General features: G+C 65.7%; 55 protein-coding genes (2 of these 55 running past the window's edge). 35 read left to right on the forward strand and 20 right to left on the reverse strand.

Features of this window, described 5'->3' with window-relative positions:
- Positions 1 to 1,448: the 5' portion of a helicase-related protein gene (locus AAA989_RS07045; RefSeq protein ID WP_338242065.1), read on the reverse strand. It extends 1,183 nt beyond the left edge of the window; only the first 1,448 of its 2,631 coding nucleotides appear in the window; it begins with the start codon at positions 1,446 to 1,448; the stop codon falls past the left edge of the window.
- A 204-nt stretch (positions 1,449 to 1,652) separates the two neighbouring features.
- On the opposite strand from AAA989_RS07045, the gene AAA989_RS07050 reads away from it, so the two are divergent.
- From AAA989_RS07050 to AAA989_RS07070, 5 genes are read left to right on the forward strand one after another with little or no spacing between them, the layout of a single operon-like run.
- Positions 1,653 to 3,266: a peptidoglycan DD-metalloendopeptidase family protein gene (locus AAA989_RS07050; protein ID WP_338242066.1), complete on the forward strand. Its 1,614-nt coding sequence runs from the start codon at positions 1,653 to 1,655 to the stop codon at positions 3,264 to 3,266.
- A 55-nt stretch (positions 3,267 to 3,321) separates the two neighbouring features.
- Positions 3,322 to 4,317 carry a porphobilinogen synthase gene (gene hemB, locus AAA989_RS07055; RefSeq protein WP_338242067.1) on the forward strand — a complete coding sequence of 332 codons (996 nt, stop codon included), beginning with the start codon at positions 3,322 to 3,324 and terminating at the stop codon, positions 4,315 to 4,317.
- Positions 4,310 to 4,888: a GNAT family N-acetyltransferase gene (locus AAA989_RS07060; RefSeq protein ID WP_338242069.1), complete on the forward strand. Its 579-nt coding sequence runs from the start codon at positions 4,310 to 4,312 to the stop codon at positions 4,886 to 4,888. Before hemB ends, AAA989_RS07060 begins: the two co-directional genes overlap by 8 nt.
- Positions 4,881 to 7,076: a fused MFS/spermidine synthase gene (locus tag AAA989_RS07065; RefSeq protein ID WP_338242070.1), complete on the forward strand. Its 2,196-nt coding sequence runs from the start codon at positions 4,881 to 4,883 to the stop codon at positions 7,074 to 7,076. Before AAA989_RS07060 ends, AAA989_RS07065 begins: the two co-directional genes overlap by 8 nt.
- Complete coding sequence (locus AAA989_RS07070) at positions 7,073 to 7,666, forward strand: gamma carbonic anhydrase family protein (protein WP_338242071.1); 594 nt, start codon at positions 7,073 to 7,075, stop codon at positions 7,664 to 7,666. The genes AAA989_RS07065 and AAA989_RS07070 overlap by 4 nt, the downstream gene beginning before the upstream one ends.
- Positions 7,667 to 7,720: 54 nt before the next feature.
- On the opposite strand, the gene AAA989_RS07075 is transcribed toward AAA989_RS07070, so the two are convergent.
- The 6 genes from AAA989_RS07075 to AAA989_RS07100 form a co-directional block, all read right to left on the reverse strand.
- The gene (locus AAA989_RS07075; protein WP_338242072.1) at positions 7,721 to 9,316 is read right to left on the reverse strand and encodes a cisplatin damage response ATP-dependent DNA ligase; all 1,596 of its coding nucleotides are present in this window, start codon (positions 9,314 to 9,316) and stop codon (positions 7,721 to 7,723) included.
- Positions 9,317 to 9,319: 3 nt separating this feature from the next.
- Complete coding sequence (locus tag AAA989_RS07080) at positions 9,320 to 9,718, reverse strand: VOC family protein (RefSeq protein WP_338242073.1); 399 nt, start codon at positions 9,716 to 9,718, stop codon at positions 9,320 to 9,322.
- A gap of 12 nt (positions 9,719 to 9,730) precedes the next feature.
- Complete coding sequence (locus tag AAA989_RS07085; protein WP_338242074.1) at positions 9,731 to 10,735, reverse strand: ligase-associated DNA damage response exonuclease; 1,005 nt, start codon at positions 10,733 to 10,735, stop codon at positions 9,731 to 9,733.
- Positions 10,736 to 10,774: 39 nt separating this feature from the next.
- Positions 10,775 to 12,478 (reverse strand): M1 family metallopeptidase, encoded by a 1,704-nt coding sequence (locus AAA989_RS07090; RefSeq protein WP_338242075.1) that lies wholly within the window; start codon positions 12,476 to 12,478, stop codon positions 10,775 to 10,777.
- A 32-nt stretch (positions 12,479 to 12,510) separates the two neighbouring features.
- Positions 12,511 to 14,898 (reverse strand): ATP-dependent Clp protease ATP-binding subunit ClpA, encoded by a 2,388-nt coding sequence (gene clpA, locus AAA989_RS07095; RefSeq protein WP_338242076.1) that lies wholly within the window; start codon positions 14,896 to 14,898, stop codon positions 12,511 to 12,513.
- Between the two features lie 182 nt (positions 14,899 to 15,080).
- Complete coding sequence (locus tag AAA989_RS07100; protein ID WP_338242077.1) at positions 15,081 to 15,284, reverse strand: DUF1192 domain-containing protein; 204 nt, start codon at positions 15,282 to 15,284, stop codon at positions 15,081 to 15,083.
- 114 nt (positions 15,285 to 15,398) lie between these two features.
- Between AAA989_RS07100 and AAA989_RS07105 the strand changes: the two genes are divergently transcribed.
- From AAA989_RS07105 to AAA989_RS07125, 5 genes are all read left to right on the forward strand, one after another.
- Entirely contained in the window at positions 15,399 to 16,391 is a 993-nt protein-coding gene (locus tag AAA989_RS07105; protein ID WP_338242078.1) for an NAD(P)H-quinone oxidoreductase, read from the forward strand.
- Positions 16,391 to 17,296, forward strand: coding sequence for a DUF8021 domain-containing protein (locus AAA989_RS07110; RefSeq protein ID WP_338242079.1), 906 nt, complete (start codon positions 16,391 to 16,393; stop codon positions 17,294 to 17,296). Before AAA989_RS07105 ends, AAA989_RS07110 begins: the two co-directional genes overlap by 1 nt.
- A gap of 109 nt (positions 17,297 to 17,405) precedes the next feature.
- On the forward strand, positions 17,406 to 18,305 hold the full coding sequence (locus AAA989_RS07115) for a UDP-2,3-diacylglucosamine diphosphatase (protein WP_338242080.1): 900 nt from the start codon (positions 17,406 to 17,408) through the stop codon (positions 18,303 to 18,305).
- Positions 18,306 to 18,327: 22 nt separating this feature from the next.
- Complete coding sequence (locus AAA989_RS07120) at positions 18,328 to 19,371, forward strand: glycosyltransferase family 4 protein (RefSeq protein ID WP_338242082.1); 1,044 nt, start codon at positions 18,328 to 18,330, stop codon at positions 19,369 to 19,371.
- A 133-nt stretch (positions 19,372 to 19,504) separates the two neighbouring features.
- The gene (locus tag AAA989_RS07125) at positions 19,505 to 20,230 is read left to right on the forward strand and encodes a cell cycle transcriptional regulator TrcR (protein WP_338242083.1); all 726 of its coding nucleotides are present in this window, start codon (positions 19,505 to 19,507) and stop codon (positions 20,228 to 20,230) included.
- Positions 20,231 to 20,311: 81 nt separating this feature from the next.
- Here AAA989_RS07125 and AAA989_RS07130 read toward each other — a convergent pair whose 3' ends face one another.
- Positions 20,312 to 20,803 carry a bactofilin family protein gene (locus AAA989_RS07130; protein ID WP_434781430.1) on the reverse strand — a complete coding sequence of 164 codons (492 nt, stop codon included), beginning with the start codon at positions 20,801 to 20,803 and terminating at the stop codon, positions 20,312 to 20,314.
- Positions 20,733 to 21,911 carry a M23 family metallopeptidase gene (locus AAA989_RS07135; RefSeq protein ID WP_338242085.1) on the reverse strand — a complete coding sequence of 393 codons (1,179 nt, stop codon included), beginning with the start codon at positions 21,909 to 21,911 and terminating at the stop codon, positions 20,733 to 20,735. Before AAA989_RS07135 ends, AAA989_RS07130 begins: the two co-directional genes overlap by 71 nt.
- A gap of 242 nt (positions 21,912 to 22,153) precedes the next feature.
- Between AAA989_RS07135 and AAA989_RS07140 the strand changes: the two genes are divergently transcribed.
- From AAA989_RS07140 to AAA989_RS07185, 10 genes are all read left to right on the forward strand, one after another.
- Positions 22,154 to 23,428, forward strand: a complete 1,275-nt coding sequence (locus AAA989_RS07140; RefSeq protein ID WP_338242086.1) for a glutamate-5-semialdehyde dehydrogenase — start codon at positions 22,154 to 22,156, stop codon at positions 23,426 to 23,428.
- Between the two features lie 24 nt (positions 23,429 to 23,452).
- Positions 23,453 to 24,505: an aldo/keto reductase gene (locus tag AAA989_RS07145; protein WP_338242087.1), complete on the forward strand. Its 1,053-nt coding sequence runs from the start codon at positions 23,453 to 23,455 to the stop codon at positions 24,503 to 24,505.
- Positions 24,505 to 25,176, forward strand: coding sequence for a nicotinate-nucleotide adenylyltransferase (locus tag AAA989_RS07150; RefSeq protein ID WP_338242088.1), 672 nt, complete (start codon positions 24,505 to 24,507; stop codon positions 25,174 to 25,176). The genes AAA989_RS07145 and AAA989_RS07150 overlap by 1 nt, the downstream gene beginning before the upstream one ends.
- 137 nt (positions 25,177 to 25,313) lie before the next feature.
- Positions 25,314 to 25,700 carry a ribosome silencing factor gene (gene rsfS / locus AAA989_RS07155; protein ID WP_338242089.1) on the forward strand — a complete coding sequence of 129 codons (387 nt, stop codon included), beginning with the start codon at positions 25,314 to 25,316 and terminating at the stop codon, positions 25,698 to 25,700.
- A gap of 111 nt (positions 25,701 to 25,811) precedes the next feature.
- A complete protein-coding gene (locus AAA989_RS07160; RefSeq protein WP_338242090.1) occupies positions 25,812 to 26,234 on the forward strand; it encodes a 23S rRNA (pseudouridine(1915)-N(3))-methyltransferase RlmH in 423 nt (140 codons plus the stop codon).
- Positions 26,235 to 26,240: 6 nt separating this feature from the next.
- Entirely contained in the window at positions 26,241 to 27,446 is a 1,206-nt protein-coding gene (locus AAA989_RS07165; protein WP_338242091.1) for a murein hydrolase activator EnvC family protein, read from the forward strand.
- A 110-nt stretch (positions 27,447 to 27,556) separates the two neighbouring features.
- A complete protein-coding gene (locus tag AAA989_RS07170; protein WP_338242092.1) occupies positions 27,557 to 28,894 on the forward strand; it encodes a S41 family peptidase in 1,338 nt (445 codons plus the stop codon).
- A 78-nt stretch (positions 28,895 to 28,972) separates the two neighbouring features.
- Positions 28,973 to 29,410, forward strand: a complete 438-nt coding sequence (locus AAA989_RS07175) for a disulfide bond formation protein B (RefSeq protein ID WP_338242093.1) — start codon at positions 28,973 to 28,975, stop codon at positions 29,408 to 29,410.
- Positions 29,407 to 29,925 (forward strand): demethoxyubiquinone hydroxylase family protein, encoded by a 519-nt coding sequence (locus AAA989_RS07180; protein WP_338242094.1) that lies wholly within the window; start codon positions 29,407 to 29,409, stop codon positions 29,923 to 29,925. Before AAA989_RS07175 ends, AAA989_RS07180 begins: the two co-directional genes overlap by 4 nt.
- 73 nt (positions 29,926 to 29,998) lie before the next feature.
- Complete coding sequence (locus tag AAA989_RS07185; RefSeq protein WP_338242095.1) at positions 29,999 to 30,673, forward strand: hypothetical protein; 675 nt, start codon at positions 29,999 to 30,001, stop codon at positions 30,671 to 30,673.
- Between the two features lie 88 nt (positions 30,674 to 30,761).
- Here the strand turns inward: AAA989_RS07185 and fabI are convergent, their stop codons facing one another.
- The 3 genes from fabI to AAA989_RS07200 all read right to left on the reverse strand — a co-directional run bounded on the left by fabI (position 30,762) and on the right by AAA989_RS07200 (position 33,651).
- Positions 30,762 to 31,565, reverse strand: a complete 804-nt coding sequence (fabI, locus tag AAA989_RS07190) for an enoyl-ACP reductase FabI (RefSeq protein ID WP_338242096.1) — start codon at positions 31,563 to 31,565, stop codon at positions 30,762 to 30,764.
- Entirely contained in the window at positions 31,562 to 32,593 is a 1,032-nt protein-coding gene (locus AAA989_RS07195; protein WP_338242097.1) for a YihY/virulence factor BrkB family protein, read from the reverse strand. Before AAA989_RS07195 ends, fabI begins: the two co-directional genes overlap by 4 nt.
- Positions 32,594 to 32,655: 62 nt before the next feature.
- Positions 32,656 to 33,651 (reverse strand): DnaJ C-terminal domain-containing protein, encoded by a 996-nt coding sequence (locus AAA989_RS07200; protein ID WP_338242098.1) that lies wholly within the window; start codon positions 33,649 to 33,651, stop codon positions 32,656 to 32,658.
- 81 nt (positions 33,652 to 33,732) lie between these two features.
- Between AAA989_RS07200 and pdxH the strand changes: the two genes are divergently transcribed.
- Genes pdxH through AAA989_RS07215 form a run of 3 tightly spaced genes read left to right on the forward strand, consistent with a single transcriptional unit; the run spans position 33,733 to position 36,079 of the window.
- Entirely contained in the window at positions 33,733 to 34,344 is a 612-nt protein-coding gene (gene pdxH, locus AAA989_RS07205) for a pyridoxamine 5'-phosphate oxidase (RefSeq protein WP_338242099.1), read from the forward strand.
- A complete protein-coding gene (locus AAA989_RS07210; RefSeq protein WP_338242100.1) occupies positions 34,341 to 35,276 on the forward strand; it encodes a cation diffusion facilitator family transporter in 936 nt (311 codons plus the stop codon). Before pdxH ends, AAA989_RS07210 begins: the two co-directional genes overlap by 4 nt.
- The gene (locus tag AAA989_RS07215; protein ID WP_338242101.1) at positions 35,273 to 36,079 is read left to right on the forward strand and encodes a PhzF family phenazine biosynthesis protein; all 807 of its coding nucleotides are present in this window, start codon (positions 35,273 to 35,275) and stop codon (positions 36,077 to 36,079) included. The genes AAA989_RS07210 and AAA989_RS07215 overlap by 4 nt, the downstream gene beginning before the upstream one ends.
- On the opposite strand, the gene AAA989_RS07220 is transcribed toward AAA989_RS07215, so the two are convergent.
- Positions 36,064 to 37,167 (reverse strand): serine hydrolase domain-containing protein, encoded by a 1,104-nt coding sequence (locus AAA989_RS07220; protein ID WP_338242103.1) that lies wholly within the window; start codon positions 37,165 to 37,167, stop codon positions 36,064 to 36,066. The genes AAA989_RS07215 and AAA989_RS07220 overlap by 16 nt on opposite strands.
- 83 nt (positions 37,168 to 37,250) lie before the next feature.
- Here AAA989_RS07220 and AAA989_RS07225 point away from each other — a divergent pair, with 83 nt between their 5' ends.
- Complete coding sequence (locus AAA989_RS07225; RefSeq protein WP_338242104.1) at positions 37,251 to 37,598, forward strand: hypothetical protein; 348 nt, start codon at positions 37,251 to 37,253, stop codon at positions 37,596 to 37,598.
- On the opposite strand, the gene mnmA is transcribed toward AAA989_RS07225, so the two are convergent.
- On the reverse strand, positions 37,595 to 38,746 hold the full coding sequence (mnmA, locus tag AAA989_RS07230; protein ID WP_338242106.1) for a tRNA 2-thiouridine(34) synthase MnmA: 1,152 nt from the start codon (positions 38,744 to 38,746) through the stop codon (positions 37,595 to 37,597). The two genes, AAA989_RS07225 and mnmA, sit on opposite strands and share 4 nt — an antisense overlap.
- Positions 38,747 to 38,862: 116 nt before the next feature.
- Between mnmA and AAA989_RS07235 the strand changes: the two genes are divergently transcribed.
- The 7 genes from AAA989_RS07235 to AAA989_RS07265 all read left to right on the forward strand — a co-directional run bounded on the left by AAA989_RS07235 (position 38,863) and on the right by AAA989_RS07265 (position 46,592).
- Positions 38,863 to 39,201 (forward strand): hypothetical protein, encoded by a 339-nt coding sequence (locus AAA989_RS07235; RefSeq protein WP_338242108.1) that lies wholly within the window; start codon positions 38,863 to 38,865, stop codon positions 39,199 to 39,201.
- Positions 39,198 to 39,497 (forward strand): CtrA inhibitor SciP, encoded by a 300-nt coding sequence (sciP, locus tag AAA989_RS07240; protein ID WP_120076290.1) that lies wholly within the window; start codon positions 39,198 to 39,200, stop codon positions 39,495 to 39,497. Before AAA989_RS07235 ends, sciP begins: the two co-directional genes overlap by 4 nt.
- Positions 39,498 to 39,619: 122 nt before the next feature.
- Positions 39,620 to 39,883: a GlsB/YeaQ/YmgE family stress response membrane protein gene (locus AAA989_RS07245; protein ID WP_338242109.1), complete on the forward strand. Its 264-nt coding sequence runs from the start codon at positions 39,620 to 39,622 to the stop codon at positions 39,881 to 39,883.
- Positions 39,884 to 40,120: 237 nt separating this feature from the next.
- Entirely contained in the window at positions 40,121 to 41,314 is a 1,194-nt protein-coding gene (locus tag AAA989_RS07250) for an efflux RND transporter periplasmic adaptor subunit (protein ID WP_338242110.1), read from the forward strand.
- Between the two features lie 10 nt (positions 41,315 to 41,324).
- Positions 41,325 to 44,771, forward strand: coding sequence for an efflux RND transporter permease subunit (locus tag AAA989_RS07255; RefSeq protein WP_338242111.1), 3,447 nt, complete (start codon positions 41,325 to 41,327; stop codon positions 44,769 to 44,771).
- A gap of 13 nt (positions 44,772 to 44,784) precedes the next feature.
- Positions 44,785 to 46,035 (forward strand): DUF445 domain-containing protein, encoded by a 1,251-nt coding sequence (locus tag AAA989_RS07260; protein ID WP_338242113.1) that lies wholly within the window; start codon positions 44,785 to 44,787, stop codon positions 46,033 to 46,035.
- Positions 46,035 to 46,592: a GNAT family N-acetyltransferase gene (locus tag AAA989_RS07265; protein WP_338242114.1), complete on the forward strand. Its 558-nt coding sequence runs from the start codon at positions 46,035 to 46,037 to the stop codon at positions 46,590 to 46,592. Before AAA989_RS07260 ends, AAA989_RS07265 begins: the two co-directional genes overlap by 1 nt.
- A 1-nt stretch (position 46,593) precedes the next feature.
- On the opposite strand, the gene AAA989_RS07270 is transcribed toward AAA989_RS07265, so the two are convergent.
- The 3 genes from AAA989_RS07270 to AAA989_RS07280 all read right to left on the reverse strand — a co-directional run bounded on the left by AAA989_RS07270 (position 46,594) and on the right by AAA989_RS07280 (position 49,291).
- Complete coding sequence (locus AAA989_RS07270; protein ID WP_338242115.1) at positions 46,594 to 47,544, reverse strand: hypothetical protein; 951 nt, start codon at positions 47,542 to 47,544, stop codon at positions 46,594 to 46,596.
- A gap of 74 nt (positions 47,545 to 47,618) precedes the next feature.
- Positions 47,619 to 48,545: an electron transfer flavoprotein subunit alpha/FixB family protein gene (locus AAA989_RS07275; protein ID WP_338242116.1), complete on the reverse strand. Its 927-nt coding sequence runs from the start codon at positions 48,543 to 48,545 to the stop codon at positions 47,619 to 47,621.
- On the reverse strand, positions 48,545 to 49,291 hold the full coding sequence (locus tag AAA989_RS07280) for an electron transfer flavoprotein subunit beta/FixA family protein (RefSeq protein WP_338242117.1): 747 nt from the start codon (positions 49,289 to 49,291) through the stop codon (positions 48,545 to 48,547). Before AAA989_RS07280 ends, AAA989_RS07275 begins: the two co-directional genes overlap by 1 nt.
- Positions 49,292 to 49,433: 142 nt before the next feature.
- Between AAA989_RS07280 and AAA989_RS07285 the strand changes: the two genes are divergently transcribed.
- Positions 49,434 to 49,937, forward strand: a complete 504-nt coding sequence (locus tag AAA989_RS07285; RefSeq protein WP_338242118.1) for a DUF6265 family protein — start codon at positions 49,434 to 49,436, stop codon at positions 49,935 to 49,937.
- A gap of 50 nt (positions 49,938 to 49,987) precedes the next feature.
- On the forward strand, positions 49,988 to 50,728 hold the full coding sequence (locus AAA989_RS07290) for an exopolysaccharide biosynthesis protein (RefSeq protein ID WP_338242119.1): 741 nt from the start codon (positions 49,988 to 49,990) through the stop codon (positions 50,726 to 50,728).
- An 18-nt stretch (positions 50,729 to 50,746) separates the two neighbouring features.
- Here AAA989_RS07290 and sucC read toward each other — a convergent pair whose 3' ends face one another.
- Entirely contained in the window at positions 50,747 to 51,946 is a 1,200-nt protein-coding gene (gene sucC, locus AAA989_RS07295) for an ADP-forming succinate--CoA ligase subunit beta (RefSeq protein ID WP_338242120.1), read from the reverse strand.
- Between the two features lie 118 nt (positions 51,947 to 52,064).
- Here sucC and AAA989_RS07300 point away from each other — a divergent pair, with 118 nt between their 5' ends.
- A complete protein-coding gene (locus AAA989_RS07300) occupies positions 52,065 to 52,859 on the forward strand; it encodes a 3'(2'),5'-bisphosphate nucleotidase CysQ (protein ID WP_338242121.1) in 795 nt (264 codons plus the stop codon).
- Positions 52,860 to 52,895: 36 nt separating this feature from the next.
- Here AAA989_RS07300 and glpX read toward each other — a convergent pair whose 3' ends face one another.
- Entirely contained in the window at positions 52,896 to 53,888 is a 993-nt protein-coding gene (gene glpX, locus AAA989_RS07305) for a class II fructose-bisphosphatase (protein WP_338242122.1), read from the reverse strand.
- A 51-nt stretch (positions 53,889 to 53,939) separates the two neighbouring features.
- On the opposite strand from glpX, the gene AAA989_RS07310 reads away from it, so the two are divergent.
- On the forward strand, positions 53,940 to 54,422 hold the full coding sequence (locus tag AAA989_RS07310) for a hypothetical protein (RefSeq protein WP_338242123.1): 483 nt from the start codon (positions 53,940 to 53,942) through the stop codon (positions 54,420 to 54,422).
- Here the strand turns inward: AAA989_RS07310 and AAA989_RS07315 are convergent.
- Positions 54,419 to 55,274, reverse strand: the 3' portion of a protein-coding gene (locus AAA989_RS07315) for a homoserine dehydrogenase (RefSeq protein WP_338242124.1). It continues 455 nt past the right edge of the window; the window shows 856 of its 1,311 coding nt (coding positions 456–1,311); its start codon lies off the right edge, out of view — the gene reads right to left on this strand; its stop codon occupies positions 54,419 to 54,421. The two genes, AAA989_RS07310 and AAA989_RS07315, sit on opposite strands and share 4 nt — an antisense overlap.

Genomic DNA, 55,274 nt, shown 5'->3' on the forward strand with positions numbered 1-55,274 from the left:
CTCCGGTTTACGAAACGCTCCGTCAACTTCTGGTGCAAGGCATCGGAAAGCGTGGCTTCCGCCTGCCGTGCCCGCGCGGCCATTTCGTCGCGCGCCAGCACCCAGTCGGGACGCTGGCAGATGTAGGCCCAGCTGCGGATGCCTGAGAGCCTGCCTTGCAGCGTATCGATGTCGCCTGCCGTCCTGTTCAGGTCGGAAATGCGCGCGGCGACGAAATCGGCGCCGATATGCCCGTGCTGCAGGTCACTCCAGAGCCGCGCGACGAAGCGGGCATGGGCATCGGCGCCCTGCTGGCGAAAGTCGGGCAACTGGCAGACTTCCCAGAATCGACGCACATGACCGGGGCTGGTCACCGTCGCGACGACTTCCGGCTGTTCGGCGAGGCGCTTCAGCACGGCCAGATCTATCGCTTCGGGAGCCGCCGCAAGCCCTTCCTGCATTGGCCGCGCCTCGAGATCGCCGATCAACGTGTCGAGGGTGTCGAAACGCGGCTCGGGCTCGCGCCAGAAGAGGCGGGTGACGGGAGCAAACCGGTGGTTCTCGATGGCGTAGATCTCGTCATCGGTCAGTTCCAGCGGGGCGCCGCGGCGATTGCCCGAGAGCGTGCCGAAGCTGCCGTCCGTCTGGTGCCTTCCCGCGCGTCCGGCGATCTGCGCCATTTCGGCGGGCGTCAGGCGACGCTGACTGACGCCGTCGAACTTCGACAGCGCGGCAAAGGCAACGTGATGAACGTCGAGGTTGAGGCCCATGCCGATGGCATCGGTGGCGACGATGTAATCGACCTCACCGGATTGGAACAATTCAACCTGCCGATTTCGCGTTTGTGGTGAAAGCGCGCCCATCACCACCGCCGCGCCGCCGCGAAAACGCCTCAGCAGCTCCGCGACCTGGTATACCTGCTCTATCGAGAAGGCGACGATGGCGCTGCGCGGAGGCAGGCGCGACAGCTTCGAACTCCCGGCGTAGGTAAGGGTGGAGAAGCGCGGCCGCTCCTCGATCTGCGCCTGTGGCACCAGCTGGCGCACCATCGGTTCAAGCGTGGCGGAGCCGAGCAGCATGGTCTCCTCCCGGCCGCGCGCATTCAGCAGGCGATCGGTAAAGATGTGGCCCCGCTCGCGGTCCGCACCCAGCTGGGCCTCGTCCAGCGCAACGAAGGCATGGTTCCCTCCGTCACGAGGCATGGCTTCCGCCGTGCAGAGGAAATAGCGCGCGCCGGGCGGCTCGATCCGTTCTTCCCCCGTTATCAGCGCGCAGGCCGCTTCGCCCTTCAGCCGGCAGACCTTGTCGTAGACCTCGCGCGCCAGCAGCCGGAGCGGAAAGCCGATGGCGCCACTCGAATGGCCGCACATGCGCTCGATCGCGAGGTGGGTCTTGCCGGTGTTCGTAGGGCCGAGGACGGCCCGAATCCGGCTGTCGGGGTGGGAGGATTTCACAACGCGGACAGACATGGAGATTCGCCGCGTATCGCGCAACCGATGTCATTGCTTTCGCGTTCGGACTCGGTTCGGCGCTGGTGAGACTCGACTCATCGCCGTTAAGCGCAAATTTACTTTATTGCTGCAGGCTTTCGGACAATTACCTGGAGCTGGAATGCAGGTTGCGCCGCATCCGGAAGGGATCCCGGCTCTATCGCGACCAGCAAGGAGGGCGCGTTGTACACCGATCGCGACAGGCAGCAGGCCGTGGGGCCGGGCGACTATTCGCCCGCCGAGCCTGCCATGTCCGACATCGTCGAATCCGGACCGTCATCCAGGGCCAAGCGCAAGCGGAACGCATCCAGCCTTGCGCAGGTCTCGCAATCGTGGCGCAGCGCCATGTCGGCCCGTCTGTCGAAAGTGGAACTCGCGCCCGATCTAGGCGACGATATCGGCTCGCGCCGATGGCTGCGCGGAGTGGCCACGCTGGTGGGCCTATCCGCCATCGCCATTGCCGGGTGGCCGGGCTTCTCCTCGGTCGAGGCCGCACCATCCATGCGTATCGACGACCGCGTGCGCGACGAATTCCGCAGCCAGATGATCCAGCCCCTTGCATTCGGGGCCGACAGCGGCCGCCGCATGGGCGCGACCGCGGCGGTGGTACCACTCGCTTCCGCGCCGGAACGCCCGAGCGTGGATCTTGTCGCGACCCTGGCGCAGGGCGACGGCTTCGACCGCATGCTCCGCCGCGCGGGCGTGAGCAAGGAGGAGGCGCTGGCGATCGCCGCCATGGTGGGCCAGGCGGTGTCGCTTGAAGATATCTCGTCGGGCACGCAGGTGGACATCACCCTGGGTCGCCGCACGTCGTCCGACGCGCCGCGACCGGTCGATGCCCTGTCGTTCCGAGCCCGCTTCGACCTGCAACTGGCGGTCGAGCGGCGCGGCGGCCAGCTCGTGCTCGATCCGCGGCCGATCATGGTCGATACCACGCCGCTGCGCATTCGCGGCACCGTGGGCAGCAGTCTCTATCGCTCTGCCCGCGCCGCGGGCGCTCCACCAAGCGCGGTGCAGCAGTTCCTGCGCACCATCGGCGTCGACGTGGACCTGAATCGGGAAATCGGTGCGGGCGACGAATTCGACATGATCGTGGACTATCGCCGTGCCGCCACGGGTGAAGTGGAAGTGGGCGACCTGCTCTACGCGGCGATCATCCGCGACGACCGTCCGAAGAAGCAGCTGATGCGCTTCGGGCGCGAAGGCCGCTTCTACGACGCATCCGGCGAAGGCGCCGCGCGCGAGGGGCTCGTGGCACCGGTTCCGGGCAGCATCACCTCGCGTTACGGGATGCGCCGCCACCCGATCCTCGGCTATCGCCGCATGCACTCGGGCCTCGATTTCCGGGCCCGCCACGGAACGCCGATCTATGCCGTCACCGATGGCACGGTGAATTTCTCCGGTCGCAACGGCGGCTACGGCAATTTCGTGCGCATCCGCCACGGCGGCGGACTTTCCACGGGATATGCGCACATGAGCCGCATTGCCGTTCGCAACGGCGAGCAAGTGCGCCGCGGACAGGTGATCGGCTACGTCGGCTCCACCGGCCTCTCCACCGGTCCGCACCTCCATTACGAGATGTATCGCAACGGCCAGAAGATCGACCCGGCCAGCGTGCGCTTCGTCGACCGGGCGCAGCTTTCCCGCGAGGAAATGGCCCGCTTCCGCGAACAGCTCGTGCGCCTGCAACTGGTCGAACCCGGAGCCGCTCTTGCCGACCTGCCGCCCGACCCGTCGATGGAAGAAGAGCCAGTGCGCGAGATTGATCGCATCGAGAATCGCCAGCGGGTGAGCTGACCACTGCACGCTCGCGATTGCCGGGCTTGGTGATTTGCGGCACAGGGGGCAGCCGATGACACGAAGCTATCCCAACACCCGCCTGCGCCGGACGCGGGCCACCACCTGGAGCCGCGCCATGCACCGCGAGACGGTGCTGACGAGCGCGGACCTGATCTGGCCCCTCTTCGTCACCGATGGCGAGGGGGTGGAGGATCCCGTCGCCAGCCTTCCGGGCGTATCGCGCTGGTCGGTGGACGGGATCGCGAAACGCGCCCGGGAAGCGGTCGATCTGGGCATTCCCTGCATCGCGCTGTTTCCGAACACGCCAGCAAGCCTGCGCAGCGATAATGGCGAAGAGGCCCTGAATCCCGAGAACCTGATGTGCCGCGCGATCCGCGCCGTGCGCGATGCCTGCGGAACCGACATCGGCATCCTCACCGATGTCGCTCTCGATCCCTACACCACCCACGGGCAGGATGGGCTGGTCGACGAAACCGGCTATGTCGCCAACGACGATACGGTTGCCGTACTGGTCGACCAGGCGCTGAACCAGGCCGAGGCGGGCGCGGACATCATAGCCCCGTCCGACATGATGGATGGTCGCATAAAGGCCATCCGCATGGCGCTGGAGATGGGCGGACACGCCAATGTCCAGATCATGAGTTACGCCGCGAAGTACGCCAGCGCGTTCTACGGCCCGTTCCGCGATGCCGTGGGTTCCGGCGGCCGTCTGGTCGGCGACAAAAAGACCTACCAGATGGATCCCGCCAACGCCCAGGAAGCCCTGGCCGAGGTGGAGCTGGACATTGCCGAGGGCGCGGACAGCGTGATGGTGAAGCCGGGTCTCGCCTACCTCGACATCATCTGGCGTGTGAAGGAGCGGTTCCACGTGCCCGTCTTCGCCTACCAGGTCAGTGGCGAATACGCCCTGATAGAGGCTGGCGCAGCCGCCGGCGTGGGAGAGCGGGATGCGCTGCTGATGGAAAAGCTGATCGCCTTCAAGCGCGCGGGCTGCACCGGCGTGCTGACCTACCATGCCCCGGTGGCCGCCCGTATCCTGAATGGCTGAATTCCGTCACGAGACCGATCGCCTGGTATTGCGCGACTGGCGCGAGGCTGACTGGCCACGCTTCTGGGAGTTGACCAACACGCCGGCGGTGATGCGCTGGCTGGGCGATCCTGCGGACGAAGCGGCGAAAGCCGACGCGCGGCATCGGCTGGAAGGCTATCGCGAGAATTTCGGGCACACCTTCTGGGTTGTCGAACGCAAGGCCGATGACGGACATCTCTCGGGCGAACTGCTCGGCTTCTGCGGCCTCAAGCGATCGAACGTGGAGGGCGCGCCCGTCTTCGACATGCCGGAGATCGGCTGGCGCATGCGCGAGGATGCCTGGGGCCGGGGTTACGCGAAGGAGGCCGCCTCGGCCTCGCTGGACCTGGGTTTCGGACGCTTCGCCTACGCGGAAATTGTTGCGTTGACCGTGCAGGGCAATGCAGCCAGCTGGGGCCTCATGCAGAGACTTGGGATGGTGCGCCGGAAGGATCTGGACTTTCAGGACGCGCGATGGCCTGCCGAGCTGAACCCTACCATCGTATATTCCATTACCGCGCAGCAATGGACTGACCGCGCCGATGGCTGACCGCGCAGAGCCCCCGCGCCGCTGGCTGTTCACGGCCACGATTCTGGCGGGCAGCTTCCTGCTGTTCCTCGTGCAGCCGATGGTGGCGCGCATGGCGTTGCCGCAGCTGGGCGGCGCGCCGAACGTCTGGAACAGCGCCATGCTGGTCTATCAGGCGCTGCTGCTGGCGGGCTATGCCTACGCCCACGCCATCGGCCGCTTCTCGGTTCGACGGCAGGGCGTGATCCATCTCGTCGTCCTGGCCCTCGCCGGACTAACGCTGCCGCTCGCCCTCGCACCCGTTTCTCAGCCGGAAAGCGGCTGGGAAGTGGTATGGGTGCCCTGGCTGTTCCTGCTGACGGTGGGGCCGGCCTTCTTCGCGGTTTCCGCGCAGGCACCGCTGATCCAGCGATGGTTTGCCACTCACCCCGAGGCGGGCAACCCCTACCCGCTCTATGCTGCCTCGAACCTCGGCAGCTTTGCCGGCCTACTGGCCTATCCGCTGGTGGCCGAACCGCTGCTGACGCTCGGCTCGCAGAGCTGGGGCTGGACGCTGGGCTATATCGCGATGGTGGTGCTGGTGGCGTGCGCGGTCTTCAGTCGCCGCGACGTTGCGGAGCGGACGGAAAGCAAGGCCGGCGAAGACGAGGAAATCGGCTGGCGGCGCAAGGCCATGTGGCTGCTGCTGCCCGCGGTGCCTTCGGGCCTGATGCTTTCGACGACCACGTTCCTTACCACCGACATCATGGCGATCCCGCTCCTGTGGGTCATTCCGCTCGGCCTCTACCTTCTCAGCTACACCATCGGCTTTGGCGAGAGACGCGGCCCCGCGCAGCTGTTCCTGTTCCTCGCCCCGCTGGTGCTGCTGGTGGATGGCGGCATCGCGATATTCGCGGCCGGGCGAGCAGACCTGCTGGCCGCGATCGCCAGCGTGATCCTGCTGTTCGTGGTGGCGACCGCCCTGCACGCGCGGCTCTACGACCTGCGCCCCGGCCCCGCGCGCCTGTCGCAGTTCTATCTCTACCTGGCAGCGGGCGGTGCGCTGGGCGGCGTCTTCACGGCTATCCTCTCCCCTCTCCTGTTCGACTGGACCTGGGAGCATCCGCTGCTGATCCTGGCCGCAGCCGCGCTGGTGCCCCTTGGGCCGTGGCGTGGCCTGCTCGGTCGCATAACGCGCGATCGGAACACCGCGCGCGTGGTGCTGATCGTCGGCGTGTTCGTGATCTTCAACACCGCCCTGCTTCTCTATTCCCGGGTCCAGGAAGAGCAGGTGCTCGAATGGGTGGACTGGCTGGCGCTGCTGGTGATCCTGGCCTTCGCGATGGTACTGGCCGCGCGGCGGCTGTCCTTCGTGCTTGCCAGCGCGGCGATCCTGCTGTCGCTGGGAGGACTTACGAACCTGCTCGCCAGCATGGGCGGGGAGCGCGAGCGGAGCTATTTCGGCATCTATTCGATCACCCAGCGCGCCGACGGCGACCGAATCCTGATGCACGGAACCACCATCCACGGAATCCAGCGCACGGGTGACGACGCCCGCGAGCCGACGGCATACTACGGGCGCAGTTCCGGCGTGGGCCTGGCGCTGGCGGAGGCTGGACGGATCGTTGGCGGGAATGCGCGGATCGGAGCGGTCGGTCTCGGCGTGGGTACGCTCGCCTGCTATCGTCAGCCGGGCCAGGACTGGACCTTCTTCGAGATCGATCCCACGGTTCTGGAATTCTCTCGCTCGGGCCAGTTCAGCTTCCTGCAGCAATGCGCTCCGGATGCGGAAGTCATCATCGGCGACGCGCGCCTGCGCCTGCAGGACCTGCCGCCCGCCAGCTTCGATGTGCTGGTGATCGATGCGTTCTCGTCCGACGCCATCCCGCTGCACCTGCTGACGCTGGAAGCCATGGAGATCTACGAGCGCGCGCTGGCGCCGGGAGGACTGTTGCTGCTGCATACCTCCAACCGCTATGTGCGGCTGGAACCCGTGGTGGCGCGGCTGGCACAGGCGCGCGGCCTCAACGCGATGCTGCTGCAGGACGAGCCGGTGCGCAGGAACGATCTGTATTCCTCGACGTGGATTGCCATGGCCCCCGACCGCGCCCCGCTGGATGCCCTGTCCACGACCGCCGACTGGCGCCTGCTCTCCGCGCCCGAAGGGCCGGTGTGGACGGACGACTACGCATCGGTCCTGCCCTACCTGGTATGGGAGAACTTCCTGTGACCCTCACAAGCCACATTGACAGTGACGCCCGCTTTCCCGGTGCCACGATCCTGCCATTCGAAGGCAAGGTGCCGCAGATCCATGAAACCGCCTTCGTGGCGCCCGGGGCGCGCATCATAGGCGATGTCACCATCGGACCTGAAGCGAGCGTTTGGTACAATTGCGTGCTGCGCGGCGACATCCACCGCATCGTGGTGGGCGCGCGCAGCAACGTGCAGGATGGCAGCGTGTTTCATGTCGAGGGTCCGCGCCCCGACACCGAGGGGTGTCCCACGATCATCGGGGAGGATTGCGTGATCGGTCACATGGCCGTCGTGCACGGCTGCACGGTGGAGGACCGCGGCTTCGTGGGCATGGGAGCCGTCGCCATGGACGATGCTCGCATTCGCGCCGGGGGCATGCTCGGAGCAGGTGCGCTGCTCAGCCCCGGCAAGGTGATTGGCGAGGGCGAAATCTGGATCGGGCGCCCGGCCAAGTATTTCCGCACGCAGGACGAGGCGCAGCTGGCAAAGGTGAAATTCCAGACGGAGCGTTATTGCCGGCTGGCGCAAAAGCATCTCGCCGCGCTGCGCGGAACTCCCGAAGACTGATTTTCCGCCCGGCCGCCGCAACTGTTGCGCGGCGCAACTTTCGGGCAGCGTCCCCTAGTCGCGAACCAGCGCGCGCAGCGCCTCGATCCTGTCAGCCTCGTGCACCGGCTTGTCCCAGCGGATCCGGTGGATGCGCGGGAAACGCATGGCGAGGCCGGACTTGTGCCGCTTGCTGGCGTGGACCGAATCGAAAGCGACTTCGAACACCAGGCTCTTGTCGGTTTCCCGCACCGGGCCGAAGCGGTTCACCGTCTTCTGGCGTACGTGGCGATCGAGCTTCTTCAGCTCTGCGTCGGTAAAACCGGAGTAGGCCTTCCCCACCGGCAGCAGGTCGGCCCCTTCGTCCGGGTCGCCGTCCCAGCATCCGAACGTGTAATCGGAGTAGAAGCTGGAACGCTTGCCGCTGCCTCGCTGGGCATACATCAGCACGCAATCGATCAGCAGCGGATCGCGCTTCCACTTGTACCACAGCCCGGACTTGCGACCGGGGACGTAGAGGCTGTCGCGCCGCTTGAGCATCAGCCCCTCGATGGCATCGTCGCGCGCGCCTTCGCGGATCTGCGCGAGATGGTCGAAGTCGCGCGCCTCCACCAGCTGGCTGAGATCGAACCGCGCATCGGGCAGGCGCGGCATGAGTTTCTCCAGACGGCCCCGCCGCCTGGTCCACGGCAGGTCGCGCAGGTCCTCTCCTTCCAGCGAGAGCACGTCGTAAAGGCGCACGAAGGCGGGGCTTTCGGACAGCATCTTCTTCGACACGGTCTTGCGGCCAAGGCGCTGCTGCAGCGCGTTGAAGCTGGCCGCGCCGCCGGTCTCTCCGCCCTGCACGTCGCCGCGGACGAGCAGTTCGCCATCGAGCACGGCCGCAATGTCCAGCGCATCCACTAATTCGGGGAAAGTCGCGGAGATATCATCGCCGCTTCGCGAATAGACCCGAGTCTCCCCTGCAACGTGGACCAGCTGCACGCGGATGCCGTCCCACTTCCATTCCGCCGCGTAGTCGGCAAGATCGACCACCGTCTCTTCCAGCGGGTGCGCCAGCATGAAGGGCTTGAACAGGGGCATGTTCGCGGTGTCGGGCGGGTCGGCGCCGTCGGCTGCCCAGGCGAACAGGTCGGCATAGGGCGGCTCCAGCGCGTGCCAGTATTCCTCCACGTCATCCACCGATACGTCGAAGGCCTGCGCGAAGGCGACCTTGGCGAGGCGACTGGAGACGCCCACGCGCATCCCGCCAGTCGCCAGCTTGAAGAAGGCGTAGCGCCCCTGCGAATCCAGCCGGTCGAGCAGGCGCGGCAGTTCGGCCATGGCATTCGCCCGGGTCATCCGCGAGAGCGCGTCCACGGCCTCGGCCACGGACGGCGGCGGCGCCACCTCTCCCACAGGTTCCGGCCACAGGAAGCTGGCCGTCTCTGCCGTGTCGCCCACGAAGTCGCGGCTCAGGCTCCACAGCACCGGATCGACGCGTTCCTTGAGCAGATTGCGGATCGTCGAGCTCTTTACAGCCTTGAAGTCGAGTCCGTCGGTCAGGGCCGCCAGGGCCCAGCCACGGTCCGGATCGGGAGTGGCGCGCAGGTACTCCGCAATCAGCCGCAACTTCTCGTTACGGCTGCGGGTATAGATGAGCGCGTCGATAAGGGCGGCGAATTCCTCCAAGGCCTACCCCGTCTCGATGCTCGTGCCGCCCGTCCTGGGGACGTAACTGCCGAAGCTCCATTCGTAGCCTACGGAATCCTTCGCCCGCCAGCGGCGAGTGCCGAACTCGGTGTCCTCCGGCGGGTAGACCACGCGCGCCCCGCCTTCCACCGCGCGGGCGTGATGGGCATCGACGTCGTCGACAACCACATAGGTGCCATGGCCGGGTTTCGGATCGCCCGGCCCACCCTTGGCGGAACCCAGCATGATCGTGCCTTCGCCGAAGATGAGTTCGGCGTGCATGACGGAGCCATCCTCTGCATCATAGCGCGCGCTGATCTCGAACCCGAAACAGCGAACGAGGTAGTCGATCGCAGCGTCGGCGTCCTCATAGGCGAAGTAGGGAACGAAGGTTACGGTCATGGCGCGTCTCCTCTAGTCATCCTCGTCCTCGTAGCCGACCAGGGCCAGCGCCCGTGCGCGCCGCTGGTGAAGCTGGTGCCAGCGCAGCAGGGCCTCCTCCCGGCCATGGGTGATCCACGTTTCGTGCGGATCGACTTCCTCGATCGTGCGGGTCAGTTCGTCCCAGTCGGCATGGTCGGAGATGACCAGCGGCAGTTCGACATTGCGCTGCCGTGCCCGCTGGCGAACGCGCATCCAGCCGCTGGCCATGGCGGTGATCGGATCGGGCAGGCGGCGGCTCCAGCGATCGTTGAGGGCCGAGGGCGGGCAGACCACGACGTGGCCGCGCATGTCGTCCTTCTCGTGATCGGAAACCAGCCGCAGTTCGCCCAGGTCCACGCCGAATTCCTGGTAAAGCCGGCACATCTTTTCCATTGCGCCGTGGAGGTAGATGGGCTGGTGGTGCCCTGCCGCGCGCAGTTCGGCGATCACGCGCTGGGCCTTGCCGAGGGCATAGGCGCCTACCAGCACGCAGGCATCGGGATGGGCCTCCAGCCGCCCCAGCAGTTTGGCCATCTCATCCGCGATCGGCGGGTGGGTGAACAGCGGCAGGCCGAAGGTCGCCTCGGTGATGAAGATATCGCAGGGCGTCACTTCGAAGGGCGGGCACGTGGGATCGGCGCGGCGCTTGTAGTCGCCGGTGATGACCACCCGCTCGCCCGCGTGCTCCAGCAGGATCTGCGCGCTGCCCAGAACGTGCCCAGCGGGAATGTAGCTGGCATCGACGCCGCCCTTTAGCCGGATCGTCTCGCCGTACTCGACCGGGGTCGCCCCCTCGCGAGTGTTGTAGCGCAGGTCCATGATCGCCAGCGTCTCTGGCGTTGCGACCGTCTGGCCGTGCCCGCCGCGCGCATGGTCGGCGTGGCCGTGGGTCACGAGCGCGCGGTCCACCGCCTTCGACGGGTCGATCCAGGCATCGGCGGGCACCACGTGCACGCCGTGGGGTTCGGGCCGGATCCAGGAAAAGGGCGCGCTCATCGAGTCTAGAAAGTTGCGCCGCGCAAGTTTCGTTCCGGCCTAGCCCCCCGCATCGGCATTCTGCGCCGCCTCGACGGCGGCATCGTACTTCAGGATGCGGTTGGCAGGATCGAGCAGGTAATGCGCATCGGCACTGCCGAGCGGGAGGCGTCCGTGTCCGCCCGGCATGGCGACCTGCTGCACCGTGTCACCCACACGCACTTCCACCGGCATGGCGAAGGGAAGTTCCGATGGCGTGTCCCAGGCAAGCAGCAGGTCCTCGCCGTCTCGCGCGGCGACCAGTTCGGGCAGTTCGGCCTGGTGGAAATAGGCATCGAAGAACCAGCCCAGGTCTTCGCCGACGATGTCTTCCAGAATGGCCCGGAAGTCTTCGGTCGTTCGGTTCACGGGGCTGATTGCACCGGGCTGCGGATCGTCGGTGCCGTATGTGAGACGCGTTATCGCTGGGAACAGCACCTCTTCGCCGACGAGATAGCGCAGCGTGTGCATGATCCACGCGCCCTTGAAATAGATGTCGTCACCCCATTTCGCATCCGCATCGTTGTAGTCGGGCAGTTCGCCTTCAGCCGGCACCAGCGGAACGCGGCTCCAGACCCGCTGGCGCAGGTCCCACATCGCCGCGTCGTAGAGCATCTCGCCGCGGGTGTGTTCGAGATAGAGCGGCCGCGTCCAGGTGGTGATCCCCTCGGCCAGCCACATGTGGTTGATCGTGGCGTTGCGCAGCTGGTTGGCGAACCACTCGTGGGCGAATTCATGCTGCAGCAGCCAGTCGTGGCCGAAGGGCTCGGGCTTGAAGCCGTTGCCGTAGGCATTGATGGTCTGGTGCTCCATGCCGAGGTGCGGCGTCTCGGCGACGCCCGCCTTCTCGTCGGCGAAAGGATAGGGGCCGAAGCGGCTTTCCATGAAGTCGATCTGGTCCGCCATTTCGCCCAGCAGGCGGTTCGCGCCTTCTTCGTGACCGGGAAGATGCCAGAACTTCAGCGGGATGGTGTTGCCGAAGCGGCTCTCGTAGCTCCGTTCGGCCAGCTCGTAGGGGCCGATCTGGAGGGTGACCCCATAGTTGCTTGGATCGCGCGCCCGCCAGTGCCAGGTAGTCGAGTCTCCCGCGTCCGCTGTACCAATCAGGCTTCCATTCCCGGCAGGAATGAGCCCATCTGGCACAGTGACGACCAGATCCAGCGTTCCGATGCGGTGGGAGGAGTGGTCTATGCAGGGCCAGAAAAGGTCACACCCCTCTCCCTGCAGAGCCGTGGCGATCCACGGCTGGCCATCCTCGGTTTCCGACCAGACGAAGCCCCCTTCCCAGGGCGCGTTGAGCGCCTCGTGCGGCGCGCCGTCCCACCCGATCTGCACCTGCGTCGTCGTCCCTGCGGAGACGGGAGCGGGCAGGTCGATGGTCAGCAGTCCGTCCACGCTCTCCCAATGGTCGGGTTCGAGGAACTGACCCTCCAGCCGCACGACGCTTACCCGGAACCGCGGATCGAAATCGAAGACCAACTGGGAAAGCCTCTCCTCCGCCAGCACACGGTAGCGGCCATCGCCATTGATCGCCTTGCGTCCGGGATCGAGTTCGAAGGACAGGCCCACATGTTCGAGCTGCATGGCCGCGCGCGGCCCTTCCAGCGGCAGGTCGGTCTGCGCCGTGCGCTCGTGAAGTGGCGGGGCGCTCACCTGCGCCAAAAGCGGAGCGGCGGAGGCCATCGCCCCCGCCGCCAGCATTACAGTTGCGAATTTCGGCGTCATGGCGCGAGACTAGCCCGCACCGTTGCTGCCGCCTAGTCCTCGGACGCGTTGCCGCCCTTGTCCTCGCCTGCGGAAGAGGTGTCGGTATCCTTGGACGCGGTCTTCTTCGCCGTGCTCTTCCTCTTGCGCTTCGGCTTGCCCTTGGGCGGTGCCGGAGTCAGTTCGAAGGCGAGCTTGTCGTCCTTCACGCTGATATGCACCTCGCCGCCGGCGGAAAGCTTGCCGAACAGCAGTTCCTCCGCGAGCGGCTGCTTGACCTTTTCCTGGATCAGGCGGGCCATGGGGCGTGCGCCCATGAGCTTGTCATAGCCGCGTCGGGCCAGCCATTCGCGAGCATCGCTGTCGAACTGGATGTGCACGTTCTGCTCCGACAGCTGGAGTTCCAGCTGGAGGATGAACTTGTCGACCACGCGGCTGACGGTATCGGTTCCGAGGTAGGCAAAAGGCACCACGGCATCCAGGCGGTTGCGGAACTCGGGGGTGAACATCTTCTTCACCGCTTCTTCCGAGGCTTCCGTCTTCTGGCCCGCGCCGAAACCGATGCCCTGCTTGGCGGCATCCGAGGCGCCCGCGTTGGTCGTCATGATGAGGACCACGTTGCGGAAATCGACGGTCTTGCCGTGGTGATCGGTCAGCTTGCCGTTGTCCATCACCTGCAGCAGGATGTTGAACAGGTCGGGGTGAGCCTTCTCGATCTCGTCGAGCAGCAGCACGCAGTGCGGGTGCTGATCGATGGCATCGGTCAGCAGGCCGCCCTGGTCATAGCCGACATAGCCCGGAGGCGCGCCGATCAGGCGGGAGACGCTGTGGCGCTCCATGTACTCGGACATGTCGAAGCGCTTCAGCTCGATTCCCATGATCGAGGCGAGCTGGCGCGCGACCTCGGTCTTGCCGACGCCGGTGGGACCGGAGAACAGGAACGAGCCGATGGGCTTGTCCGCTTCGCGAAGGCCGGCACGCGAAAGCTTCATGGCGGTGGAGAGGCGTTCGATCGCCTCGTCCTGGCCATAGACCACGCGCTTCAGGTCCTTCTCGAGGCTGCCGAGTGCCTTCTTGTCGTCCTTGGAGACCGACTTCGGAGGGATGCGCGCCATCGTCGCCACGACCTTCTCGATCTCCTTGGCGGTGATCGTCTTGCGGCGGCGGCTGGGCGGCACCAGCATCTGCATTGCGCCCACTTCGTCCACCACGTCGATGGCCTTGTCGGGCAGCTTGCGGTCGTTGATGTAGCGCGCGCTCATCTCGACGGCCGTCTTCAGCGCGTCGGGCGTGTACTTCACGCCGTGATGCTCCTCGAAGGCGCTCTTCAGGCCCTTGAGGATCTTGATCGTGTCTTCCACGGTCGGTTCGTTCACGTCGATCTTCTGGAACCGGCGCAGCAGGGCGCGGTCCTTCTCGAAGTGGTTGCGGAATTCCTTGTAGGTGGTCGAACCGATGCAGCGGATCGCGCCGCTGGAAAGCGCGGGCTTCAGGAGGTTGGAGGCATCCATCGCCCCGCCGCTGGTTGCGCCCGCACCGATCACGGTGTGAATTTCGTCAATGAAAAGAATGGCATCGGGCATCTTCTCGAGTTCGTTGACGACCTGCTTCAGCCGCTCCTCGAAATCGCCGCGATAGCGCGTACCTGCCAGCAGCGCGCCCATGTCGAGCGCGTAGATGACGGCGGGTTCGAGCACCTCGGGCACGTCGCCCTCCACGATCTTGCGGGCCAGGCCCTCTGCGATCGCGGTCTTGCCGACGCCCGGATCGCCCACGTAGAGCGGGTTGTTCTTGGAGCGGCGGCAAAGGATCTGCACCGTGCGGTCCACTTCCGGGCCGCGGCCGATTAGCGGATCGACCTTACCGTCCAGCGCCTTCTGGTTCAGGTTCACGCAGAACTGGTCGAGCGCGGAATCCTTCTTGTTCTTCTCCGGCTTTTCCTCGCCGCGAGCCTGCGATTCCTCTTCGGTCCCGGTAGGGGAACGGTCTTCCAGCTGGCGACCGCCCTTGCCGATGCCGTGACTGATGAAGCTGACCGCGTCGAGTCGGCTCATGTCCTGCTGTTGCAGGAAATAGACGGCGTAGCTGTCGCGCTCGGAGAAAAGCGCGACAAGCACGTTGGCGCCGGTGACCGTGTCCTTGCCGGACGACTGCACGTGCAGGATGGCGCGCTGGATCACGCGCTGGAAGCCGGCGGTCGGCTGCGGATCGGCGTCTTCCTCGGTCTTGAGCGACTGGTATTCCTGGTCGAGGTACTGGCGCACCACGCCGCCCAGCTCGTCCATGTCCACACCGCAGGCGTTCATCACCTCGCCCGCATCCGCGTCCTCCACCAGTGCCAGCAGCAGGTGCTCGAGCGTCGCGTACTCGTGGCTGCGGTCGATCGCGTGCTGGATCGCGGTGTGGAGGGTCTTTTCGAGGTTCTGGGCAAAACTTGGCATGGTGATCCTTGGCTGGCCTCAGGCCATGGCGGGGATGGGAAACGAATGTGCGGCTGGTTTGGTGAATATGGGCCTAACGCAAGGGGTAAACCCACGGGCGTTGCGGCCGGCGGCTAGGTATGACGAGTATATGGTGCGCATCCGCGCAATTTCGAGGGGGACGAAGGACCACCGCGGGTCCATCAATCGGTCTCTCGCGGCTTGAACAGCTGATCCGCCACCTGGCGGTGCGCCGCGGCCTTCTCGTGATGGGTTCTGACCCGCGCGATCTCCGCTTCCAGCAGCTGGATGCGCGCCATCAACTCGTCCTGCGAATAGCTGTCGAGGTTCTCGCCGGCCAACTGGCCGGCCGCGTCGGAACGCATCCGGGGAAGCTCGTCTTCCATTGCAGTGCAACATCACCAACCGGGCGCTTGCTGTCAATGGCACGCATCCCTAGGACTGTGCATCGAAATCGAAGGGAACGGGGGGCCTTCTTGTTTAATACCTTGCCGAAATCGATGACGGTCATCGCCATCGAGGAGCCGGGCGGACCGGACGTGCTGCGTGCTGCCGAGCGTGAGGTGCCGCGCCCCGGCCGGGGAGAGGTTCTGGTCCGGGTGGATCATGCCGGGGTGAACCGTCCGGATTGCCTGCAACGCGCCGGTCTCTATCCCCCGCCCGAGGGAGCGTCCGACCTGCCGGGACTTGAAATCGCGGGCGAGGTCATATCGCTCGGCGAAGGGGTGGACCCGTCGGAACAGGGCAAGCGCGTGTGCGCGCTGGTGAACGGCGGGGGTTATGCGGAATACTGCATTGCGCGGCCCGAGCACTGCCTGCCGGTGCCCGCTGGTCTTTCGATGGCGCAGGCCGCCGCGATTCCCGAAACGCTCTTCACGGTGTGGCACAACGTTTTCCAGCGCGGCTTCGCCCGCGATGGAGAAACGATCCTGATCCACGGCGGCACCTCGGGTATCGGCACGATGGCGACCATGCTGGCGAAGGTGTTCGGTCTGCGGGTCATCACCACCAGCGGATCGGATGCGAAGTGCGCCGCCTCCCGGGAGGTGGGTGCCGACCTCGCCATCAACTACCGCACGCAGGACTTCGTAGAGGAGGCGAAGGCCTTCACCGGCGGCAAGGGCGTAAACCTGGTGCTCGACGTGGTTGCGGGCGACTACACCCAGCGCAATCTCGATGCCCTGGGCGAAGACGGGCGCCTGGTCGTGATTGCCGTGCTGGGCGGACCGAAATCCGAGATCAACATGGCGAAGATGATGGTTCGACGTCAGACCATCACAGGCTCCACCCTCCGTCCGCGCAGCAACGTCTTCAAGGGCATGCTGGCCGACGAACTGTTCCGGGAGGTCTGGCCGCTGGTCGAGACCGGCGACCTGCGACCGGTGATGGACAGGACCTTCCGCCTGGCCGACGCTACCGATGCCCATCGGCGGATGGAAGCGGGCGAGCATGTCGGCAAGATCGTGCTCGATGTAGCGGGGTCGGCTGGCTGATGGCCAATTCGATGCCCGAGAGCGCGGCCTCGCGCCAGGAACTCCTTTCCCGGATGGACGGCTTTCTCGATGCCCTTGCAGCGCGCGATCCCTCGCAGGTGCCCTGGGCCGAGCACGCGATCTTTACCGAGAACAACGTGCAGCTCGCCGTGGGCGACGGGGTGTGGAACACGGCAAGCGCCGTTCCGCGCGACTACGACCTCAGGGCCGCCGACCCCCTCACCGGGCAGGTCTGCTGGTTCGGCCATATCGTCGAAGGGCCCGACACCGCCGTGATGTGCCTGCGCCTGAAGGTGGCCGGCGGGCGCATTGCCGAGGCGGAGGCGATCATCTGCCGCCCCCATGAACTGGGCCCGTTTCCCGTCATCGACGCCGCCCGCCGTCCGCGCCCAAGCCTGCTGGCCGACGTGCCGGCGGAACAGCGGGTGGGCCGGGAGCGAATGATTGCGCTCGCCAACGGCTATTTCGACACGCTGCAACTGAACGACGGACAGCTGTTCACCCATTTCACCGACGACTGCGACCGTATCGAAAACGGCCTGCAGACGACCAACGTCGATATCGAGGGTTACCCCATCGCGGCCATGGGCACGGCCGACCAGTTCCGCCTTGGCCAGTACAAGTACGACGACCGATTGCGCGATCGCCGCTTCCCGCTTGTCGACGAGCAGAAGGGCCTGGTCGTCGCGGGCGGCTTCATCGACCATTCCGGTCGCTTGACCGAAGTCACCTGGACCGATGGCAGCCGTCACGATTCCATCTTCCATTTCCCGCACAGCTTCTGCCTGCTGGAAATGTTCAAGATTGCGGACGGAAAGATCGCAGATGTGGAGGCGGTGTTCGTCACCGTTCCCTACAACATGCCCTCCCCCTGGATTGCCCCGCAACAATATATCGTGCGCTGACTCGAATCCGTCACACTGTCGCGAAACTGCCACCGAACTGTGGCCACCGTGTCATATCGTTGATTCATAGGCTGCAAGTCAGACAGGCAGCGGATGAGGCGCGGCGCATATGTTTGGCACTTATCTCGATGGCGAACTCGGCAATGGCGGAGCGATTGCGACGATTGCCGATTTCGATCGGCGAGAACCGACAATTCCCGAACGCTCGCCCCAGGGGCGGCGCAAGTATCGGACCATATGGATTTCCGACATCCACCTCGGAACGAAGGGCTGCAACGCCGAGCTGCTGATCGACTTCCTCGACAACGTCGACAGCGAGACGATGTACCTGGTGGGCGACATCATCGACGGCTGGCGGCTGAAGAAGAAGTTCTACTGGCCCGACGCGCATAACGATATCGTCTGGCGTATCCTCAAGCGTGCCAAGCGCGGCACGCGCATCGTCTATATCCCCGGCAATCACGACGAGATGTTTCGCCAGTTCACCGGCCTCAATTTCGGTGGCATCGAGATCCGGCGCGCCGCCTTTCACGACACCGCGGACGGTCGCCGCCTGATGGTGCTGCACGGCGACGAGTTCGATGCCGTCATGCTCTCGCACCGGTGGCTCGCCTTCGTGGGGGATGCGCTGTACCACACGCTGATGCGGGTAAATCACTGGGTGAACGCCGGTCGCAAGGCCCTGGGCCTGCCGTACTGGTCGCTCTCGAAGATGGCCAAGCACAAGGTGAAGAACGCGGTTGAGTTCATCGGCAAATACGAGGAGGTCGTGGCGCGCGCCGCCGCCGAGCGGGGTGTGGACGGCGTGGTCTGCGGCCATATCCATACCGCCGAACACCGCATATTCGACAACATCGAATACTGGAACGACGGTGACTGGGTAGAGGGCTGCAATGCCCTCGTGGAGCACGCTGACGGGAGGATGGAAATCCTCAACTGGCCGGATGAAGTCGCCAGACGCGAAGCGCGCGAGGAAAAAGCGGCCAGTGTCGTCGCCGTCGCCGCCTGAGCCGAGGACGCGGGCCGGACCGATGAAGATCGCGCTGATAACCGATGCGTGGCATCCCCAGGTCAACGGCGTCGTGCGCACTTTGACCGCCGTCATCAGTGAATTGCGTAGCAGCGGGCATAACGTGGAGGTCATCTCGCCGGATCTCTTTCGCTCCGTACCCGCGCCTTCCTATCCCGAGATACGCCTCGCCCTTGTCGGCCCGCGCGCGGTGGCGAGGCGACTGGACGGATTTCGCCCCGACACCATCCACATCGCCACCGAAGGGCCGCTCGGCTGGGCCGCGCGGCGATACTGCAAGCGGCGGCGACTGCCCTTCACGACGGCCTACCACACGCAGTTTCCGGACTATATCGCGCGCCGCTCCGGCCTTCCCGCCAGCTGGTTCTGGCCGTTCATACGCCGCTTCCACGCCCCGGCGGAACGGATCATGGTGGCGACCGAAACCATTCGCGGACAACTGCGCGATCAGGGCATCGGTCCGCTGCATCACTGGGGGCGCGGGGTGGAGGTGGACACGTTTCATCCCGACCATCCTCCGCCGGACCTTTTCTTCTCCCTTCCCCGCCCGATCCAGCTTTACGTCGGGCGGGTCGCGGTCGAGAAGAACATCGAGGCATTCCTCGCCAACCCCCATCCCGGCACGAAAGTGGTCGTTGGCGATGGCCCGGCAATGGACAGGCTGCGCGCTGCCTATCCCGATGCGCATTTCCTGGGACGGCGCGGCGGCGAGGCGCTGGCTGCCTGCTACGCCGGCGCCGATGTCTTCGTGTTTCCGAGCAGGACCGATACCTTCGGCCTGGTGATGATAGAGGCGCTTGCCTGCGGGACGCCGGTCGCCGCCTATCCTGTCCCCGGTCCGATCGATGTCCTGCAGCCACGCAGCGGCGCGATGGCGGAAAGGCTGGAGGATGCGATCGCCGCGGCCCTTCGCCTGGATCGGCGCGCCTGCCATGCCCACGGAAGGGAATTCACCTGGAAGGCCAGCGCGGACCAGTTCCTTGCGGGCCTGTGTCCAATCGCCCGAGAGGAGGAACGGCTCGACCTGTCCCACGCGCCCGCGTGAGGGGTATGGAGCCAAACGCTTGCCGATTGCGTGCAAAAGGCCTACATCGTCGGGGACGACGGCCGTCCCGAGAGGGGCGGCCCTTTTATTTCCAGCTTGGAGAAACGTTGTGGCCGAACAGCCCACGCCCCTGATGCCTCATGCCACCGCCAGCTGGCTGGTGGACCATACGGCGCTCAGCTTTACCCAGATCGCCGACTTCTGCGGTCTGCATATCCTCGAAGTGCAGGCGATGGCGGACGACCTTGCCGGCGCCAAGTACACGGGCCGCGACCCGGTGCATTCTGGCGAACTCACGCACGCGGAGATCGAGCGTGGCCAGGCCGATCCGAATTACCAGCTCAAGATGCAGAAGGCCCCGGTCGACGTCAGCCGCACAAAGGGACCGCGCTATACGCCCGTGTCCAAGCGGCAGGACAAGCCCGACGGCATCGCCTGGATCCTGCGCAACCACCCGGAGATTTCCGACGCCCAGATCGGACGGCTGATCGGCACCACCCGCAACACCATCAATGCGATCCGCGATCGCAGCCACTGGAACATCGCCAACATCCAGCCCAAGGATCCGGTGACGCTGGGCCTGTGTTCGCAGCGCGAACTCGATGCGGCGGTGGCCAAGGCTGCCAAGCGCGCAGCGCCCGCCGAGGAGTCGGCCGAAGACGAGAACGTCGAGGCACAGGAACCCGTTGCGCCGCGTGACGACAAGCAGGAACTGATTGCCGAACTGCGCCGCGAGCGTGAGGAGGCTGTCAAGGCTGCCGCACGGGCTGCGCAGGAAGCCGAGGCCGAAGCGTGGCTGGAAGCCAAGCGCGCGGCCGAGGAAAAAGGCGAGACCGAGCCCGGCCAGGGCTCCCTTTAGGCGGACGCAGCGCGCCGAGCGCACAAAGAACTGGGGCGGCCCATTGGACCGCCCCACCCCTCCACAAATTCTGATCCAGCCCTAGCCGGCCAACGACAGGCCGCGCGGCTTGTCGTCGCCCTGCTGGTCGTCGGACTTGGGCTCTTCCCTCGGCTTGGCCGGGGCGCTCGAAGCCTGTCCGCCCTTGCTGCGCAGCGGGGCGAAGCGACCGTCCACCGACGCGCCCTGTTCGATGGTCAGCGTATCGTAGCTGACGTCGCCGGAAATCCTGGCGCTCTTGAGGACGACCAGTTCGCGCACTTCGATCGTGCCCTGCACCTCGCCGGAAAGGCGGGCGCTCTCGGCCTTGATCTCGCCTTCGACGCGGCTGCTTTCGCCCTGCACCAGGCTGGCGCAGGCAATGTTGCCGACAACGCTGCCGTCGACGTGCAGATCGACCGAGGCTTCGATGTCACCACGAATGGTCACATCGGGCCCGATCACGGAAAAGGTACCACCAGGGTTAGACATCGGTTTCACCATTGCTTTCGCCGTCGCCCGGGGCGAATTCGGCTCTGATTTGTTCGAGAACATCGGGGGCTGTCTCCAGGAAGGGGCGCGGATTGACCGCGGTGTTGTTGATGCGCACTTCGAAATGCAGGTGCGGGCCGGTCGAACGGCCGGTGCTGCCGATCGCGCCGATCACGTCGCCGGCGGCAACCTGCGCGCCCACTTCGCTGTTGAAGCGGGACATGTGCGCATACCGTGTGACCAGGCCGGCGCCGTGGTCGATCTCCACGACCTTGCCGTAGCCCGACTTCCATCCCACGAAGGAAACGCGGCCGTGGGCGGCGGCGTGAATGGGGGAGCCGTGCGGCGCGCGGAAGTCCAGGCCGCGGTGCATGGCGGGGGTGCCGCGGAACGGGTCGCGGCGATAGCCGAAGCCCGAGGAAATCGAGTTCAGATCGGCCGGCATCACCTGCGGAATCTGGTTGAGCCCGCGTTCGAGCGCGCTCATCCGCGCCAGGCTGAGGCCAAGGCGTTCGAAGCGCGGGTCGAGCGAGCCGTCGCCCTCGGAAGCGAGGCTTTCCAGCGGGCCACCCATGGCGCTTTCGTTCGAGCGCAAAACGGCGCGCGGATCGAGGCCGAGCTGGCGGATGGCTTCCTCCGCGCGAGCGGAGCGGCGGTCTGCATAAAGGGTCAGGCGTTCGGCGAAGGCGAGCTGGCGGGCTTCCATGCGCGCCAGTCCTTCGGCTTCGGGGAAGACAGAGCGGATCATCGAGATGAGCTCCTCGCTCTCTCCCGACGAATCGGTGACCGTGTCGTTGGCATTGGACATGATGTCCTCGGGCAGCATCTCGACGATGCCATCCAGCATTTCCTGCCGCGCTTCGAGATCGGCGATGGTTGCCGCGATGTCGTCGGAATAGGCGGCAAACCGCTCTTCCGAGGTGCTGACCTTCGCTTCTCGCTCGAGCAGCGAGGCGCGCTCGCTGCTGGCCTGCCACTGGCTGATGCCCATGGCGGCAAGCGAAACGGCCCAGCCCAGTGCCACGGCGGCAACGGTACCCGCTGCCGCCATCTGCATGCGCGTGGTGATGGTCAGGAAGCGAACCTGGCCCTGCGACCGCATGAAAAACTCGCGCTCCGGAAACCAGGAGCGCAGGCGGTCGATATATCCACCCGTCGATTTGTGTCCCAAGACGACCCCGTCCAATTGCTTTGATTTATGTTGGAAAGGGATAACGGCGATGCCGCGCGCGTCGAGGCGGAATATTAACCTTCGGGGCAAGTTGAACCGATCGCGCGGTGAAGCGTTATATTCGGTGAAAAAAATTGTGAGGGCGCGGGAACAATCCGGCGAACCGGGGTTTGCAACGCCCCCTTTTCGCCTTTCCGCGATTCGTCCTGACAGCCACACGCACACATGATAGAGGCGCCAGCATGACTACCGACACACTCGAAAAGACCGATTTCACGACCCTCATCGAGGACTTGGCCGTGAAGGGCCGCGCAGCGCAGCGCAAGCTGGCCCGTGCGAGCGACGCCGAAAAGGCAGCCGGGCTGCGTGCCGCCGCCAAGGCCATCCGCAATAACGCCGCCGACATTCTCGCGGCCAATGCAAAGGACATGGATGCAGGGAAGGCGAACGGCCTCGCCCCGGCCATGCTCGACCGATTGAAGCTGGATGACGAGCGCCTGGAAGGCATCGCCTCCGCCATCGAGAACGTCGCCAGCCTGCCCGATCCGGTCGGCGAGGTCATCGACCGGCGCGATGCCCCCTCGGGCTTCGGGCTGGAGCGGGTCCGCATTCCTATCGGCCTGATCGGCATCATCTACGAAAGCCGTCCCAACGTCACCGCCGATGCGGCGGCGCTGTGCCTGCGTTCGGGCAACGCCGCGCTTCTTCGCGGCGGTAGCGAGGCAATTCATTCGAACCGTGCCCTCCACGCCGCCTTTGCCGAGGGACTGGAAGCCGCAGGGCTGCCTTCCGACGCCATCCAGCTGATGCCGACGCAGGACCGCGAGGCGGTCGGCGCCATGCTGAAGGCGGCAGGCCTGGTCGACATGATCGTGCCGCGCGGCGGCAAGGGCCTTGTCGCGCGGGTGCAGCAGGATGCGCGCGTGCCGGTGCTCGCCCACCTCGACGGCATCTGCCACACCTACATCCACTCCAAGGCCGATCCCGACATGGCGCGCGAAATCGCGGTGAACGCCAAGATGCGTCGCACCGGCATTTGCGGGGCGATGGAAACGCTGCTGATCGATGCGAACTTCGGCGAAGGCGAGAAGGTGCTGAAGGCCATCGCCGATGCGGGCTGCGAACTGCGCGGCGACGAGCGCGCGCAGAAGCTGGACAGCCGCGTGAAGCCAGCAACTGACGAGGACTGGGACACCGAATATCTCGATGCCATCCTGTCGGTTGCGGTCGTCGACGATATCGACGCCGCGATGGAACATATCGCCGCGCATTCTTCCGGCCATACGGAGGCGATCATCACCGATGATGACGCGGCGGCACAGCGTTTCCTCAACGAAGTCGACAGCGCCATCGTGATGCACAACGCCTCCACCCAGTTCGCCGACGGCGGCGAATTCGGACTGGGCGCGGAAATCGGCATCGCCACCGGCCGCCTGCATGCACGCGGGCCGGTCGCGCTGGAGGGCCTGACGACTTACAAGTGGCAGGTACGCGGCAAGGGACAGGCCCGGCCATAGCCGAACAGGCAGGGGGAGGCGGACATGCGGTATAACCGGCTTGGCAATTCCGGACTGGTGGTTTCGGAACTGTGCCTCGGCACGATGACATTCGGTACCGCACCGTCCGCTTTCTTCCAGCACGACCTCGATCAGGCCGGCTCTACCGCCCTGCTGAAGCAGGCGCTGGATGCGGGGGTCAACTTTCTCGATACCGCCAACGTCTATTCGGCGGGGCAGAGCGAGCGATACGTCGGCCAGGCACTGCGCGACGTGGGCGTGGCGCGCGACCAGGTGGTGGTTGCGACCAAGGGCATGGGCCCGATGGGCGAGGGGCCGAACGATTCCGGCTATTCGCGCTATCACCTGCTGAACCAGGTCGACGCCAGCCTGAAGCGCCTGCAACTCGACCACGTCGATCTCTACCAGATCCACGGGTGGGATCCGCATACACCCATGGAAGAGGGCCTGCGCGCGATGGAGGACATCGTGCGGTCGGGCCGGGCGCGCTACATCGGCGTGTCGAACTGGGCGGCGTGGCAGATCGCCAAGGCGCTGGGCATCGCCGAGCGGCGCGGATGGGACAAGTTTGTCTCCAACCAGGCGCTCTATGCCGTCACCGGTCGCGAACTGGAGCGCGAGCTGGTGCCGATGATGCTGTCCGAGGGACTGGGCCTGATGGTCTGGAGCCCGCTTCTCGGCGGCCTCCTGTCAGGCAAGTACGATTTCGGTGACGATGGCGATGTCAGCGGAGAGGGGCGCCGCGCCAAGCTGGATTTTCCCAAGGCCGACAAGCACCTGGCGGCACGCGCCGTAGAGGCGATGCGACCGATGGCCGAGCGTCACGAGGTCAGCGTTCCCGCGATAGCCCTCGCATGGCTGCTCCATCAGAAAGTAACCACGTCGGTTATTATCGGGGCAAAGCGCAGGGAGCAACTGGCACAAAACCTGGCAGCCACCGATATCGAGCTTTCCTCGGACGAGCTGGCCACGCTGAATGAAATCGGCATGCTCGACGATGAATATCCGGCCTGGGCGCTCAAGTCGCAGGAGAATCGCCACGGCTTCCGCGTTTCGCCGCGCCGCGCCGCCAGCTGATGGGCCGAAGCCTTACCGGCCTGCTGGGCGGCAGCTTCAACCCTGCCCACGGCGGCCATCGCCGCATCACCCTGTTTGCGATCGCCGCCCTGGGGCTGGACGAGGTGTGGTGGATGGTTTCCCCCGGCAACCCGCTCAAGCCCAGGGCGGGCATGGCGCCGCTGGCGGCACGGGTACGATCGGCCCAGGCGATGGCCCGGCGCGCACCGATCCGGGTCACCGCCATCGAGCGCGAACTCGGCACCCGCTACACCGTCGACACCCTGCGCGCCCTCAAGCGCCGCTATCCACGACGCAATTTCGTCTGGCTGATGGGGTCCGACAACCTGGCCCAATTCCACAGGTGGAAGGACTGGCGGCAGATTGCGCGGGAAATGCCCATTGCCGTTATCGCCCGGCCCGGGTATGATGATATTGCCCTTGCGAGCCCCGCAAAGGCCTGGCTGCGACGTTACCGGTTACCCGCAGCCGGATTACGCAACCGGGGCGAATGGAGCGCTCCCGCGCTGACAGAGCTGCGTTTCGATCCCGATCCGCGTTCGGCTACACAAATACGCCGGGCGGATCCTCACTGGGCAGACGACCTTGACGGGCCAGCTCCCCGGGACCAGATAACGCATTCCCTCATACACGAAGACGGCCGGGAAGCCGGCAGGAGGGCGGACGCGTGAGGCATCCGGCCCGGAACGCTTTCGTCCATCACCCCTTATACGGAGCATGACCTTTCGCGATGACACCTGCCAATACTGGAACGCCTGCGCGTTCCGCCGAACACGGCAACAGCACCGCAACAGCCACCATCATCTCCATGTCTGATTCTGAAACCACCATCGCCGCCGAACCCGGCTCTCTACACGCCATGATCCTTCAGCAGCTGGACGACGACCAGGCACAGGAAATCGTTTCCATCCCGCTCGAAGGCAAGAGCTCCATCGCCGATCACATGGTCGTCGCCTCGGGTCGCTCGACCCGCCAGGTTGCCGCCATGGCGAACAAGCTGGCGGAGAAGCTGAAGCAGGCCGGAGAACCCAGCCCGCGTATCGAGGGCCTTCCGGCAGCCGACTGGGTGCTGATCGACGCTGGCGACGTGGTCGTCCACCTGTTCCGTCCGGAAGTCCGCAGCTTCTACAACCTCGAGAGGATGTGGGGCTTCGGCGAGGACGGCGAGAAGAAGGTGCAGACCGGCACCGCCTAGGTTGATCTGCGCTTGCGCCTCGGCGCGAGCGCTCTCGCCAGACGCGCAGGCAAGCTGCGGGCGGCCGTTCGGCCTTGCGGTCCGCTTGCCGTGGCCCGATAGGGCTTTCTCATGATGTTGCATGTCATCGCTCGCGGGAAAATTGCCCGTTCCCCCGAGGAAGAGCTGGTCGAACGCTATGCCAAGCGCATCCAGTGGCCACTGAAGCTGACTGAGCTTCCCGAAACTGGCGGACAAATTCCTGATCCTCAGACTCCCTTCCGGACCGTGTTGCTCGATGAAAGGGGCAAGGATCTGGGTTCGGAAGACTTCGCGAAAATCCTTGAACGCTGGCGGGACGACGGCATGCGCGAATGTCGCTTCGTGATCGGCGCCGCAGACGGCCACTCGCGGCAGGAGCGGGACGAGGCAGACCTTCTCATTGCGTTCGGAAAGGCCACCTGGCCTCACCTGCTGGCCCGCGCCATGCTGATGGAGCAGCTCTTCCGCGCCACCAGCATTCTTGCAGGCCATCCCTATCATCGGGCAGGGTAACAGCAGATGCATCGCACCATCCTTCTCCTGGGCTCCCTGGCCTTTTGCGCCGCGGCGGCTTTCGCCCAGCGCGCCCCTGTGGCGGACGGTTCCGAGCAGATGCGGGCGGAGCTGGCGGAGGCCCTTGCCGAGCGCGAGAATGCCGAGGCGCGCAGCCAGCGGTTCGAGGAAGAGGCGGAGGCTGCCCAGAACGCCGCCGAGCGCGCCGCCCGTCAGGCCGCAGCCCTTGCCGCCCGTATCCAGCAGGCCGAATCTGGTATCATCGCCGCGCAGGCCCGCATCGCCATGATCGACCGCGAGCGCGCGCAGATGCGTGAAACGCTGGGGCGCGAGCAGCAGCCGGTCGTGGAGCTGACCGCCGCCCTCCAACAGTTTTCGCGCCGCCCGCTGGCGCTTTCGATCATGCAGCCAGGTTCCGTGAAGGACGTGGTCTATCTGCGTGCCATGCTGCACGACACCGTGCCCGAGGTGCGCGCGGACACGCGGGAACTGCGAAACCGCATCGAGCGCAGCCGCGAATTGCGCAGGGAGGCCCTGGCGGCGGCGCAGGTGCTTCAGGCCGAGGAAGCGACGCTGGCTGAGCGGCGTGATGCGCTTGCCGATATCGAAACGCGCCAGCGCCTCGCCGCGCGAGCTGCAGGCGGGTCCGCCAGTCGCGAGGCAGACCGGGCTCTCGCCCTTGCCGAGGACGTTCGCGATCTCGACGGACTGCTGACCGAACTCGACCGATCCGCCCAGCTTCGCCAGAGCCTTGCCGCGCTGCCGGGGCCGCGTCTGCGCCCTGCCCGACCCGAAGGTGCGCAATCGGCCGCGGTGCGTGCGCCGGACGAACCTGCGCAGGCTGCCGGTGCGCCCTCGCCCTACATTCTTCCGGTGACCGGACGCACACTGACCGGCTTCGGCGCGCCGCAGGCCTCCGGGCCGAGCCAGGGCCTTACCCTTGCCCCCATTCCCGGAGCGCAGGTCGTGGCCCCGGCGGCGGGGCGAATCGCCTTCGCCGGGCCCTATCAGGGCTATGGCAATATCGTGATTATCGAGCACGGCGACGGCTGGACCAGCCTCCTCACAGGTCTGGCGCGCAGCAACGTCGATGTAGGGCAGACGGTCGGAAGCGGCGCCCCGCTGGGCAAGGCTGGTCCCGCGAACCCCAGCATAACCTTGGAATTACGCCACAATGGCGATCCCGTGAACCCGCTGCGCCACACCGGGTAACGGCTGGGAAATTCCCGTTTCGGGGCGGTGTTTTCGCCTCATCTGGCGTTAAGCCCGCCTATGCGATAAATGAAACATGGGACTACCTCCGTGCCGAGGACGCTGAATATATGAACTTTGCATCCGCCATCCGCGCCGCCGCATTGTGTACGGCTGTCGCGCTCGTGCCCGCCACCACTGCCGCGATCGCGCAGGTGGAAGGGCGCGCCTCTCCCGAATTCGCCAAGCTTTTCGCCACTTACCAGCGGATCAAGGCGAGCTACGTGGAGCCGGTGGATGATGAAACGCTGATCCGCGGCGCGATCGACGGCATGCTTGCCTCGCTCGATCCGCACTCGGCCTATCTCGACGGCCCTGCGCTGGAACGCCTGACGACCATGATCGACGGCAATTACCAGGGGTTGGGCATCTCGGTGCAGATGGAAGACGGCGCCGTGAAGGTGGTGTCGCCCTTCCGCGGCAGTCCCGCGGAAAGTGCCGGCATCAAGGCCGGCGACTACATCACCCACATCAACGGCGGCCTGATCTACGGCCAGGAACTGAACGACGCGGTTGCCCAGATGCGCGGCCCTGCCGGGACCAATATCGAGGTGACGATCTTCCGCCCGGGACGCGAGGACAGCTTCGACGTCACCGTGACGCGCGGCGTGATCGAGCTTGAGCCGGTGACCTGGGAACTGATGGACGGCAATGTCGGCCACATCAGCGTCAACGAGTTTTCCGCCGACGTCGGCGCCGACGTGCGCAAGGGTCTGCGCGAATTGCAGGAGCAGGCGACCGGTCGCCTGACCGGCCTGGTTCTCGACCTGCGCCGCAACCCGGGCGGTTCGCTGGACGAAGCCGTCGCCCTTTCCGACCTGTTCCTTGCCGAGGGGCAGATCGTGTCGCAGCGCGGCCGCTCGCGCCGCGAGACCATCTACTACGATGCCGAGACCGTCTATCGCGGCGATGTCGCGCCCGGCCTGCCGATCATCGTGCTGATCGACGAAGGCTCGGCCTCCGCCAGCGAGATCGTCGCGGGCGCGCTTCAGGATCACCGCCGCGCGCTGGTGATGGGAGAGCGCAGCTTTGGCAAGGGCAGCGTGCAGACGCTCCTGCCGCTCAGCAGCGATGCCGCGCTCAAGCTGACGACCGCGCGTTATTACACGCCCTCGGGCCGCAGCGTGCAGGAAGGCGGGATCGAGCCGGATATCCGCGTGCCCCAGCTTTCGGATCCCGATGCCGAGCGTCGCCAGCGCCTGGCGCTGCGCGAGAGCGACCTTCGCGGACACCTGGTCGGCGAGATCGGTGCGGAAGACGAGAATCTCGAGCGCGACCGCCTCGACGATCCGCGTTTCCAGCTCACCGCGGCGGAGCTCGAGGAGATGGGCGTCGAAGACTTCCAGCTCGACTATGCCGTGCGCACGCTGCGTCGCACCTCGGGCGTGAACCTCGCGGCGCGCCAGTAGCGCGCACCGGGTCAGCCAAGCCCTTCGACAAGGCGGGAACGAGCGGTTAGGAAGCGATTGATGAATCGCACCCTTCCCATGTCCGACCGTTTGGCACAGCGCCTTGCGCTGGCCATTCCCGCAGTGCTGCTTGCCGGCGCCTATATCTCCGAATACGGCTTCGGCCTGTTTCCGTGCGAGCTGTGCTGGTGGCAGCGCTACCCGCATTTCGCGGCGGTCGGCCTTGCGCTCCTGTCTACCGTCGCCGGTCCGAAACGGCTCTGGATCGGATTGGCTGGGCTGGCAATTGCGGTATCGGGCCTGATCGGGGTCTTTCATGCGGGCGTGGAGTACGGCTGGTGGGAAAGCCCGCTGGGCTGCACCGTCAGCGACCCCTTCTCGCTGGATTTCGTCCGCTGCGACGAGGCGGCATGGACATTCCTGGGCATCTCGCTGGCTGGCTGGAACGCGCTGCTTTCCATCGGCGGCGCAATCGCCATATGGGTATTGCTGCTGGCCAAGGAGAAGACCGCATGACCAAGGACCGTTCCGTGATGATCCGCGTCGATCAGGCGGGCGAGTTCGGTGCCACCCGCATCTATGCCGGGCAACTGGCGGTGATGGGTGATCGCGGTCCTCATTCGGCGGAAATTCGCGGCATGGCCGAGCAGGAAGCAGGCCACCGCGCGGAATTCGATGCACTGCTGGCCAAGCGCGGCGTTCGCCCCACCGCGCTGCAGCCGTTCTGGAACGTTGCGGGCTACGCCCTTGGCGTCGGCACCGCCCTGCTGGGGCCCGAAGCCGCCATGGCGTGCACCGCGGCGGTCGAGACCGAGATCGACAAGCACTATTCCCGCCAGCTGGACGAGCTGGAGCGCGACGGCGACGACCCCGAGCTTGCCGACATGATCCACCGCTTCCGCGAGGACGAGCGCGAGCATCGCGACGCGGCGCTGGCGTCGGGCGCGGAAAAGGCGCCGGGCTATCCGCTGCTGTCGGCAGCGATCCGGCTGGGATGCAAGGCCGCCATCCGCATTTCCGAGAAGATCTGAAACATTGCCTCTTCATCATGCGTTCAACACCGTGCGCGCCAAATGCGCGAGACACGAAATACGAGGTTCCACGATGCATCGCCTGCTTGCCCTGACTGCCACTGCCGCCATTGCTGCCGGCCTGGCCGCAACCCCCGCCGCCGCTCAGGACGACGCTGGCGATCGTGTGAACCAGGTCATCATCTTCGGCGATGACGAGTGCCCCGAGAGTTCCGGCGATACGATCACCGTCTGCGCCCGGCTGGACGAGAGCGAACGCTATCGCATCCCGCCGCGCCTGCGCAGCAGCGATTCGCCCGAGAACGAGAGCTGGACGCAGCGCGCGCTGGCTCTGGAAGCCGTCGGCGACTTTGGTCCGCTGAGCTGTACGCCCGTGGGCGCCGGGGGCGACCTTGGCTGCACGATGGAAATGATCGAGGCCGCATACGCGGAGCGTGCAAGCTCCAGCGACGTGCGCTTTGCCGAACTGATCGCCGAGGAGCGCGCCGAACGCCTTGCCACGATCGATGCCGAAGCCGCCGCCACGCAGACGCGGGTCGAGGAACTGGAAGAAGCCGAGTTCGAACGTCGCCGTCAGGCCCAGAGCGTACCGATTCCGGGTGAGGAGGTGGATCCCTCCGCGCCGCCCGCTACCGTCGTCGATCCCGAACGGATCCCGCCGCGCGACCTTCCGCCGCCCAGCTTCGACGATGACGACGGACCGGTGCCACTGGATGCCGCGCCGCCCCCGGCGGAACCCGGCGCCTAGGCTGAGGCCGCTCGGACTGATGGGAGCCGCTGCACTACGGCGGCGGCGGCCCCGCAGTTAAAAAGCCTGCTAAGACCCCCGGCGCAGCCTAGGTGAGCGCGATATCGGGCGCGTCTTCCTGCTTCATGCCCACCACGTGATAACCCGCATCGACGTGATGGGTCTCACCCGTCACGCCCGACGAGAGGTCCGAGCAGAAGTAGAGCCCGGCACCGCCCACGTCCTCGATGGTGACGTTGCGGCGAAGCGGGGCGTTCAACTCGTTCCACTTCAGGATGTAGCGGAAATCGCCGATCCCGCTTGCCGCCAGCGTCTTGATCGGCCCGGCGCTGATCGCGTTGACGCGGATGTTTTCCGGCCCAAGATCGTTCGCGAGGTACTGCACGCTGGTTTCCAGCGCGGCCTTGGCCACGCCCATCACGTTGTAGTGGGGCACCACCTTCTCGGCGCCATAGTAGGTGAGGGTCACGATGCTGCCGCCATCCCTCATCAGCGGGCGCGCGCGCTTTGCCGCGGCCACCAGCGAGTAGGCGGAAATGTTCATCGTCATCAGGAAGTTGTCGAGACTGGTATCGACGTATTTCCCGCGCAGTTCGTTCTTGTCGGAAAAGCCGATGGCGTGAACCAGGAAGTCGAGCTTCCCCCAGCGCTGCTCGATTTCCGCGAAGGCCTTGTCCATCGCGTCCATGTCGGAAACGTCGCATTCGATCAGGAAGTCGCTGCCCACCTGCTCGGCGAGCGGACCGACACGCTTCTTCAGCGCCTCGCCCTGGTAGGAGAAGGCCATTTCCGCGTCCGCTTCGTGCAGTTTCCTGGCAATCCCCCAGGCCAGCGACTTGTCGTTGGCGAGGCCCATGATCAGGCCCTTCTTGCCTGCCATCAATCCGGTCATGCGACGGTTTCCTCCGTATTCTGCGTATCCCCGTCATCGTCGGGGTTTTCCTGCCGCTTGCGTTCGCGCTCTTCCTCCGGCGTTTCCGCAAGGGCGGCGTTCAGTTCGACGCCCGCCACCATCCCTAAGCCCACCAGCCAGAAAAAGAAAAGCGCGATCATGACGCCGGCCAGCGATCCGTAGGTCAGGTTGTAGGAAAACACGCTGCGGAGCACCGGCGGCAAGGCGATCGTCACCGCGATCCACCAGCCGGTGACCAGCAAGGCGCCCGGCCACTTGGGGTAGCGCCGGTGGCGATAGCTGTGCGGGGTCAGGGCATAGAACAGCAGGTAGATCGATCCGAACAGGCCGATGGCCGGCACGATCCGCGACCAGGCCAGGCGTCCCAGCGCCTGGGTCAGATCGGGGAAATATGCGGAGATCACCTCCTGCGCCGTACCGATCATCACCTGCGCCAGCAGCGATGTCATCAGCATCAGCACCGCGACGATGATGATGCCGGTGGAGAACAGGCGGTATTTCCAGAACGCGTGTGTCGGACGGGTGCCGTAGGCGCGCCGCAGGATGTCGCGGATGGTTTCCACCAGGCTGCCCACGGTCCACAGGCCGAAAAGACCTCCGACCCACAGCAGCCAGCCGCTGCGCGCCTCCACCACGTTGCGCGCAACGGGGCCGATCACCTCGCCCACCACGGGCGGAAGGGCGGTGAGGATGGCGTTGATGGTAGCTGCGCGCTCCCCCTCCTCGCCGATGGCGGAGAAGATCGCGGCGGCAGTGATGAAGAACGGGAAGATGGCCAGAACCGACATGTAGGCGAGGTTGCCCGCATGGATCAGGCCGTCGTTGAAGCAGCCGACCACCACGCGCTTCGTGACTTCCCAGGCCCTGTCCCCGATACCCAGCGAACCGCGCCACTGGGCCAGCTTTCCCCGTTGCTCGACCGCCGCCTGGCGGCGCGCCTCCGGGGAAAAGTTGCGCTTCGGCGGACCCGGTGCTCGGTCCTTGTCTCTGATGCCGGGAGGGGCCATTGCGGAGTGTATCTAACACTATGGCGGGCCGTGTCGAGCGGCGGCGGGTCAAGCTGCTGGAATTACAGCCCCATATGTTCGCGCGGATTGCCGGCGTCCTTCCACCCTTTCAGCTTCTTGGCGAGTTCCTCGGTATCGTCGGGCAACTGGATTTCCAGGGTCACCAGCTGGTCGCCGCGCGTCCCGCCCTTCTTGCTGAAACCCTTGCCCTTGAGGCGAAGGACCTTGCCCGAGCTGGAGCCGGCGCCGACCGTGAGCATGACCGGTCCATCGACCGTGGGCACTTTGACTTTCGCGCCGTTCACGGCCTCGTCGAGCGTGATCGGCAGGTCCACCCGCACGTCGTCGCCCTCGCGATAGAAGAATGGGTGGGGCTGCACGTTCACCACCACGATACCGTCGCCATTGCCCCCGGGCCCCTGGCGGCCCTTGCCCTTGAGGCGCATGGTGGTGCCGTCCTCCACGCCCTCGGGAAGCGAAAGATCGATCGTCTTGCCGTCGGACAGCGTGATGCGCTGCTTGGCTCGCGTCGCCGCATCGACGAAGGAGACTGCCAGCTTGTAGCGAATATCCGCGCCTTTCTGCGGCGGAGGTGGAGGCGGACGTCGGAAACCCTGCTGGCCGCCCATGCCGCCACCCATGTTGGGGTTCATTCCGGCGCCCCGCGCGCCGCGCGCGCCATTGCGACCGAAGAGGCCTTCGAACAGGTCGCCGAGGTCCATCTCGTCGCCGCCACCGAAACCCTGGAAATCGCGCGAGGAATGGCTGCCGCCGGCACCGGGGCGACCGCCTCCGAACCCGCCGCCGAACCCCCCGTGACCGAAGGGGCTGGTGGGATTGCCATCGCCATCGATCTCGCCGCGATCGAAACGGGCGCGCTTGTCCTTGTCGGACAGCAGGTCGTAGGCCTGCGTCACCCTCCCGAAGCGATCGGCGGCCTGCGGGTTGTCCTTGTTGCGGTCCGGATGCAGCTCTTTCGCGAGCTTGCGATAGGCGGACTTGATGTCCTTCTCGCTCGCGCTGCGGCTAATACCGAGGGTGGAATAGGGATCGGCCATGGTGTGTTAGCTAGGTAAGGCAATGATATTTGGCAAGCAGGGCCTTTCAACCGGCCCTAACCGGGACTAATCCCTGCTTCCATGACTGCCGATGCCAATGCCATTCCCGTGGACGATCCCTTCGCCCTGTTCGAGGCGTGGTTTGCCGAGGCGAAGGCGAGCGAACCCAATGATCCCAACGCCATGGCGCTGGCCACGGCAACACCCGACGGAGCGCCATCGGTGCGCATGGTGCTGCTCAAGGGCCACGATGCACGGGGCTTCGTCTTCTATACCAATGCCGGGAGCCGCAAGGGCGGCGAGATCCTGGCGAACCCGCAGGCGGCCCTGCTGTTTCACTGGAAGAGCCTGCGCCGCCAGATTCGCATCGAGGGTCCGCTGGCCGAAGTGACCCAGCAGGAAGCCGATGACTATTTCCATTCCCGGCCTTTCGTCAGCCAGGTCGGCTCCGCCGCCAGCGACCAGTCCCGCCCGCTGGACCGGCGCGCCACCTACGAGGCGCGTGTCGCCGAGCTGCGCGCGGCTTACGAGGACGAGGGCGAAGTGCCGCGCCCATCCCACTGGACGGGCTTTCGCCTTTCCCCCGGCGCGATGGAATTCTGGCTCGACAGGCCCAACCGCCTGCACGAGCGCCGCCGGTTCGTCCGCTCCGGAGAGGGTGACGACTGGTCCAGCACCCTGCTCTATCCGTGAGTCAGGAGCGGGCCTCCCTTACCCGCAGTGCGGCCCTTGCCTCGATGGGCACCGCGCTGTTCCTCGGCGCGCTGAAGCTGTGGGCCGTGTGGCAGACCAGCTCCACCGCCATGCTGGGCAGCCTCGCCGATACCGCGCTCGATTTCGTGGCGAGCATGGCTACCCTCGTGGGCGTCTGGGTTGCAGCGCAGCCTGCCGACGAGGATCACCGGTTCGGCCATGGCAAGGCGGAATCGCTGGCGGCGATGTTCCAGATCATCCTGATCGTGCTTTCCGCCAGCGCTATCGGCTTTCGGGCCATCCAGCGCCTGATCGAGGGCGGGGAAACCCGGGCCGCAGAGCAGGGCATCATCGTTTCCGTGATCGCCATCGCGGCGACCTTCGCTCTCATCGCCTGGCAACGCTACGTGATCCGCCGCACCGGTTCGGTCGCCATACGAACCGATTCCGTGCACTACCAGTCGGACCTGTTCCTGAATCTGGCCGTGATCGCGGCGCTTGTGCTCGACCAGTACCTGGGCTTCGCGCGGGCCGATCCATTGTTCGGCCTGGCAATCGCCGGATGGCTGCTGTGGAACGCCTGGCAGTCCTCGATGGAAGCGATCGACCACCTGATGGATCGCGAGTGGCCGGAGGAAAAGCGCCGCGCCTTCGTGGAGGCGGCCGCCGATCACCCTGAGCTTTCCAACCTGCACGACCTGCGCACGCGCACCAGCGGGCATCACGATTTCGCGCAGTTCCACGTCGACCTGCCCGGCCGCATGACGGTGGAGGAGGCGCACGCCATCATCGACCGCGTCGAGGAAGACCTCTGCCGCCGCTTTCCCGGCCTCGAACTGCTGATCCACATCGATCCCGTGGGCCACGTGGACGAACCCGGCAATTCGCTCGTCGAGACCAATGAATTCGCGCAACTGAAGGATGACGAATGAGCCGCAGATCAATTCCGTACTGGCACGTCGATGCCTTTGCCTCGAAGCCGTTCAGCGGCAACCAGGCGGCAGTGGTGATCGTCGACAAGTGGCCCGACGATGCGACCATGAGGGCCATCGCCGAGGAAAACATGTTCGCCGAGACGGCTTTTCTCGTCGAAACCCGTGAGGGGGATGCGGACTATGCCCTGCGCTGGTTCACGCCCACGGTCGAAGTGGCCCTGTGCGGCCATGCCACGCTGGGATCGGGCCACGTGATCCTGTCGCGGGCGGAGGGGCGCGAAGCGGTGACCTTCTCGACCCGCAAGGCCGGCATACTGGAGGTGCGCAGGGCCGCCGAAGGCTACGAACTGGCCTTGCCTGCAATCCCGACGACCAGAAGCGAGTACCCCGAGGCTGCCGACCTGCTTGGGGCCGAGCCGCTGGAAACCTGGCGCAACGAGGATGGCTACAACATCTTCCTGTTCGCGGACGCCGCCGCGATCCGTGCGCTTGACCCCGATCTGCGCGGACTGGCCAAGCTGGGCGAGGACCAGTTCATCTGCACGGCACCCGGCAAGGAAACCGACGTGATCAGCCGCAATTTCGTGCCCGGCGGAGGCGTCGATGAAGACAGCTTCACCGGCTCGGCCCACGCCGTTCTGACGCCTTTCTGGACCGAGCGTCTGGGACGCGAGAGCTTCACCGCATTCCAGGCCTCGCAGCGCGGCGGCCATGCCGTGTGCCGCCTCGAGGGCGACCGCGCGGTCCTTGCGGGCGACTGCGTGACGGTGGTGGAGGGGCGGTTCTACCTGGAAGGGTAGAGCGCCACGATATCCTGCAATTCGTCCACCAGCCGGTCGCGCGAATCCCCGTCGGTCTGGCCGAGGCGCACCACGGTCAGCCGCCGGTCGGGTGACACGATCACGTACTGGCCGAGGTGTCCGATGGCGGCGAAGAGGTCTTCGCCCAGCGCGCCATCGAACAGGACATCGCGATCGCCGCCCGATGGATGGTTCAGCCACAGCTGCGCGCCATAGTCGGGCGAGGCCGGGCTGGAGCGGCGCATGAACTCGATCCAGCCGCGCGGCACGATCTGGGCACCGGCGACGGAGCCGTAGTTGCGCAGGAATTCGCCGAACCGAGCCCAGTCGCGCGCCGTTGCCCAGAAATTGCTGCCGCCCACCAGCGTACCGCTGGCATCGTATTCCCCCGTGAGCGAATCCATGCCCAGCGGAACGGCAAGGCGCGAATCGACGAATTCTGCCATCGCCTGCTGCCGCGCATCGGGTGCATCGCCCGAAGAAATCGTGTCCGTGGCGATATCGGACAGGATCAGCGTGCTGGCCGTCGAGTACCTGAACGTCGTGCCGGGTTCGTCTTCCAGCGTCTGCGCTTCGGCCCACCCCGCCATGTCGTCGCGCCCGTCGAGAAACAGCATCCGCGCCTCGTCCGAAGTATAGGCCGGCTCCTGCCCTTCGCGGTGGCGCAGGCCTGATCGCATCTGCAGCAGGTGACGCAGGGTAATCTCGCTGCGCGGATCGCCGGGGCGCTGCCACAGCGCGACGGGCGCGGGATCGTCCAGCGCAAGCCGGCCGTCGGCCACCATCATGCCCAGCAGCACGGCGGTGACGCTCTTCGACATGGACCATCCGGTAAAGCGGATATCCGGGCCGTAGCCCTCGCCATATCGCTCCGCCACGACCTCTCCGCCGTGGAGCACCAGCAGGGCACGGGTTTCGCCAATGTCCTCGGCGCTGAACAGATCGTCGACCTGGCGCGCCAGGCTTTCGCGCGGCACGCCGGGATCGTCCGAAACCGCTTCCAGCGCCTCTGGCGGCAGGGGCGGTTCGGGTGGCGGACCGTCCTGCGCACACGAAGCGAGCAGCATGAACGACAGGGCGAGCGCCAAGACACTTGGCGAGCGGGCAGGCGGGCGGCTAGGGGAGGCGTGGCGCGACATCGGCGCACCCCCTTTCCTGCAGGACTCCGCAAATGGCAACCGCAAATCAGGCTGTTAGCAAACGCCGTATCCCGTGGCTCAAACTGCTGGTCGCGCTGATCGCGATCGGCGGCGCGGTGACGTGGATCTACGGCGAGAGAATTGCAGGGTTTTCCCGGATCGGCACCGGCTATGCCGCCAAGAACGTGTGTTCCTGTCGCTATATAGGCGGGCGGGAGCCGGGCCAGTGCAAGGACGACCTGCTGGCCGGCATGGGTGCCATCTGGCTGAGCCAGGACGAGGCAAACCAGAGCGTTACGGCCAGCGTTCCGCTGGTGGAAAGCGCGACGGCAACCTATCGCGAGGGCTACGGCTGCGTGCTCGAGGAGTGGGAAGGCTAGGCCTTCGCGGTTTTCTCTATCCACCCGCCGCCGATTACGCGGTCTCCGGCATAGATCACGGCGGCCTGTCCCGGCGCAACGCCATACTCGGGCTGTTCGAAGGCGATAGTCACCGTGGCTCCATCGCCCAGTGATCCGCTCAAGGTGACGGGCACCGGCTTGGCCATGGAGCGCACCTTGGCGGTCAGGGGGCCTTCGGGCACCGGGCCGATGCGATTGGTTTCGATCACTTCAGCGGACCGAACGGCCAGCATCCGCCTGGGACCCACCAGCACTTTCGCCTCCTCGGCATCGAGGCCGACCACGTAGAGGGGCTCCGCCTGCCCCCCGATCTCCAGCCCCCGGCGCTGGCCGACGGTGTAGTGAATAATCCCGGGATGCCGGCCCAGCACCTCTCCGCTTTCCGCGTGGACGATCTCGCCGGCGCGGCCGCCTTCCGGGCGCATGGCCTTGACGATCTTCGCGTAGTCACCGTCGGGCACGAAGCAGATGTCCTGGCTGTCCGGCTTGTTGGCGACGCGCAGGCCGAATTCCTCGGCAATCGCGCGCACCTCCGTCTTCGGAAGCCCGCCCAGGGGAAAGCGCAGGAAATCCAGCTGCTCTTCCGTCGTGGCATAGAGGAAATAGGACTGGTCCCGCGCCGGATCGAGCGCGCGGTGCAATTCCGGCCCGTGCTCCCCCGCGACGCGGCGTACGTAATGGCCGGTGGCGAGACAATCGGCCCCCAGTTCTCTTGCCATGCGCAGCAGGTCCGTGAACTTCGGGCCCATGTTGCACCTGATGCACGGGATCGGCGTGCGCCCGGCGAGATATTCGTCGGCGAAGGTCTCGACCACGTCCTCGCGGAAGGCGCTTTCGTGATCGAAGACGTAGTGCGCGATCCCCAGCCGGTCGGCGACCATCCGGGCGTCGTGGATATCGTCTCCGGCGCAGCAGGCTCCCTTGCGCCCCGTGGCCGCGCCGTAATCGTACAGCTGCAGCGTTATGCCCATCACCTCGGCCCCGGTTCGCGCCGCAAGCGCCGCCACCACGGACGAGTCCACGCCGCCCGACATGGCCACGACGATACGGCACTCCGCAGCCGGGCGCGGCAGGTCGAAAAGCTCCTCGGCGTTAACCGAAAGGGGAAAGTCGGCGATGCTGGACATGACGCGAGCGCGCATACACCTCGCCGCCCGTAGGCAAAACCCCCAATGTCCCGACGAATATTCGGTTAAGGCGGGCTTTACCCGATCTTGACGCTTGCACGCTAATTGCAATCGACATGTTCGAAGGGAAACTGCCTCCTACGCACGACTCGCGCGATTCCGCGGCTGGCCGGCTGGTGGACGAAGACCTGTGCGAGATGAGCTGGGGCGATCTCGTGGCCCGGCTTTCCGCTGCGCGCGAACTGCGTGCCGAACTGGCAGAGAGCGACGAGGCCACGCTGGCCAGCTTCGACGCGGAGTCCGCCAGGCACATCGCTTCGCAGCACGAAACCTCTCGCCGCACGCATGACGAACCCGATGTTAACCATGACGGTTTAGGCAATGGCAAACGCCGGGCGGCAGAACGCAATTCACGCGCTGACCGCGAGACACCGGCCACCCGAGGAAATACATGATCGAGAACCAGAAAATCCGTCCGGCGCAGGTCATCGGCCCACTGGGAGAGCCGCTTACCATTGACGACCTGCCTTCGCCCAAGACGAAGCGCTGGGTCGTGCGGCGCAAGGCCGAGGTCGTGGCCGCGGTGAACGGTGGTCTGCTGACCATCGACGAGGTGCTGGAGCGCTATAATCTGACGCTCGAGGAATTCGCCGGCTGGCAGCGTGCGGTCGACCGTTCCGGCATGCAGGGCCTGCGCGTCACCCGTATCCAGCATTATCGCGACCTCTACGAACGCCAGCTGAAGTACTGACGGGACGCCCGCCAGCGGGCCTTCCAGGACATCCTCGCCGAAGATCGCCCGGAACGTCGCCGCATCGGCGGCGTTTTCTCTTTCGTATCCCCTCCATGGGGTGTCGAAGGAGGTAAAAGGTTATGGGTTGGATTATCGCAATTATCGTCGGCGGTATCATCGGCTGGATCGCCAGCATGATCATGAACCGCGATGCATCGATGGGCATCTTCTGGAATATCGTGGTCGGCCTGATCGGGTCGCTCATCGGACGCTGGATCGGTGCGCTGGTGGGGGTTGCTCCCACGCTGACCGAATTCAGCATTCCGGGTCTGCTGATGAGCCTGCTGGGCGCCATCGTCCTGCTGGCGATCGTCAACCTCGTGCAGCGCGGCAGGGTGCGCTGACCGGCTGAACGACAAAATATTACAATTCGCCGCAAAGGGGCGGAAAGCCAGTCTTTCCGCCCCTTTCGCTGTATGTGCGGGAACGTTTCATCGGAGACCATCGGGCCTTGGCAGATGGGCGCATTGCGCAGTGCACCAACAACAGTCTATGGCGCGCGGGCACGGCCAAAGGGGCCGGTCGCGCCCGTTTGCCGCCTATGGTAACGTGTGGCGTGCGCATAAAGAGGCATGGTGCCGATGAACTACGAAACCCGAGTCGACCCCTCGGACACCGAGGATCGCGTCCCGCTGGATAGCGAAGACGAGGCCGACGCGGCCACCCAGCGCCGCAAGAAGATGTGGATTGTCCTGGCGATCGTGATCGGCGGCGCGCTGATCGCGGCCCTTATGCTGTCGGGTGGTGAGGAAGAAACCCCGTTTGCGCCTTCCGAGGAAGCAAGCACGCCTGCGGTCACCGTGCTGGCACCCGGTGCAGGCACGCTGCAGGGCACCATCAATGCAACCGGCACGCTGGCTGCACGCCGCGAAATGCCGGTCGGTGTCGTCGGCGAAGGTGGCCGGGTCGTCTCGGTGCCGGTCGAAGCGGGCGACTGGGTACGCGCAGGCCAGGTGCTCGCCGTGATCGATCGTTCGGTGCAGAACCAGCAGGAAAGCGCTCAGGCAGCGCAGATCGAGGTCGCCGAGGCGGATGCAGACCTGGCCCGGGCCAATCTCGACCGTGCGTTGCAGCTGGTGGAGCGAGGTTTCATCAGCCAGGCCGACATCGATCGTCTCACCGCCACGCGCGATGCCGCAGTGGCGCGCGTCCAAGTGGCCCGCGCACAGCTTGGCGAGCGTCGCGCTCGCAATGCCCAGCTCAATATCGTGGCCCCGGCCGCAGGCCTCGTGCTCACGCGTGAAGTGGAGCCGGGCCAGGTCGTCGGCCCGGGCGCGGGCGCGCTCTTCACCATTGCTCGCGGCGGCGAGATGGAGCTGCTGGCACGCATCGGCGAAGTCGAGCTCGATTCGGTTTCGGTCGGCGCTGTCGGCACTGTCACGCCCGTCGGCTCCGACGAGCAGTTCGAGTGCACCGTGTGGCAGAAATCGCCCGTCATCGACGAGCAGACGCGCCAGGGCACGGCCCGCTGCGCGATGGGTTACGATCCCGCGCTGCGTCCGGGCGGCTTTGCCAGCATCGCGCTGGCGAGCGAGACCGTGGTTGCCCCGCGTTTGCCCGAGAGCGCCATCCTGTCGGACGATCGCGGCAGCTACGTCTATATCGTCGACGAGAACAACACCGTCGTGCGACGCCCGGTGGAAATCGGCATGATCAGCGACGAAGGTATCGCCGTGGCTTCGGGCCTCACCGGCAATGAACGCGTCGTGCTTCGCGCCGGTGGCTTCCTGACCGAGGGTGATGAAGTGCGCCCTGTAACCCAATCGGCACAATAGGGCGCCGCAAATGAACCTGAACCAGATTTCCGCCTGGTCGATCCGCAATCCGATCGTTCCTATCCTGGCCTTCATCGGGCTGATGATGGCGGGCATCTTCGCGTTTCAGGACATGGACGTGCAGGACCAGCCGGACATCGAATTCCCGGTGGTCATCATTTCCATCTCGCAGCCCGGCGCCGCCCCGCCCGAGGTCGAGAACCAGATTACCCAGCGCGTGGAAGCGGCCGTGCAGACGCTCGACGGGGTGGAAACCATCCGCTCCACCGCCTCCGAGGGCAATTCGCAGACCGTCATCGAATTCGCCCTTGGCACCGACATTGCCGAGGCGACCAACGAGGTCAAAAGCGAGATCGACAACATCCGCGGCGAATTGCCCGACGGCATCCTCGAACCGCGCGTGTTCAAACAGCAGACGAGTTCGCAGCCCATCGTCTCCTTCGGCGTTTCCGCCGACGACATGACCCTAGAACAGCTCAGCTGGTTCATCGACGACACGGTGACCAAGCGGCTGCTGACGGTAGAGGGCCTTGCCGAGGTGCGCCGCAGCGGCGGCGTGGACCGCGAAATTCTCGTCATCCTCGATCCCGGCCGGATGCAGTCTCTGGGCGTCACTGCCAGCCAGGTGAACAACGCCCTGCGCCAGCTGAACCTCAACGCGGCAGGCGGGCAGGCCGAGATCGCCGGTTCGCGCCAGTCGGTGCGCGTGCTCGGCAACGCCGAAGATGCCTACGAACTCTCGCAGACCCAGATTGCGCTGGGCGGCGGTCGGTCGATCAAGCTTTCCGACATCGCCCGCGTGCAGGACAGCTATGGCGAAATTCGCACCGTGGCGAAGGTGGACGGCAAGCAGGTCGTCACCTTCTCCATCACCCGCGCCCGCGGCGAGAGCGACGTGCGCGTCTACGACGATGCCGTTGAAGTGCTGGAGCAGGTGCAGGAAGAAAATCCGGGCGTGACCTTCACCCGCCTGTTCACCGAGGTCGATTACACCAAGGACCAGTACGAGAGTTCGATGGCGCTGCTGGTGGAAGGGGCGCTGCTGGCCGTGGTCGTGGTGTTCCTGTTCCTGCGCGACTGGCGTGCCACCATCATCGCCGCGCTGGCGATCCCGCTGTCGGCCATTCCGACCTTCTATTTCATGGACCTGCTGGGCTTCTCGCTCAACACGCTCTCGCTGCTCGCACTCGGACTGGTGGCAGGTGTCCTTGTCGACGATGCCATCGTGGAGATCGAGAACATCGTGCGCCACATGCGCATGGGCAAGAGCGCCTACCAGGCGTCCATCGACGCGGCGGACGAGATCGGACTGCCGGTGGTGGCAACCACCTTCTGTATCGTCGCCGTGTTCCTGCCCGTGGGCCTGATGCCGGGCATTTCCGGCCAGTTCTTCAAGAATTTCGGCCTGACGGTCGTGGTGTCCGTGCTGATGTCGCTGGCCGTGGCCCGCATGATAACGCCGATGGTCGCCGCCTACTTCCTGAAGGCGAAGGGCCAGGCGGCGCATGGCGAGGGTCCGATGATGGACCGCTACATGAAGGTCCTGCGCTGGTCGCTGGACACGAGGGCCTTTACCAGAATGCGCGAGCGCATCGGTCATGCCCCCACGCGCTGGTACTTCCACGTTGCCGCGCTGGTGACCGGATATTTCCTCCTGCTGGTCCTGCCGCAGCTGCTTGGTGGCGGCGAAGAGGCGGCGATGGCCGCACAGGCCGGCGCCGAGGCATCGGGCGGATTCGAGATCCCGGATCTCTCGACCATCCTGCTGATGGCCGTGCCCGCCTACATCGTCGGCGGTCTCGCAAACTTCGTGGTCGGCCTCATCGTCGGGCGCTTCAACGGTTACTCCACGCCTTTCACGCAGCGCGCACGCTTCCTGGGCGCCCGTTTCCTCGATCACCGCGTGTGGATGATGCTGATAGGCGTCGCCGCCCTGGGCCTGACGGTGGTGATTGCCAGCAGCGTGCCGCAGCAGTTCTTCCCCGACAACGACAGCGATTTCAGCCGCGTTTCCATTTCCATGGTGCCCGGCACGACGCTGGAGCAGACCGAAGCGGTGGTGGACCGGATCGCCGAGCGATTGAGCCAGGAGCAGGAAGTCGCGCTGGCGCTGGGTATCGCCAACGAAGGCTCGGGACGGATCAGCATGGTGCTGAGCGAGGACCGCGAGCGCACCAGCCTGGAATTCGAGCGCGAGCTGACGCCCGTGCTGCAGGACATTCCCGACGCACGCGTCAACTTCCAGAACAACCAGGGCGGCGGCGGCGGCACTGGCCGGGCGATCTCGATCATGCTTTCCGGCTCCGACCCCGATTTGCTGTTCGAGACGGCCAACACGCTGGTCGAGCAGATGGCCACGGTGCAGGGCGCCGTAGCCCCGCGCATCGACTACGACCTGCAGCGTCCCGAACTGATCATCGAGCCGCGCGAGGACCTCGCCGCCAGCCTCGGGGTCAGCACCTCCGCGCTGAGCCAGGCGATCCGTATCGCCACGCTGGGGGACATCGACCAGAACGCGGCGAAGTTCTCGCTGTCCGATCGCCAGATCCCGATCCGCGTGCGCCTCGCCGAAAACGACCGTCGCAGCCTTTCCGCGATCGAGAACCTGCCCGTCCCGACTGCTGCCGGCGGTTCGGTTCCCCTCAGCCGCGTGGCCGAAATCTCGCTGGGCATGGGGCCGACCTCGATCGAGCGCTACAACCAGAACCGCCGCGTGTTCGTGGGCGTGGATATCGCCCCCAATGTCGCGCGGGGCGACGTGCTCAACGGCATCAACAGCCTTCCGATCATGGAAAACCTGCCGACGGGCGTTTCCAATCAGCCGGTCGGTGCCGACGAATGGCAGGGCGAACTGATCGAGAGCTTCGTGGTCGCGGTTATCACCGGCCTGCTGCTGGTCTTTGCCGTGCTGGTACTGCTCTATCGCCGACTGGTTTCGCCGCTGGTGAACATGGGCTCGCTGTTTCTTGCGCCACTTGGCGGTTTCGTGGCCCTGGTCGTCGTCGGCCTCGTCAAGAACGGTCAGCCCGACCCGATATCGCTGCCGGTGTTCATCGGCATGCTGATGCTGCTGGGCATCGTGGCCAAGAACTCCATCCTGCTGATCGACTTCGCGATCGAGGAAATGGAGGCGGGCGCCAGCAAGTTGGCTGCCATCATCGAAGCCGGGCACAAGCGTGCGCAGCCCATCGTGATGACGACCGTCGCCATGACCGCGGGCATGGTGCCCACCGCGCTCTCGCTTACCGGCGACAGCGCCTGGCGCGCACCCATGGGCACGGTGGTGATCGGCGGCCTGCTGCTTTCCACCCTGCTGACCTTGCTGATCGTGCCTGCGGGCTTCAGCCTGGCCGACGGCCTGGAAAAGAAGCTGGGCCCGTGGCTGCGCGAACGCCTGCTGACCTACAAGCCGGGGGACGAGAACCCCGCCGGCCCCGAGGCGCAGCCTGCCGAGTAAGAGAAGCCTGACGATGCAGGGCGGCGCTCCCCTGCCGCCCGACCGTGCGCGCCGCATGCGCATCACCGCAACGCTGCTGCTGGTGGCGATGGCCGCCGTCTTCCTGCTCGCGCACAACATGCTCACGGTGCATCCGGCCTGGGGCTACGTCCACGCCTTTGCCGAAGCGGCGATGGTGGGCGGCCTGGCCGACTGGTTCGCGGTGACGGCGCTGTTCCGCCACCCGCTCGGCATTCCCATCCCGCACACCGCGATCATCCCGGAAAATAAGGATCGCATCGCCGATACGATGGCGCAGTTCCTGCGCTCGAATTTCCTCACGCCCGTGGTGGTGGCGCGGCGCATGCGCGACATGAACGTGGCGAAGGCGGCGGGTGACTTCCTGGTGAAGCGGGGCGACACGGCCGAGGGACGGCTGCGCGCAGGCGCGGCGCAGATGTTCGTGGAACTGCTAGAATCGCTCGATCCCGACAGGCTGGGACTGCAGGTCAAGGCGGGCCTCGCGCGGCAGGCGGAGAAGCTCGATGTCTCCCCCCTGCTGGGCCGCATGCTGGAAGCCGCGATCGCCGACGGACGGCACAAGCCCTTGATGGACGGGCTGATCCGCTGGGCGGGACTGACGCTGGAGGACAACGAGGAAATGGTGCGCACCATGGTGCAGGAGCGCGCCAACGCTGTCATTCGCTGGACGGGACTGGACGGCCGCCTGGCCAATTCCGTACTCGACGGTCTCTACCGGCTGCTGGCGGAAATCCTGGTCGATCCCAATCATCCGCTGCGCGGCAAGGTGCAGCAGGGGCTGGAAAAGCTGGCGCACGACTTGCAGCATGACCCCGAAACCCGCGCAAAGGTGGAGCGGATGAAGAACGAGCTGCTGGCCAATCCCGCCGTGGCGGACTGGTGGATGGGCGTGTGGGAACGGCTGCGCCGCTCGCTGATCGAGGCGATTCGCAATCCCGACAAGGCGATGGGCGGCGAAGTCGGCCATTCGCTGGCCGAACTGGGCGAGACGCTGCGGCAGGATCCGGCACTGCAATTGCAGGTGAACCGCTTTGCCCGGCGCACGCTGGTGGGCGTGGTCAATCGCTACGGCGAGCAGATCGTGGGATTGGTTTCGCACACCGTGAAGAGCTGGGATGCCAGCACCGTGACCGGGCGGATCGAGAATGCCGTCGGCCGCGACCTGCAATTCATCCGTATCAACGGGACGCTGGTGGGCGGGCTGGTGGGTGTGACCATCCACTTCCTGACGCAGGTCTTGTGATGCCACCGGTCAGTGGCGAGCCACCGCTGGAACCTCGCCTGCTGACGCCGCGGCTGGAACTGTGGATGCCGCAGGTGGAAGACCTGCAACCGCTGTACGAGATCGTTTCCGATGAGAACACGGCCCGCTTCCTGGGCGGGCAGGCGCCCATGCCCGACCACTTCATGCGTTTCACGCGCAACGCCGGGTCATGGCTTCTCTACGGCTATGGCATGTTCATGGTGCGAAGGCGCGGGGGCGACGGCTCCCTGCTGGGCAATTGCGGCATCTTCCACTCGCTGCGCGGGTTGGGAGAGGACTTCGACAATCGCCCCGAAGCGGGGTGGATCATTCGAAAAGACAGCATCGGCAAGGGCTACGCCGGGGAAGCAATGCGCGCCATTCTCGAATGGTGGGACAGCGCGTTCGCGGGCGAACTGGTATGCTTGATCGTGCTCGGCAATCACCCTTCTTTGAAGCTGGCGGAGAAGCTGGGCTTCCGCCCGATGCGCGAGGCCGAATTGCCGGACGGGTCGCAGGCCATGCTGCTGCGACGTCCACCGCAGGCTGGCGAATAGCCTAGCTGCCGAACGGGCGCACCAATCCGAAGATCGGGTCCACCATCCAGTAGCTGGCCATGGCCTCGCCATCGGCATCGAGGGCAGGCGTGAATTCGCCGTTCTCCATGATCTGGCTGCAGATGCGCCGGTTCGTTCGCTCCGACAGGGAGGGCCAGTGCACCTCGCACGCCGTGGGCTGTCCCTGGGCATCGACCATGACGCGGACGGGATTCGCCCCTCCGCCCAACAGGCGGAAGTCGCCGAAGCCTATCGTTCCCGTCGCAAGCCATTCCCAGGCATTGCCGACCGGGCTGGCACGGCGGGTCATGCTGCGATGCTTCTCGAAATCCAGGCCCCAGACGCGCAGCAGGTCATCGGTGCAGGCTTGCAGCGCCTCTATCGGCGCTTCCATGTTCCCCGTGTCCAGCTGGACCGGTTGGCGAAGCCCATCCACGATTGCGATGCCATCGATGCCGGCCGCGAATTCCCTTTCGGCCTGGCGGTCGTAAGGCGGCACGACAAAGGCGCCTGCGGGGGGAGGAGATGCAGGCGGAGCGGCGGCGGCCTGTGCTGCCGGGCGAGCAAAGGGATCCGGTCCGAAAATGACATTGCCGAGGTTGAAATAGGGCAGACCCTCGTCCGTCTCGGAGCGAAGGAACATCGCGCGCCGCTGAGTTCCATTGGGCATGTAGGAATAGCCCAGCGCCTCGGTGCCGCGGTAGGTGGTCAGGGGTTCGCCGATCAGGATCAGGCGAGCGAAATTTTCCGCCCGGTTGCGCTCCAGGGCGAAGCCGATCTCGTCGTCGCCATCGGTGAAGCTTGCGGCAAGGCGGCAATAGTCGTCGCCCGCGTCAAGCGTCCATGAATCCTGCATGGCAAAGATGCGTGGTTCCGCGTCCTGTGCGTAGGACGGGACTGCTGCCGCGCTTGCCATTGTCGCCACAGCCAGTGCCAGATTGCGAATGCCCATAACGAAAACTCCTCCCCGGCGGATATTTACCCGCCGGGGAGGAGCGCTTCAATGACTTTGTCCACAATGCCGGATCAGAGCTTTTCGGTCAGTTCCGGCACGGCGTTGTAGAGGTCTGCGACGAGGCCCAGGTCGGCGACCTGGAAGATCGGCGCATCGGGATCCTTGTTGATCGCGACGATCACCTTGGAATCCTTCATGCCGGCAAGGTGCTGGATCGCGCCGGAAATGCCGATGGCGATGTAGACCTCTGGGGCCACGATCTTGCCGGTCTGGCCGACCTGGTAGTCGTTGGGCACGTAGCCGGCATCCACCGCAGCGCGCGATGCACCGATGGCGGCACCCAGCTTGTCGGCCAGCGGCGTGATGTACTGCTCGAACGTCTCGGCGTCCTTCAGCGCCCGGCCGCCGGAAACGACGATGCCCGCGCTGGTGAGTTCGGGACGTTCGCTTTCCACCGCGTCCAGCTTCACGAACTGCGAAAGACCGGCATCGCCGGGTCCGCTCGCGGCTTCGACGTTGGCGCTACCACCCTCGGCCTCGGCCTTGTCGAAGGCGGTGGTGCGTACCGTGATGACGAGCTTGGGATCGCTCGATTCCACCGTGGCGATGGCGTTGCCGGCATAGATCGGCCGGGTGAAGGTCCTGGGCCCTTCGACCGAGATGATGTCGGACACCTGCATCACGTCGAGCAGTGCGGCGACGCGCGGCATCACGTTCTTGCCGGTCGTGGTAGCAGGAGCCAGCACGGCGTCGTAGCCGTCCATGAGCCCTGCGATCAGCGGCGCGACGTTTTCGGCCAGCATGTGGGCATAGGCATCGTCACCGGCGTGCAGCACTTTCGATACGCCCGCGATCTTCGCGGCCGCATCGGCCACTCCCTGGGAGCCCGCGACGAAGACATGCACGTCATCATCCAGCTTCTTTGCGGCGGTGACGGCGGAAAGGGTGGCATCGGCGATCGTGTCGCCATGCGGTTCTGCAATTACGAGGGCTGTCATTAGGCAACTCCCATGGACTTGAGCTTGGCGACCAGCGCGTCGACATCCTCGACGATCTCGCCTGCCTGGCGGACCGGAGGCTCGGACACGTTGGTGGTGGTCAGGCGCGGAGCCACGTCGACGCCGTAGTCAGCGGGCGTCTTGCTATCGAGCGGCTTCTTCTTCGCCTTCATGATGTTGGGCAGGGAAGCATAGCGCGGCTCGTTGAGGCGCAGGTCGGTGGTGACGATGGCTGGCAGCGTCAGCTTCACCGTTTCCAGGCCGCCGTCCACCTCGCGCGTGACGGATACGGACTCGCCGTCGATCTCCACCTTGCTGGCGAAAGTGCCCTGCGGGCGCCCCATCAGCGCGGCGAGCATCTGGCCGGTCTGGTTGCTGTCGTCGTCGATGGCCTGCTTGCCCAGCATCACGATGCCCGGCTCTTCCTCTTCGGCAATCGCCTTCAGGATCTTGGCGACGGCGAGCGGTTCGACCTGCTCGTCGGTCTCCACCAGGATCGCGCGGTCGGCACCCATGGCGAGGGCGGTGCGCAGCGTTTCCTGCGCCTTGGCCGGGCCGATGGACACGGCGACCACTTCTTCGGCCTTGCCCGCTTCCTTCAGCCTCAGGGCCTCCTCGACGGCGATCTCGTCGAACGGGTTCATGCTCATCTTCACGTTGGCCAGGTCCACGCCCGAACCATCGCTCTTCACGCGAGGCTTCACGTTGTAATCGATCACCCGCTTCACGGGCACGAGGATTTTCATTGTCTGTCCTCTCTTTCGGATTCGAATTTCTGCCGCTTATGTAAACAGCTTGACGTATACGTCAAGCAGAGGCCTAATTGCTTTACGCCCAACAGCACGCCGGGTAGCGTCTCCCTCCAACGAACGAAAGCGGACTTTGGCTATGCGTTTCTGGCTTGCGATTGCGACAATGCTGGTGGCGAGCCCGCTAGCTGCGCAAGAGACCCGCACGGCGCCTGCCGACCAGGCGCCTCCCCCCGCGACGATTGCCGACATGGACTGGCTGGTGGGTCAGTGGTCCGGCGAAGGGATCGGCGGCAATCCGGCGATGGAAAGCTGGCTGCCCGCGGTGGGCACCACCATGGTCGGCACCTTCGTGCAGGCCGACGCCGCGGGCGGGATCCAGTTCACCGAGCATCTCTACCTGATGGAGGAAGAAGGCACCGTCGTCCTGCGGCTGAAGCACTTCAACGGCGATCTTACCGGGTGGGAGGAGCGCGACGAGATGCTGACTTTCCGGCTGGTCGAGATGGATGAATGCGCCGCCTACTTCCGCGGCCTGACGCTGCGCTGTGACGGCGACGACGGCCTGCTGGCCGCGGTTCGCATGGGCCAGTCGGACGGGACCAGCAGCGAACTGATTTTCCGGTTCACGCGCACCGGTTGAGAAACCGCCTTCCTGTCGAGGCGTTCTGTAGCCAGCGGGAGAAAACCTGAATGGCCACGACGCCGCATAGCGTAGGCGATATCCTCGACTGTCTCGAGGAACTTGCCCAAGACAATGACGAGGTGTCGGTGGCCCAGGTGATGGGGGCATTCGGCACGCGCACCTTCGGCCCCGCGATCATGGTGCCGGCCTTGCTGGAAATAACGCCGGTGGGCGCGATACCGGGTGTGCCGACCTTCCTCGCGACAATCGTCATCCTCGTCGCGGCCCAGAAGATGCTGGGGCGCCGCGCCCTGTGGCTGCCCGGCATCATCGGTAATCGCTGCGTTTCGGCAGAGAAGCTGGAAATGTCCGCCGACAAGCTGCGTTCGCTCGCCCGCTTCATGGACCGGCACTTGCACCGGCGACTGAAATTGATGACCCGCGCGCCCTTCGCGCAGATCGCGGCGGGCATGGTCATCCTGCTGTGCCTGACTGTCCCGCTCCTCGAAGTGCTGCCCTTTGCCAGTAGCGTGCCCATGCTCGCCATCGCCGCCTTCGGCCTCGCGGTGCTGATGCGCGATGGCGTGCTGATGATCGCCGCGCTTGCGGCCAGCCTGCTCGCGCTGGGCCTGGGATTCGACTACTGGGACGGGGGCGTCAGCGATACCGAGGCCACCGACGGCGTGGTGGACGAGGAGACGATGGACTCCGTGAAGGAGCAGGCGAAAGATGCCGGCGATGCCGCCCGCGAGGCGGCCGAGAAGGCCGGCGAGCAGGCGCAAGAGGCGGTGACCGGCGAGAAGAAGTAGCCTCGCCGGTCAGAGCTCTCAGGCGGCTTCCTTCACCTGCGCCACGATCTTCTTGGCCGCATCGCCAAGGTCGTCGGCGGGGATGATCGGCAGGCCGGAATTGGCGAGGATATCCTTGCCCTTCTGCACGTTCGTGCCTTCCAGGCGCACCACCAGCGGCACGGAAAGGTTCACTTCCTTCGCTGCCGCGACGATGCCGTCGGCGATGATGTCGCACTTCATGATGCCGCCGAAGATGTTGACCAGAATGCCTTCCACCGCCGGATCCGACAGGATGATCTTGAAAGCGGCAGTCACCTTTTCCTTGTTGGCACCGCCGCCCACGTCGAGGAAGTTGGCCGGGAAGGCGCCGTTCAGCTTGATGATGTCCATCGTCGCCATGGCAAGGCCCGCGCCGTTCACCATGCAGCCGATGTTGCCGTCGAGCTTGATGTAGGCGAGATCGTGCTTCGAGGCCTCGACCTCCATCGGGTCTTCCTCGGTCTCGTCGCGCATCTCTTCCACGTCGGGGTGGCGATAGAGCGCGTTGGAATCGAAGCTCATCTTGGTATCCAGCACCAGCAGCTGGCCATCCTTGGTCTCGACCAGCGGGTTGATCTCCAGCATCGAGCAGTCGAGCGTGGTGAAGGCCTCGTAGAGCTTCTTCGAAAGCTTCTGGGCTTCCTTGGCGAGCTGGCCTTCCAGCTTCAGCGCGAAAGCCACGGCGCGGCCGTGGTGCGGCATGAAGCCGGTGGCCGGATCAATGGTGATCGTCGTGATCTTCTCGGGCGTCTCGTGCGCCACGTCCTCGATATCCATGCCGCCTTCGGTGGAAACGATCATGGCCACGCGGCTGGTCTCGCGATCCACGACCATCGACAGGTAGTATTCCTTGGCGATATCGACGCCGTCGGTGACGTAGAGACGGTTCACCTGCTTGCCCTCGTCACCCGTCTGCACGGTGACGAGCGTGTTGCCGAGCATGTCCTTCGCGTCCTTCTCGACATCCTCGATGCTGTTTGCCAGGCGCACGCCGCCCTTGGCGTCGGCGGGAAGTTCCGAGAACTTGCCCTTGCCACGGCCACCGGCGTGGATCTGCGCCTTCACCACGTAAAGCGGCCCGGGGAGCTTCTTCGCACCCTCGACGGCTTCCTCGGCAGTCATCGCCGGATAGCCGGTCGGCACGCCGATGCCGAATTTGGCGAGCAGTTCCTTGGCCTGGTATTCGTGGATGTTCATGGGCGGACCTTCATTTCCTTGAAACGGGGGAGTCGCGGGATTGGTTTTCGCGGGCGCTAAAGCATCATCGCGCGACGCTTGCAATCGGTTCCGCCGCGTCGCAAATGCCTTTTCATCGATGATCGACAGCATGAGACTTGAACAGATTTGCCGCGAGGCGGGCCATATGGCGCTTCGCAAGTGGCCGGGCGAGGGTAATCCCGACGGGCAGGCGCTTGAAAGCTGGGAAAAATCTCCCGGCAGCCCCGTCTGCGAAGCGGACCTGGAGGTCGATACCTTTCTCCGCCGCGAACTGGGCGCGCTGCTGCCCGCTGCCGGATGGCTGTCGGAGGAAACCGCCGACAGCGATCACCGCCTGGAGAAAGGACTGATCTGGCTGGTCGACCCGATCGACGGCACGCGCGACTACATACGCGGGCGGCGCGGGTGGGCGATTTCGGTTGCGCTGATATCCGCCGGCAAGCCGCTGCTCGGTACGCTGGTGGCCCCGGCGCGCGAGGAAGTGTGGTCTGCCGTTGCGGGCAAGGGTGCCTGGCTCAACGGGGGCCGGTTGAAGGCCAGCACGCGGACGCAATTTCCGGGGGCGCGGGTGCCGGCGCACGACCTGCCGAAGGACGATGCCGACCTCACGAAAGTGGAGCAGCCCAATTCCATCGCCTTGCGCGTGGCCATGGTGGCGGACGACAGGGCCGACCTCGTCGCCACCCTTCGCTGGGGCTACGAGTGGGATATCGCCGCCGCGGCCCTGATCGCGCGCGAGGCGGGAGCCAGCGTCACCGATGCCTTCGGCAAGCCTCTTGCCTACAACAAGCGCGATCCGCGCGCGTTCGGCCTGCTGGCCAGCGCGCCGGGCATCCATGCCGCCGCCGTGGAAAGGCTGGCGGAACGCGCAGCGCGCCTGGTGCACAAGTAGCCGGAGCGCCAGCGGTCACGGCCCACCCACCAGCGATCAGATGCGGTGTTCGCCCCGCACCCAGCGAACCGTTCCGCTGCTGGCGCGCATCACCACGCTCTCCGTTGTCATGATCCGTTCGCCGTTCGGCCGCTTGATGCGCTTCACGCCGCTTAGCAGCGAGCCATCGGTCACGCCCGTTGCAGCGAAGATGCAGTCGCCCTTCGCAAGGTCGTGCAGCTTGTAGATGCGGTCGAGATCCTCGATCCCCCACTTCGCCGCGCGGCGGCGTTCGTCGTCGTTGCGGAACAGCAGGCGACCGTTGAACTGCCCGCCGACACAGCGCAGCGCGGCTGCCGCCAGCACGCCTTCGGGCGCGCCGCCGCTGCCCATGTACATGTCGATGGTGGTGTCCTGGTCGGTCGTGGCGATCACGCCTGCGACATCGCCATCGCCGATCAGCACCACGCCGCAGCCAATTCCGCGCAGCTCGGCGATCAGATCGGCATGGCGCGGGCGATCGAGCACGCACACGATGATGTCCCTGGGCTCCACGCCCTTGGCCTTGGCGACGGCCTCGACATTCTCGGTCACGCTCTTGTCGAGGCTGATCACGTCCTCGGGATAGCCGGGGCCGACCGCGATCTTGTCCATGTAGACGTCGGGCGCGTTGAGCAGGCAGCCTTCTTCCGCCGCCGCCAGCACGGCCAGCGCGTTGGGCCCTGCCTTGGCAGTGATGGTGGTGCCTTCCAGCGGATCGAGGGCGATGTCGATCTTGGGCCCCTTGCCCGGCGCGCCGCCCACTTTCTCGCCGATGTAGAGCATGGGCGCCTCGTCGCGCTCGCCTTCGCCGATCACCACTGTGCCGTCGATGTAGAGCGTGTCGAAGCTGGTGCGCATCGCCTCCACCGCGGCGGCGTCGGCGGCCTTCTCGTCCCCGCGTCCGACAAGGTCGGAGGCGGCAACGGCGGCGGCCTCCGTCACGCGGACCAGTTCCAGCACAAGCACTCGGTCGAGCACGCTTTCGGAGGAGGTCTTCTTGGAATTCATTGGTAATTCAGGCTCCCATCTGAATGTCGGCTTCGCGCTTAGGTCGGGGGGATGACATTGTCGAGGCAGCTTGCCCTGTTTTTTGCAACAGCTGCCCTGGCGTCAGGCGCCCAGGCCCAGCAGGCCTATGGGCCGGTCGACTCGAACGCAGTCGTCGATGACGACGAGCCCGTACCGCTCACCGAACCCGAATTGTGCGAGGAAGAAGTCCGCGAGGACGGGGCAATCGTGGTCTGCCGCGAACTTCCGCAGTCGGAGCGCTACATGTCACCCCTGCCGCGCCCCGTGCAGTCGGACAGGCGGCACGTGCCCGGCCTTACCGATCCGCCTTGCTGGATGCTCGGCCTCGGGCCGCCGAGCTGCATCCGCATGGGCTACGTTCCGCCCTATCCCCCGCTGATCGACACCACTGCATTTCCCGAACCGCTGAGCGCGGCGGAGGCGGCGGCGGTAAGCGCCGTTCCCGTGGATGAGGCCGAGAAGACCGAACTCACGGGTGAGCGCGAGCCGATCGATCTTTCCGAAGACGGCTAGCCGATCAGGCGCATCACCAGCGGCTCTTCCACCAGGCTTGGCGACCCGTCGAGCAGGTCGAGAGCCTTGGTGACGGCGCTTTCGGGTCCCTCGTGGGTCACTATGGCGACCAGCACCGGCTCGCCATCGGCTTCCTCAGGTCGGCCGTGCTGCATCATGCTCTCGATGGAGACGCCGGCATCGCGCATGGCGGCGGTGATTTCGGCCAGGACGCCGGGACGATCGGCGACGATGAAGCGAACGTAGGCGCGGTTGCGGCGATTGCCCGGATCGGCGGGCGTGCTGGCGGTCAGCGAGGCCACCGGCTGCGAGAACGGCGCCATTGTGGTGCCGCGGGCGATATCGATCAGGTCGGCCACCACCGCGCTGGCCGTGGGACCATCGCCCGCGCCCGCGCCTTCGAACAGCAGGCGGCCCACGTGGTTGCCTTCGGCCACCACGGCATTGGTCGGACCGTCGACCGAGGCCAGTGGGTGGCGGACCGGGATCAGGTAGGGCGCGACGCGCTGGAACAGGTGACGCTCGCCGTCCGAATCCGTGCAATCGGACAGGCCGATCAGCCTGATGACGTAGCCGAGCGCACGCGCCTGCGCGATGTCGGCGGCGCGAATGCTGCTGATGCCGCTGGTGTCCACGGCGTCGAAATCCAGCTGCGTGCCATAGGCATTACTGGCCAGGATGGAGAGCTTGTGCGCCGCATCCACGCCTTCGATATCGAAAGTCGGATCGGCTTCGGCATAGCCGAGCGCCTGGGCATCGGCGAGCACCTCGGAAAAGTCCCTGCCGGTCGTCTCCATTTCGGAAAGGATGTAATTGCAGGTGCCGTTGAGGATGCCGTAGATGCGCTCGATC

The sequence above is a fragment of the Aurantiacibacter hainanensis genome (assembly GCF_036321025.1).
Taxonomy (GTDB): Bacteria; Pseudomonadota; Alphaproteobacteria; order Sphingomonadales; family Sphingomonadaceae; genus Alteraurantiacibacter; species Alteraurantiacibacter hainanensis.

What these genes read in the sequence shown, in the direction of transcription:
- clpA (WP_338242076.1), bottom strand. Translation starts at nt 14,898, where the DNA reads ATGCCAAGTTTTGCCCAGAACCTCGAAAAGACCCTCCACACCGCGATC.
- AAA989_RS07280 (WP_338242117.1), bottom strand. Translation starts at nt 49,291, where the DNA reads ATGAAAATCCTCGTGCCCGTGAAGCGGGTGATCGATTACAACGTGAAG.
- AAA989_RS07250 (WP_338242110.1), top strand. Translation starts at nt 40,121, where the DNA reads ATGAACTACGAAACCCGAGTCGACCCCTCGGACACCGAGGATCGCGTC.
- AAA989_RS07105 (WP_338242078.1), top strand. Translation starts at nt 15,399, where the DNA reads ATGACGGTCATCGCCATCGAGGAGCCGGGCGGACCGGACGTGCTGCGT.
- AAA989_RS07310 (WP_338242123.1), top strand. Translation starts at nt 53,940, where the DNA reads ATGACATTGTCGAGGCAGCTTGCCCTGTTTTTTGCAACAGCTGCCCTG.
- AAA989_RS07170 (WP_338242092.1), top strand. Translation starts at nt 27,557, where the DNA reads ATGAACTTTGCATCCGCCATCCGCGCCGCCGCATTGTGTACGGCTGTC.
- AAA989_RS07290 (WP_338242119.1), top strand. Translation starts at nt 49,988, where the DNA reads ATGGCCACGACGCCGCATAGCGTAGGCGATATCCTCGACTGTCTCGAG.
- AAA989_RS07120 (WP_338242082.1), top strand. Translation starts at nt 18,328, where the DNA reads ATGAAGATCGCGCTGATAACCGATGCGTGGCATCCCCAGGTCAACGGC.
- AAA989_RS07145 (WP_338242087.1), top strand. Translation starts at nt 23,453, where the DNA reads ATGCGGTATAACCGGCTTGGCAATTCCGGACTGGTGGTTTCGGAACTG.
- AAA989_RS07225 (WP_338242104.1), top strand. Translation starts at nt 37,251, where the DNA reads ATGGCAACCGCAAATCAGGCTGTTAGCAAACGCCGTATCCCGTGGCTC.
- glpX (WP_338242122.1), bottom strand. Translation starts at nt 53,888, where the DNA reads ATGAATTCCAAGAAGACCTCCTCCGAAAGCGTGCTCGACCGAGTGCTT.
- AAA989_RS07180 (WP_338242094.1), top strand. Translation starts at nt 29,407, where the DNA reads ATGACCAAGGACCGTTCCGTGATGATCCGCGTCGATCAGGCGGGCGAG.
- hemB (WP_338242067.1), top strand. Translation starts at nt 3,322, where the DNA reads ATGACACGAAGCTATCCCAACACCCGCCTGCGCCGGACGCGGGCCACC.
- AAA989_RS07090 (WP_338242075.1), bottom strand. Translation starts at nt 12,478, where the DNA reads ATGACGCCGAAATTCGCAACTGTAATGCTGGCGGCGGGGGCGATGGCC.
- AAA989_RS07100 (WP_338242077.1), bottom strand. Translation starts at nt 15,284, where the DNA reads ATGGAAGACGAGCTTCCCCGGATGCGTTCCGACGCGGCCGGCCAGTTG.
- AAA989_RS07195 (WP_338242097.1), bottom strand. Translation starts at nt 32,593, where the DNA reads ATGGCCCCTCCCGGCATCAGAGACAAGGACCGAGCACCGGGTCCGCCG.
- AAA989_RS07130 (WP_434781430.1), bottom strand. Translation starts at nt 20,803, where the DNA reads ATGTTCTCGAACAAATCAGAGCCGAATTCGCCCCGGGCGACGGCGAAA.
- AAA989_RS07060 (WP_338242069.1), top strand. Translation starts at nt 4,310, where the DNA reads ATGGCTGAATTCCGTCACGAGACCGATCGCCTGGTATTGCGCGACTGG.
- AAA989_RS07245 (WP_338242109.1), top strand. Translation starts at nt 39,620, where the DNA reads ATGGGTTGGATTATCGCAATTATCGTCGGCGGTATCATCGGCTGGATC.
- AAA989_RS07270 (WP_338242115.1), bottom strand. Translation starts at nt 47,544, where the DNA reads ATGGGCATTCGCAATCTGGCACTGGCTGTGGCGACAATGGCAAGCGCG.
- AAA989_RS07260 (WP_338242113.1), top strand. Translation starts at nt 44,785, where the DNA reads ATGCAGGGCGGCGCTCCCCTGCCGCCCGACCGTGCGCGCCGCATGCGC.
- AAA989_RS07235 (WP_338242108.1), top strand. Translation starts at nt 38,863, where the DNA reads ATGTTCGAAGGGAAACTGCCTCCTACGCACGACTCGCGCGATTCCGCG.
- AAA989_RS07115 (WP_338242080.1), top strand. Translation starts at nt 17,406, where the DNA reads ATGTTTGGCACTTATCTCGATGGCGAACTCGGCAATGGCGGAGCGATT.
- AAA989_RS07275 (WP_338242116.1), bottom strand. Translation starts at nt 48,545, where the DNA reads ATGACAGCCCTCGTAATTGCAGAACCGCATGGCGACACGATCGCCGAT.
- mnmA (WP_338242106.1), bottom strand. Translation starts at nt 38,746, where the DNA reads ATGTCCAGCATCGCCGACTTTCCCCTTTCGGTTAACGCCGAGGAGCTT.
- AAA989_RS07110 (WP_338242079.1), top strand. Translation starts at nt 16,391, where the DNA reads ATGGCCAATTCGATGCCCGAGAGCGCGGCCTCGCGCCAGGAACTCCTT.
- AAA989_RS07080 (WP_338242073.1), bottom strand. Translation starts at nt 9,718, where the DNA reads ATGACCGTAACCTTCGTTCCCTACTTCGCCTATGAGGACGCCGACGCT.
- sucC (WP_338242120.1), bottom strand. Translation starts at nt 51,946, where the DNA reads ATGAACATCCACGAATACCAGGCCAAGGAACTGCTCGCCAAATTCGGC.
- AAA989_RS07200 (WP_338242098.1), bottom strand. Translation starts at nt 33,651, where the DNA reads ATGGCCGATCCCTATTCCACCCTCGGTATTAGCCGCAGCGCGAGCGAG.
- AAA989_RS07150 (WP_338242088.1), top strand. Translation starts at nt 24,505, where the DNA reads ATGGGCCGAAGCCTTACCGGCCTGCTGGGCGGCAGCTTCAACCCTGCC.
- AAA989_RS07300 (WP_338242121.1), top strand. Translation starts at nt 52,065, where the DNA reads ATGATCGACAGCATGAGACTTGAACAGATTTGCCGCGAGGCGGGCCAT.
- AAA989_RS07160 (WP_338242090.1), top strand. Translation starts at nt 25,812, where the DNA reads ATGATGTTGCATGTCATCGCTCGCGGGAAAATTGCCCGTTCCCCCGAG.
- AAA989_RS07125 (WP_338242083.1), top strand. Translation starts at nt 19,505, where the DNA reads ATGCCTCATGCCACCGCCAGCTGGCTGGTGGACCATACGGCGCTCAGC.
- rsfS (WP_338242089.1), top strand. Translation starts at nt 25,314, where the DNA reads ATGTCTGATTCTGAAACCACCATCGCCGCCGAACCCGGCTCTCTACAC.
- AAA989_RS07265 (WP_338242114.1), top strand. Translation starts at nt 46,035, where the DNA reads ATGCCACCGGTCAGTGGCGAGCCACCGCTGGAACCTCGCCTGCTGACG.
- fabI (WP_338242096.1), bottom strand. Translation starts at nt 31,565, where the DNA reads ATGACCGGATTGATGGCAGGCAAGAAGGGCCTGATCATGGGCCTCGCC.
- AAA989_RS07065 (WP_338242070.1), top strand. Translation starts at nt 4,881, where the DNA reads ATGGCTGACCGCGCAGAGCCCCCGCGCCGCTGGCTGTTCACGGCCACG.
- sciP (WP_120076290.1), top strand. Translation starts at nt 39,198, where the DNA reads ATGATCGAGAACCAGAAAATCCGTCCGGCGCAGGTCATCGGCCCACTG.
- AAA989_RS07140 (WP_338242086.1), top strand. Translation starts at nt 22,154, where the DNA reads ATGACTACCGACACACTCGAAAAGACCGATTTCACGACCCTCATCGAG.
- AAA989_RS07085 (WP_338242074.1), bottom strand. Translation starts at nt 10,735, where the DNA reads ATGAGCGCGCCCTTTTCCTGGATCCGGCCCGAACCCCACGGCGTGCAC.
- AAA989_RS07185 (WP_338242095.1), top strand. Translation starts at nt 29,999, where the DNA reads ATGCATCGCCTGCTTGCCCTGACTGCCACTGCCGCCATTGCTGCCGGC.
- pdxH (WP_338242099.1), top strand. Translation starts at nt 33,733, where the DNA reads ATGACTGCCGATGCCAATGCCATTCCCGTGGACGATCCCTTCGCCCTG.
- AAA989_RS07175 (WP_338242093.1), top strand. Translation starts at nt 28,973, where the DNA reads ATGTCCGACCGTTTGGCACAGCGCCTTGCGCTGGCCATTCCCGCAGTG.
- AAA989_RS07215 (WP_338242101.1), top strand. Translation starts at nt 35,273, where the DNA reads ATGAGCCGCAGATCAATTCCGTACTGGCACGTCGATGCCTTTGCCTCG.
- AAA989_RS07285 (WP_338242118.1), top strand. Translation starts at nt 49,434, where the DNA reads ATGCGTTTCTGGCTTGCGATTGCGACAATGCTGGTGGCGAGCCCGCTA.
- AAA989_RS07165 (WP_338242091.1), top strand. Translation starts at nt 26,241, where the DNA reads ATGCATCGCACCATCCTTCTCCTGGGCTCCCTGGCCTTTTGCGCCGCG.
- AAA989_RS07255 (WP_338242111.1), top strand. Translation starts at nt 41,325, where the DNA reads ATGAACCTGAACCAGATTTCCGCCTGGTCGATCCGCAATCCGATCGTT.